58 protein-coding genes and 5 tRNA genes (1 of these 63 running past the window's edge) are annotated in these 57671 nt (G+C 56.9%); 44 read left to right on the top strand and 19 right to left on the bottom strand.

The annotated features are described in order from the left end of the window. Positions 1-1671 carry the 3' portion of an elongation factor G gene (fusA, locus tag RISK_RS01065; protein WP_047812399.1) on the top strand. 504 nt of this gene lie to the left of the window's left edge, so the window shows 1671 of its 2175 coding nt (coding positions 505-2175); its start codon lies beyond the left edge, outside the window; its stop codon occupies positions 1669-1671. Positions 1672-2241: 570 nt separating this feature from the next. Here the strand turns inward: fusA and RISK_RS01060 are convergent. The 3 genes from RISK_RS01060 to RISK_RS28860 form a co-directional block, all read right to left on the bottom strand. Then, positions 2242-2751, bottom strand: a complete 510-nt coding sequence (locus tag RISK_RS01060; protein ID WP_236695925.1) for a DUF2760 domain-containing protein — start codon at positions 2749-2751, stop codon at positions 2242-2244. 131 nt (positions 2752-2882) lie between these two features. Further along, positions 2883-4187, bottom strand: coding sequence for an aminotransferase class I/II-fold pyridoxal phosphate-dependent enzyme (locus RISK_RS01055; protein WP_047812397.1), 1305 nt, complete (start codon positions 4185-4187; stop codon positions 2883-2885). Positions 4188-4316: 129 nt separating this feature from the next. Beyond that, complete coding sequence (locus RISK_RS28860; protein ID WP_083434714.1) at positions 4317-4700, bottom strand: DUF2752 domain-containing protein; 384 nt, start codon at positions 4698-4700, stop codon at positions 4317-4319. A gap of 528 nt (positions 4701-5228) precedes the next feature. Between RISK_RS28860 and rpsJ the strand changes: the two genes are divergently transcribed. The 22 genes from rpsJ (at position 5229) to RISK_RS00935 (ending at position 18013) form a co-directional block, all read left to right on the top strand. Then, the gene (gene rpsJ, locus RISK_RS01045) at positions 5229-5555 is read left to right on the top strand and encodes a 30S ribosomal protein S10 (protein WP_083434712.1); all 327 of its coding nucleotides are present in this window, start codon (positions 5229-5231) and stop codon (positions 5553-5555) included. A gap of 333 nt (positions 5556-5888) precedes the next feature. After that, on the top strand, positions 5889-6575 hold the full coding sequence (gene rplC, locus RISK_RS01040; protein WP_063838424.1) for a 50S ribosomal protein L3: 687 nt from the start codon (positions 5889-5891) through the stop codon (positions 6573-6575). 11 nt (positions 6576-6586) lie between these two features. Then, positions 6587-7255 (top strand): 50S ribosomal protein L4, encoded by a 669-nt coding sequence (gene rplD / locus RISK_RS01035; protein WP_047812395.1) that lies wholly within the window; start codon positions 6587-6589, stop codon positions 7253-7255. 1 nt (position 7256) lies between these two features. Beyond that, a complete protein-coding gene (gene rplW / locus RISK_RS01030; protein ID WP_047812394.1) occupies positions 7257-7580 on the top strand; it encodes a 50S ribosomal protein L23 in 324 nt (107 codons plus the stop codon). A 97-nt stretch (positions 7581-7677) separates the two neighbouring features. Beyond that, positions 7678-8538: a 50S ribosomal protein L2 gene (gene rplB, locus RISK_RS01025; protein WP_047812393.1), complete on the top strand. Its 861-nt coding sequence runs from the start codon at positions 7678-7680 to the stop codon at positions 8536-8538. Between the two features lie 34 nt (positions 8539-8572). Next, positions 8573-8842 carry a 30S ribosomal protein S19 gene (rpsS, locus tag RISK_RS01020; RefSeq protein ID WP_007326800.1) on the top strand — a complete coding sequence of 90 codons (270 nt, stop codon included), beginning with the start codon at positions 8573-8575 and terminating at the stop codon, positions 8840-8842. 60 nt (positions 8843-8902) lie between these two features. Further along, positions 8903-9265, top strand: a complete 363-nt coding sequence (gene rplV, locus RISK_RS01015) for a 50S ribosomal protein L22 (protein WP_063838423.1) — start codon at positions 8903-8905, stop codon at positions 9263-9265. A 96-nt stretch (positions 9266-9361) separates the two neighbouring features. After that, complete coding sequence (gene rpsC / locus RISK_RS01010; RefSeq protein ID WP_047812392.1) at positions 9362-10072, top strand: 30S ribosomal protein S3; 711 nt, start codon at positions 9362-9364, stop codon at positions 10070-10072. Then, on the top strand, positions 10011-10427 hold the full coding sequence (gene rplP, locus RISK_RS01005) for a 50S ribosomal protein L16 (protein WP_011121605.1): 417 nt from the start codon (positions 10011-10013) through the stop codon (positions 10425-10427). Before rpsC ends, rplP begins: the two co-directional genes overlap by 62 nt. A gap of 189 nt (positions 10428-10616) precedes the next feature. Further along, positions 10617-10823, top strand: coding sequence for a 50S ribosomal protein L29 (gene rpmC / locus RISK_RS00995; protein WP_047812391.1), 207 nt, complete (start codon positions 10617-10619; stop codon positions 10821-10823). Between the two features lie 49 nt (positions 10824-10872). Next, on the top strand, positions 10873-11226 hold the full coding sequence (gene rpsQ, locus RISK_RS00990; RefSeq protein WP_047812390.1) for a 30S ribosomal protein S17: 354 nt from the start codon (positions 10873-10875) through the stop codon (positions 11224-11226). 54 nt (positions 11227-11280) lie between these two features. Then, positions 11281-11649, top strand: coding sequence for a 50S ribosomal protein L14 (gene rplN, locus RISK_RS00985; protein ID WP_047812389.1), 369 nt, complete (start codon positions 11281-11283; stop codon positions 11647-11649). Between the two features lie 80 nt (positions 11650-11729). Continuing rightward, a complete protein-coding gene (gene rplX / locus RISK_RS00980) occupies positions 11730-12077 on the top strand; it encodes a 50S ribosomal protein L24 (RefSeq protein WP_047812388.1) in 348 nt (115 codons plus the stop codon). A 67-nt stretch (positions 12078-12144) separates the two neighbouring features. Further along, entirely contained in the window at positions 12145-12726 is a 582-nt protein-coding gene (rplE, locus tag RISK_RS00975) for a 50S ribosomal protein L5 (RefSeq protein ID WP_047812387.1), read from the top strand. A 96-nt stretch (positions 12727-12822) separates the two neighbouring features. Then, entirely contained in the window at positions 12823-13008 is a 186-nt protein-coding gene (locus tag RISK_RS28855; RefSeq protein WP_053061012.1) for a type Z 30S ribosomal protein S14, read from the top strand. 29 nt (positions 13009-13037) lie between these two features. After that, complete coding sequence (rpsH, locus tag RISK_RS00965; RefSeq protein WP_047812386.1) at positions 13038-13439, top strand: 30S ribosomal protein S8; 402 nt, start codon at positions 13038-13040, stop codon at positions 13437-13439. A 65-nt stretch (positions 13440-13504) separates the two neighbouring features. Then, on the top strand, positions 13505-14050 hold the full coding sequence (gene rplF / locus RISK_RS00960) for a 50S ribosomal protein L6 (RefSeq protein ID WP_047812385.1): 546 nt from the start codon (positions 13505-13507) through the stop codon (positions 14048-14050). A gap of 83 nt (positions 14051-14133) precedes the next feature. Then, positions 14134-14502, top strand: coding sequence for a 50S ribosomal protein L18 (rplR, locus tag RISK_RS00955; protein WP_047812384.1), 369 nt, complete (start codon positions 14134-14136; stop codon positions 14500-14502). A 47-nt stretch (positions 14503-14549) separates the two neighbouring features. Then, complete coding sequence (rpsE, locus tag RISK_RS00950; RefSeq protein WP_047812383.1) at positions 14550-15083, top strand: 30S ribosomal protein S5; 534 nt, start codon at positions 14550-14552, stop codon at positions 15081-15083. A 163-nt stretch (positions 15084-15246) separates the two neighbouring features. Then, a complete protein-coding gene (gene rplO / locus RISK_RS00945; protein WP_047812382.1) occupies positions 15247-15741 on the top strand; it encodes a 50S ribosomal protein L15 in 495 nt (164 codons plus the stop codon). A 276-nt stretch (positions 15742-16017) separates the two neighbouring features. Further along, complete coding sequence (gene secY / locus RISK_RS00940) at positions 16018-17412, top strand: preprotein translocase subunit SecY (RefSeq protein ID WP_047812381.1); 1395 nt, start codon at positions 16018-16020, stop codon at positions 17410-17412. Between the two features lie 13 nt (positions 17413-17425). Next, complete coding sequence (locus RISK_RS00935; protein WP_047812380.1) at positions 17426-18013, top strand: adenylate kinase family protein; 588 nt, start codon at positions 17426-17428, stop codon at positions 18011-18013. A gap of 43 nt (positions 18014-18056) precedes the next feature. Here RISK_RS00935 and RISK_RS00930 read toward each other — a convergent pair whose 3' ends face one another. Beyond that, positions 18057-18695, bottom strand: a complete 639-nt coding sequence (locus RISK_RS00930) for a thioredoxin family protein (protein WP_236695924.1) — start codon at positions 18693-18695, stop codon at positions 18057-18059. Between the two features lie 59 nt (positions 18696-18754). Then, positions 18755-18973, bottom strand: a complete 219-nt coding sequence (locus RISK_RS32860) for a hypothetical protein (protein WP_236695923.1) — start codon at positions 18971-18973, stop codon at positions 18755-18757. 433 nt (positions 18974-19406) lie between these two features. Between RISK_RS32860 and RISK_RS00925 the strand changes: the two genes are divergently transcribed. The 15 genes from RISK_RS00925 to rplK all read left to right on the top strand — a co-directional run bounded on the left by RISK_RS00925 (position 19407) and on the right by rplK (position 32346). Further along, the gene (locus tag RISK_RS00925; protein ID WP_236695922.1) at positions 19407-20873 is read left to right on the top strand and encodes a hypothetical protein; all 1467 of its coding nucleotides are present in this window, start codon (positions 19407-19409) and stop codon (positions 20871-20873) included. Between the two features lie 23 nt (positions 20874-20896). Further along, positions 20897-22351: a sulfatase family protein gene (locus RISK_RS00920; protein WP_236695921.1), complete on the top strand. Its 1455-nt coding sequence runs from the start codon at positions 20897-20899 to the stop codon at positions 22349-22351. Positions 22352-22615: 264 nt separating this feature from the next. After that, a complete protein-coding gene (locus RISK_RS00915) occupies positions 22616-23131 on the top strand; it encodes a sulfatase-like hydrolase/transferase (protein ID WP_236695920.1) in 516 nt (171 codons plus the stop codon). Between the two features lie 170 nt (positions 23132-23301). Continuing rightward, entirely contained in the window at positions 23302-25416 is a 2115-nt protein-coding gene (gene mutL / locus RISK_RS00910) for a DNA mismatch repair endonuclease MutL (RefSeq protein WP_047812377.1), read from the top strand. Continuing rightward, positions 25413-26468, top strand: coding sequence for a 4-hydroxythreonine-4-phosphate dehydrogenase PdxA (pdxA, locus tag RISK_RS00905; RefSeq protein WP_047812376.1), 1056 nt, complete (start codon positions 25413-25415; stop codon positions 26466-26468). The genes mutL and pdxA overlap by 4 nt, the downstream gene beginning before the upstream one ends. Beyond that, positions 26453-28228: a DUF6798 domain-containing protein gene (locus RISK_RS00900; RefSeq protein WP_047812419.1), complete on the top strand. Its 1776-nt coding sequence runs from the start codon at positions 26453-26455 to the stop codon at positions 28226-28228. Before pdxA ends, RISK_RS00900 begins: the two co-directional genes overlap by 16 nt. Positions 28229-28392: 164 nt before the next feature. After that, positions 28393-28465, top strand: a tRNA-Thr gene (locus tag RISK_RS00895). Positions 28466-28628: 163 nt separating this feature from the next. Then, a tRNA-Tyr gene (locus RISK_RS00890) sits at positions 28629-28710 on the top strand. Positions 28711-28816: 106 nt separating this feature from the next. Further along, positions 28817-28887, top strand: a tRNA-Gly gene (locus tag RISK_RS00885). 2 nt (positions 28888-28889) lie between these two features. Further along, positions 28890-28961 (top strand) — tRNA-Thr (locus RISK_RS00880). Between the two features lie 217 nt (positions 28962-29178). Continuing rightward, the gene (tuf, locus tag RISK_RS00875) at positions 29179-30375 is read left to right on the top strand and encodes an elongation factor Tu (RefSeq protein ID WP_047812375.1); all 1197 of its coding nucleotides are present in this window, start codon (positions 29179-29181) and stop codon (positions 30373-30375) included. Positions 30376-30445: 70 nt separating this feature from the next. Then, positions 30446-30518, top strand: a tRNA-Trp gene (locus RISK_RS00870). Positions 30519-30639: 121 nt separating this feature from the next. Beyond that, the gene (gene secE, locus RISK_RS00865) at positions 30640-31098 is read left to right on the top strand and encodes a preprotein translocase subunit SecE (RefSeq protein ID WP_047812374.1); all 459 of its coding nucleotides are present in this window, start codon (positions 30640-30642) and stop codon (positions 31096-31098) included. Further along, a complete protein-coding gene (gene nusG / locus RISK_RS00860) occupies positions 31095-31772 on the top strand; it encodes a transcription termination/antitermination protein NusG (RefSeq protein WP_047812373.1) in 678 nt (225 codons plus the stop codon). The genes secE and nusG overlap by 4 nt, the downstream gene beginning before the upstream one ends. 148 nt (positions 31773-31920) lie before the next feature. Further along, positions 31921-32346, top strand: coding sequence for a 50S ribosomal protein L11 (gene rplK, locus RISK_RS00855; RefSeq protein ID WP_007324993.1), 426 nt, complete (start codon positions 31921-31923; stop codon positions 32344-32346). A gap of 122 nt (positions 32347-32468) precedes the next feature. On the opposite strand, the gene msrB is transcribed toward rplK, so the two are convergent. Beyond that, the gene (gene msrB / locus RISK_RS00850) at positions 32469-33050 is read right to left on the bottom strand and encodes a peptide-methionine (R)-S-oxide reductase MsrB (protein WP_047812418.1); all 582 of its coding nucleotides are present in this window, start codon (positions 33048-33050) and stop codon (positions 32469-32471) included. Between the two features lie 1197 nt (positions 33051-34247). Between msrB and RISK_RS00840 the strand changes: the two genes are divergently transcribed. Beyond that, a complete protein-coding gene (locus tag RISK_RS00840) occupies positions 34248-35384 on the top strand; it encodes an ABC transporter ATP-binding protein (protein ID WP_047812371.1) in 1137 nt (378 codons plus the stop codon). A 192-nt stretch (positions 35385-35576) separates the two neighbouring features. Then, positions 35577-36275, top strand: coding sequence for an RsmD family RNA methyltransferase (locus RISK_RS00835; protein ID WP_047812370.1), 699 nt, complete (start codon positions 35577-35579; stop codon positions 36273-36275). On the opposite strand, the gene RISK_RS00830 is transcribed toward RISK_RS00835, so the two are convergent. The 4 genes from RISK_RS00830 to RISK_RS00815 all read right to left on the bottom strand — a co-directional run bounded on the left by RISK_RS00830 (position 36250) and on the right by RISK_RS00815 (position 40517). Further along, complete coding sequence (locus tag RISK_RS00830; protein ID WP_047812369.1) at positions 36250-37092, bottom strand: alpha/beta hydrolase; 843 nt, start codon at positions 37090-37092, stop codon at positions 36250-36252. The genes RISK_RS00835 and RISK_RS00830 overlap by 26 nt on opposite strands. A gap of 56 nt (positions 37093-37148) precedes the next feature. Continuing rightward, positions 37149-38150, bottom strand: coding sequence for a hypothetical protein (locus tag RISK_RS00825; RefSeq protein WP_047812368.1), 1002 nt, complete (start codon positions 38148-38150; stop codon positions 37149-37151). 128 nt (positions 38151-38278) lie between these two features. Continuing rightward, the gene (locus RISK_RS00820; RefSeq protein ID WP_047812367.1) at positions 38279-39505 is read right to left on the bottom strand and encodes a S1 family peptidase; all 1227 of its coding nucleotides are present in this window, start codon (positions 39503-39505) and stop codon (positions 38279-38281) included. Positions 39506-39587: 82 nt separating this feature from the next. After that, positions 39588-40517, bottom strand: coding sequence for a hypothetical protein (locus tag RISK_RS00815; RefSeq protein ID WP_236695918.1), 930 nt, complete (start codon positions 40515-40517; stop codon positions 39588-39590). 249 nt (positions 40518-40766) lie between these two features. On the opposite strand from RISK_RS00815, the gene RISK_RS00810 reads away from it, so the two are divergent. Both RISK_RS00810 and RISK_RS00805 read left to right on the top strand, forming a co-directional pair. Beyond that, positions 40767-41201 carry a hypothetical protein gene (locus tag RISK_RS00810; RefSeq protein WP_047812366.1) on the top strand — a complete coding sequence of 145 codons (435 nt, stop codon included), beginning with the start codon at positions 40767-40769 and terminating at the stop codon, positions 41199-41201. A 128-nt stretch (positions 41202-41329) separates the two neighbouring features. Next, positions 41330-42043: a hypothetical protein gene (locus RISK_RS00805; protein ID WP_047812365.1), complete on the top strand. Its 714-nt coding sequence runs from the start codon at positions 41330-41332 to the stop codon at positions 42041-42043. 40 nt (positions 42044-42083) lie between these two features. Here RISK_RS00805 and RISK_RS00800 read toward each other — a convergent pair whose 3' ends face one another. After that, positions 42084-44363 (bottom strand): serine/threonine protein kinase, encoded by a 2280-nt coding sequence (locus RISK_RS00800; RefSeq protein ID WP_047812364.1) that lies wholly within the window; start codon positions 44361-44363, stop codon positions 42084-42086. A 148-nt stretch (positions 44364-44511) separates the two neighbouring features. On the opposite strand from RISK_RS00800, the gene RISK_RS00795 reads away from it, so the two are divergent. Next, positions 44512-45165: an RNA polymerase sigma factor gene (locus tag RISK_RS00795; protein WP_047812363.1), complete on the top strand. Its 654-nt coding sequence runs from the start codon at positions 44512-44514 to the stop codon at positions 45163-45165. Positions 45166-45983: 818 nt separating this feature from the next. Here RISK_RS00795 and RISK_RS00790 read toward each other — a convergent pair. From RISK_RS00790 to RISK_RS00760, 8 genes are all read right to left on the bottom strand, one after another. Next, positions 45984-46286 carry a hypothetical protein gene (locus RISK_RS00790; RefSeq protein WP_047812362.1) on the bottom strand — a complete coding sequence of 101 codons (303 nt, stop codon included), beginning with the start codon at positions 46284-46286 and terminating at the stop codon, positions 45984-45986. Then, positions 46283-46474: an addiction module protein gene (locus RISK_RS33475; RefSeq protein ID WP_390173910.1), complete on the bottom strand. Its 192-nt coding sequence runs from the start codon at positions 46472-46474 to the stop codon at positions 46283-46285. Before RISK_RS33475 ends, RISK_RS00790 begins: the two co-directional genes overlap by 4 nt. 413 nt (positions 46475-46887) lie before the next feature. Then, positions 46888-48048, bottom strand: a complete 1161-nt coding sequence (locus RISK_RS00785) for a hypothetical protein (protein ID WP_047812361.1) — start codon at positions 48046-48048, stop codon at positions 46888-46890. A 489-nt stretch (positions 48049-48537) separates the two neighbouring features. Next, entirely contained in the window at positions 48538-49023 is a 486-nt protein-coding gene (locus tag RISK_RS00780; RefSeq protein WP_047812360.1) for a hypothetical protein, read from the bottom strand. Positions 49024-49378: 355 nt separating this feature from the next. After that, entirely contained in the window at positions 49379-50692 is a 1314-nt protein-coding gene (locus RISK_RS00775) for a hypothetical protein (protein WP_047812359.1), read from the bottom strand. 583 nt (positions 50693-51275) lie between these two features. Continuing rightward, positions 51276-51977, bottom strand: a complete 702-nt coding sequence (locus RISK_RS00770; protein WP_047812416.1) for a 3-keto-disaccharide hydrolase — start codon at positions 51975-51977, stop codon at positions 51276-51278. An 86-nt stretch (positions 51978-52063) separates the two neighbouring features. After that, a complete protein-coding gene (locus RISK_RS00765) occupies positions 52064-53593 on the bottom strand; it encodes a PA14 domain-containing protein (RefSeq protein WP_047812358.1) in 1530 nt (509 codons plus the stop codon). A gap of 343 nt (positions 53594-53936) precedes the next feature. Continuing rightward, on the bottom strand, positions 53937-55640 hold the full coding sequence (locus tag RISK_RS00760) for a B12-binding domain-containing radical SAM protein (protein ID WP_047812357.1): 1704 nt from the start codon (positions 55638-55640) through the stop codon (positions 53937-53939). Between the two features lie 316 nt (positions 55641-55956). On the opposite strand from RISK_RS00760, the gene RISK_RS00755 reads away from it, so the two are divergent. Continuing rightward, positions 55957-56346 (top strand): hypothetical protein, encoded by a 390-nt coding sequence (locus RISK_RS00755; RefSeq protein ID WP_047812356.1) that lies wholly within the window; start codon positions 55957-55959, stop codon positions 56344-56346. Positions 56347-57671: the final 1325 nt, after the last annotated feature.

Here is a 57671-nt window from a genome sequence, read left to right as displayed (position 1 = left end):
TTCGAGACCGTCTTCAACGACATCGGACCACGACTCGGCGGGCGACCAGTCGCGGTGGAACTGCCGGTCGGAGAAGGCCCCGCCCACGTCGACAACCCGTTCCGCGGCGTGATCGACCTGGTCGACATGAAACTCCTGCAGTTCGACCCAGAAACGGAAGGCAAGCAGATCACAGAGACCGAACTGCCCGCCGAACTCGCCGACGACGCTGCAATCTGGCGAGAACAGATGATGGAGGCGGTCTACGAAATCAGCGAAGAGGCCATGGCCCTCGCGATGGAGGAAAAGGAAATCCCTCGCGAAGTCATCCTGGCAGCACTCCGACACGGCTGCCTGGAACGAATCATCCAACCCGTCTTCTGCGGCTCGGCACTGCATGGCATCGGAGTCCAACCCCTGATGACCGGCGTCGGAAACTTCCTGCCCAGCCCCCTGGACCGCCCGCCCGTTGAAGGCCACGACCCCAAAAAACCAGACCAAACGCTCTCGCGAAACCCAGACCCCAAAGAGCCTTTCTGCGGACTCGTCTTCAAGATCCTGCCCGCCAAAACGGGCGACAACTACTGGATCCGGATCTACAGCGGGGAGCTCAAACAAAACTCACGGGTGCAGTGCCCCAACCGAGACAAAAAGGAAAACATCGCCCAAATCTGGCAAATCCACGCCTCCAAAAAGGAACGCGACGGACAAGTGGACTCCGTCGGTGCAGGCGACATCTGCTGCGTGATCGGCCCCCGATTTGCCATCACAGGCGACACCGTTTGCGACACCAAAGAGACGATCGAACTGCCCAGCATCAAGTTCGCCGAAACAGTGTTGTCCATGGCAATCGAACCGGAGAGCACTGCCGACCGAAAGAAACTCGAAGAAACACTCGACATGCTCCGCCGACAGGACCCAACCTTCCGAGCGATCGACAACGAAGAGATCGGGCAAACGATCATCAGCGGGATGGGCGAACTCCATCTCGAGGTCATCCAGCACCGCCTGACTCGCGACTTCGGATTGAACGTCAAGTTCTACAAACCTCGCGTGAACTACCGTGAAACCATCGGCGGCAAAGCCGAAATCGTCGGCCAATGCAACCGAGTGGTCGGATCCACACAAATGTTCGCTCGCCTGAAAGTGAAGATCAGCCCCACCGAAACCCCATCCGACCCTGTCGTCGTGTTCGACCGACTCCCGCCCGACGTCGGCCTCCCCAACGCCGTCCGTAGCGCCGCCATCGAAGAACTCCGCGACCGAGCAGAAGGCGGCGGGATGATCGCTGGCTTCCCGCTCTCGGGCGTCCGAATCGATGTGCTGGACGCGGAAATGGCAGAAGAAGGCAGCGACGAAGTTGCCTTCCGAATCGCTGCCGGCGACGCCTTTGAAAGCGGACTGCAAGCGGCAGGCCCCGTGCTACTCGAACCCGTCATGCGAGTCGAAGTCACCACGCCAGAAGACTACATGGGGGAGATCGTGGGCGACCTGCAGCAACGCCGCGCCATCATCGCCTCCACCGAAAGCCGTGGAGCCATGACCGTGATCACTGCCCACGCTCCACTCAAAGAGATGTTCGGCTACTCCGGAGCCGTACGAAGCCTCAGCCAAGGCCGAGCAGGAAGCAGCATGGAACCCTACGGCTACCAAGCAGCTCCCCAAGAAGACGCGGACAGCTTCCAGTACTAAGCACGTCGGCAGAAATGATCGGACAAAACGATGTGAGCCGCTTGGGCGTTCGCCTGGGCTGCTGAACGTTTGGGCTGGAGAGCATTGTCGCTTGCACAAGTTTTCATCCCGGCAGGGATGCAAGATGGTAGCCGCCGGTAAGCGATAGCGCCACCGATGGACATGCAAACCCCACGGCGGGACGGAGAGTCTCTCGGGAGGCACGGTTTCCGGGGGTGTGCTGCTACGCAGCGCCCCCACCTAACCGAGGCCGCGCAGCGCTTCAGTGCCGACCCAGCAACGACTTGCAGCACAATGGTGGCGGGCGTCTGGGTATCGCCCCGGATGGGGCCGTCATGGTTAGCTCGGGGCGGAAGCCCCGAGAGACCGATGCCGGAAAACAAACGGTCGCCCCGGATGGGGCCGTCGTGGGAGTTGGGGCGTCCCTCGCTCGCGCTTCGGGTTGTGATTGGTGGTTGCTGCAGAAACCCGCCAAAACCCAGCACCAAAAAACTGCACGACCTCGAAGTTGGGAGGGGTCGGAAAACGAGCGTTCAGCGAGCTTTCCGGGGGAGGGCATCGCGCGACGAATCAGGGAGCCTGAACCTGCGCCGGAGCAATCACCAACGCGTCGTCGGCACTGCCTGACCAAGCGGGCAACTGAACCTGAGTGGCAACCCAACCATGATGAACCACCTTGCCCTGCGAGGCACCACTGGACTCACCCACCCAGCGCAAACGAGCGGAGGAAGTGGACGCATCCACCGGAAGCACCTGCCCGTCACCCACTTCCACGAGCGGAACGATCCCCAACAACCGATCCAGCGTTTGACGGCACTGTTTCAAACACGGGCGAGCCGCCGCACCAACCTGATCGTCCGCGTACTGATCCAGATTCTCATGGATCAGATCGACCAAACGAGCGTCCCGCTGAAGCGCCGCCAACAACGTGACAGCATCGCTTTGAGCAGACTCCCGCGGGGCGCCCCCCACCGGTTCTTTCCCCACGACTGCCGGCGTGGATTCCGCCACTGACTGCGACGCCAAATCGACGCCATCCAGAGCCAGCGCGACGCGCTCGGCGACTTGACGGTCAAACATCGCTTTCCAAAAAGCTCTCAGAGCCAAACCCAAACGCATCTCGATGTCACCTCAAGAACCAACCACGACCCAAACCGGCCGACCAACACAAACCATCGCGCCCGGCAAACCCCAGCACGAATAAAAAACGACTACGAAGCCGACGAGGCGACCGAATCAGCACCCTTCCTACCGGGCGACAAACACTTCCCGATCTGCCGGACCGCCTGCCGCAACCGATGCTCATTCTCAACCAATGACATCCGCAAATAGCCTTCTCCAGCCGCACCAAAGCCACTGCCTGGGCTGACAGCAACGTTGCCTTCCTCCAGCAACTTCATCGCGAAATCCATCGTGCTCATCTGACTCTTCCAAGGCTCCGGCACCTCTGCCCACACGAACATGCCTGCCTTGGGCGGATTGACATTCCACCCCAGTCGACGCAAACCGCTGACCAGCACATCACGCCGGCCTTGGTAAACCTGCGACTGCTGCAAAACAGTTGCCTCGGTCTCACGGAGAGCAACGATCGCCGCGATCTGAATGGCCTGGAACATGCCGTAATCGTAGTAACCTTTGATGGTACCCAACCCACGGACCATGTCCGCATTCCCAGCACAGAAACCAACACGCCAACCGGCCATGTTGTACCCCTTGCTCATCGTCGTGAACTCAACGCCCACGTCCTTGGCCCCAGGCGCCGACAGAAAACTCGGCGGCACATAGCCATCGAAAGCCACGTCGGCGTAAGCGAAGTCATGAATGACCATCAAGCCGTACTTCTTCGCCAGCCGAACGACCTCGACAAAGAAGTCCGCTTCGATCACAGCCGACGAAGGGTTGTGGGGATAATTGACGATCAAAACCTTCGGGCGAGGCGTCAAATTCTCGCAGGTGTAGGCCACATTACTCAGGAACTTATCCGGATCCGCGACGTCCAGCGCCACAACATTTCCGGAAGCCAGAATCACGCCGTACATGTGAACCGGGAAATAGGGCGAGGGAATAATCGCCGTGTCACCAGGCCCCATCAGAGCCAAACACATGTGCGAGAAGCCCTCCTTGCTCCCCAAACAAGCGATGATCTCGCCTTCTGGATCCAAGCTCACACCGTATTTTCGGTGATATTTGCTGGCCACCTCACGACGCAAATTCGTGATCCCGTTGGATTTGCTGTAACCGTGATTGCCAACATCCGACGCCGCGTCAGTCAGCTTCTGAATCACGACCGGGTCCGGCGGATCCGAGGGATTCCCCATCCCAAGATCGATCACATCGTCTCCCGCACAACGCTTCTGGTACAGCAAACTGTTGATGCGACCAAACATGTACGGCGGCAAGCGATCGACTCGCGAGGCCATCTTCACTTCAAATTCCGCTGGCTCTGGATCCGTCGTGGGCGAATCGATTGCAGGAGCGTCGATGTTGGGCGTGTCGGGATTGAAGGTGTCACTCATTTTGACGCCAAGAGGGAAATTGCCAGGAAAAAACCAAACTCGCCAGCCACTGAGTGACCGACACGGGCGGCATTCTCTCACGCACCCGCCACTTTCGTGTAGGGGGAATCAAACTTTTGACTGGAAAATTCAATCCAACTGCAATCGAACAAGCCATTCAACCGCACTGAGAACACCAATCAACACGACACCAAACCCCATCCACCAGTTCGCCTCAACGGACGGACGACGCCCGCTCCAGGCCACACGAACCGCCACCAGCAACAACAAAAACACAAACAAACCAAGCAGCATCCCCGAAACATTCGCCTGCGCAGACGCAACCAACTCACCCCTTGTCAACCAACTCCACGACGTCGTCATTCCACACGCAGGACACCGCACCCCAAACAGCAAACGCATGGAACAGGGCGGCAACCCCAATTGCTGATGAGTCCCCAAACCTGCCGAGGAAGGCGACAAACAACGCGAGACACCCAACAAGCCGCCGCCGACCAAAAAGCCAGCAACCATCAAGCCCCGAAAGCCCCACCCACAACGATTCGCTGACAACCCAAACACAGACACCCCCAATGAAACACAACCTACCCACGCACACCGACTGACCCAGAACGACAAGACCCGGAACAACAAGACACAGCACAGCAAGACCGAACTAGGAAACGCAAGACAAAACCCCGCAAGCACCCACCCCAAGCACGCCCGAAACGCCACCTCACCCCACCCCGCTTCGTCGATTCACGACAACTCCCGCAACACCGACTCAAGGAACCGCAGGAAACGCGACGATGACCATTGCCTCGGTTGACCCAAACGTCAACAACGGCGGGTTCCGCGAAGCACCAAACACGCCTCCCAGCGTCGATTAAGGCCAAACACCCCCGCTGCCAAGTTCAATCCTGGCAAATTCGACGGCTTTTTTTAATCAATTGTTCAAAAGCCGTTGACGCTCAATGACGTCAGCCGTACATTCTCGCCTCCTCACAGCAAAGTTGCGGTGAGGAATTGACTCATTTCTCGTTCACGACTTGGAAGTAAGCAGTGTCAACCGGCCCCAGCGAAGTCATCCGCATTCGAATGGAAGCGTACGACCATGCCGTGCTGGACCAGAGTGCCCGCGACATTGTCGATACCGTCAAAGCGACCGCCAGCATCGTGCATGGCCCCATCCCTTTGCCAACTCGAATCGAAAAATACACAGTCCTGTCGAGCCCCTTTGTCAACAAGAAGGCTCGCCAACAATATGAAATCCGAACGCACAAGCGTTTGGTGGACATCGTTCAGGCATCCGCCAAGACGATCGAAGCACTCAACAAGCTCAGCCTGCCGGCTGGTGTCGATATCAAAATCAAGGCGTCCGCCCGCTGATTGGTCGACAATCGCATTTCGCAACCCCGGCATTCAACTGACAAAGAGCCGACACTGATCCAGCACTCACAGGAAACCCTGCGAGCAAGACCAGCTCTCCACCGGCCTCCCCGTCAGGACAAGATCGGACCCCACGGCAACAAGCCACTTCACCGGGGACCGACTCAAGTTACCCATCACACACACGAATTGGTCACGGTTTTCCGCATGGACGGATGTCGCGACGAAATCACTCAGCCCCGGCACTTGCCGACCAACTGAGTCGATCGTCACGAAAGTCTCGGAACTCCTAACGAATCGCACATCGCTCGCTAACCGCGGGCAGGAACTGTTATGTCACCATCTATCCTTGGCCGTAAAATCGGGATGACTCAGATCTTCCTGGAAGACGGAACCGCTGTTCCCGTCACGGTCGTGCAAGCTGGCCCTTGCCACGTGCTGCAAGTCCGCAGCAAAGATCGCGACGGCTACGAAGCTGTTCAACTGGGTTTCGAAGACAAACCTCGCCGCTTGGCCAAACGCAGTGAGCGTGGCCAAGTCGCTACCATCGAAAGCAAACGCTCCAAGAAGCGCTCCGCCGCTGGCATCGAAGCTCCCACCAAGCCAGACTGCGAACCACAGCGATTCATCCGCGAGTTCCGTGGATCAGCCGACGCCACTGTCGGCGACACCCTGACCGTTGAGCAATTCAACGAAGTCAAAAAGGTGGATGTCACCGGCACCAGCAAAGGACGTGGCTTCGCCGGCGTCATGAAACGCCACAACTTCGCTGGCCAACGTGCCACGCACGGTGTGAAGAAGTGCCACCGCCACGCTGGTGGTACAGGCATGAGTGCGTCACCGAGCCGAACATTCAAAGGCAAACGAATGGCTGGCCAGTACGGCAACGCCAACGTCACCACACGCAACCTCGAAGTCGTCCGCGTCGACGCAGAAAACAATCTGCTCATGATTCGCGGTGCGGTTCCTGGCCCCAACGGCGGCTTTGTCTCGATTCGTCAAACCAACAAAGTCGGCTGAGGAATACACACATGGCAAACCTACCTATCCTCGACGCATCCGGCAAAGAAGTCGGGCAGTACGAGATCGACACCGAACAAATCGCCAACCGAGTCAGCAAGCAGTTGCTGCACGACGTGGTGGTCATGTACCAAGCCAACAAACGCCAAGGCTCGCACAACACGCGAACCCGTGGCCAAGTCAGCGGCACCAACAAAAAGATGTACCGCCAAAAAGGAACGGGCAACGCTCGGGCCGGCTCCAAGCGAACCAATGTTCGCCGTGGTGGTGGCGTCGCACGCACCGTCAAACCTCGCGATTACAGCTACCGCCTGCCCAAGAAGGCGATCAAGATCGCCACTCGCATGGCCATCCGCTCTCGCATTGACGATGGCGAAATCGTGATCATCAACGAAATCAAGCTGGACGCACCCAAAACCAGCCAAATCGCTCAGATCCTCAAGAACCTGGGCCTGGACAAGACCACCACGTTGATCGCCACTGCCAACGATGACCAAGTCATCTTCAAGAGTGGCCGCAACATCAGTGGCGTGACGGTTGAACCCGTTCGCCAACTGAACGCACTGACTCTGCTGACTCCGAAACGAGTGCTCTTCACACAAGAAGCTCTTGATCGAGTCAAAGACGGCACATTCGCCGGTTCCACCCAGAACACCAACGAAGCGGAGGCAGCGGCCTAACATGTCTGCGATCCAACCACCCAAACCCGTTGAACGCAAGATCGAACTGGAACCCCACCAGGTCTTGCTCAAACCGCTCGTGACCGAAAAAGGTGTGCACCGCGCGACCCGGAACAACCAATACGCGTTCCAGATCCACCGCGACGCAACCAAGCTCGACGTCAAAAAGGCTGTTGAACATCTGTTCGACGTCAAAGTCGTCAAGGTCCGCACCCAAACCCGCAAAGGGAAAGCCCGCCGGTTCCGCCACAAAATCGGCCGCACCAGCGACTGGAAAAAGGCGATCGTGTCACTCCACGAAGATCACCGAATCGACTTCTTCTAGGACACAGTGAAGAGCATTGGGTTCACCCAAGTTCTGACACCGATCACCACAAAACACTTCCCCGCACAGAAACAGCTCGCACGAAAAAGCGATACTCATGGGCATCCGAATCTACAAGCCGACCAGCGCCGGCCGACGCAACGCGTCGGTCAGCGACTTCAAGGAACTGACGCCTGGCTACAAGCCAGAACGTTCCTTGCTGCGTCCAAAAAGCAAAACCGGCGGACGGAACAACCAAGGCAAGATCACCTCACGTCACCGTGGTGGTGGACACAAGCAAAAGTACCGTGTCATCGACTTCCGTCGCGTCAAAGACGGCATGGTTGCAACGGTTGACTCGGTTCAATATGACCCCAACCGCACAGCTCGGATCGCATTGCTGAAGTACCCTGACGGTGCCAAGCTTTACGTGATCGCACCAACGGGCGTTGCCGCTGGCGACAAACTGCAAAACGGCCCCGACGCTCCTCCCGTGGTCGGCAACTGTCTGCCACTGAAGAACATCCCGTTGGGCACCTCGGTCTGCTGCATTGAAATGCGAGCCGGACGCGGAGCAGTGATGTGCCGCTCAGCGGGAACACAAGCCACCCTTCAAGCCCGCGAAGCCGATTGGGCTCAGCTGCTGTTGCCCTCTGGCGAAGTCCGCCGAGTGCCCAGTGCATGCCGTGCAACGATTGGCCAAGTTGGCAACAGCGACCACATGAACGTCGTCCTCGGTAAAGCGGGCCGCTCACGCTGGCTCGGTCGCCGACCTCACGTTCGTGGTACTGCCATGAACCCAGTCGATCACCCGCACGGTGGTGGTGAAGGCCGAACCAAGGGTGGACGTCACCCGGTCAGCCCATCAGGCAAGAGTGCCAAGGGCGGACGCACGCGTCAGAAACGCAAACCAAGCAATTCGTCGATCGTTCGCCGACGCAAGAGTCGTCGCTACGGTCAATTGAAACTCCACAAGTAGGCCACCCTTTCAGCGGCAACTCCGGTAAAAAATCATGAGTCGAAGCAGTAAGAAGGGTCCTTTTGTTGACCCGAAAGTCTTTTTCAAAGTTCAGAAAGCAGCCGAAACTGGCTCCAAAGAACCGATCAAGACATGGGCGCGATCTTGCACGATCGTTCCAGAATTCGTGAACGTCACGTTCATGGTTCACAACGGACGCCAGCACATCAAAGTGTTGGTGACCGAAGACATGGTGGGTCACAAACTCGGCGAGTTTGCTCCCACACGGACCTTCAAAGGTCACGGCGGCAAGGGTAAACGCTAATCCAAAGCGGCCCTCCATCCGGTTGGTGAAATTCACGAGTCAAACGATCTAGCGACAGACATGTCTCAATTCAACGCATATCATAAGAACGCCCGCATCAGCGCACAAAAGGTGCGCCTGGTTGCCGACTTGGTTCGAGGCATGTTTGCCGACGAAGCCTTGGACACCCTGAAGTATCAGCCCCAACGTGGAGCTCGAATGCTTGAGAAGGTGATCAAGAGTGCTGTCGGGAACGCTCAAGACCCAGATCAAAACAGCGGCCGAAGTCATCGCATCGAGGAGTTGGTCATCACCGACGTCCGCGTTGATGGCGGACCGATGTTCAAACGTATTCAACCGCGTGCTCGCGGGATGGCGTTCATGATCAAGAAACGCTCCAGCCACATTCGTGTGGGCCTGACACACATCGAAAGCGTCGAGTGAAATGACTCGCACGAGCAACTTGCTCTGTGATTCACTCTGACACCTGATACAACACCGTTTATTCAACTCCCTGCCTTAAGCACTCAGCACTCTCCCATGGGTCAAAAAGTCAATCCGATTGCGTTTCGTACCGGCGTCACCCGTGGTTGGGGAAGTCGTTGGTATGCCTCGAAGCAGGATTTTGCGGACCTGCTGGTGGAAGATCGCAAGATTCGCGAGTTCATCACCAAGCACCCGAAGAAATCACAATACAAAAGTGCGGGCATCGATCGCATCGAGATCGAACGCACCCGCGATGAAGTACGGGTGATGCTGTTTGTCGCTCGCCCAGGTTTGATCATCGGCAAGAAGGGCCAGGAAATTGAGATCCTGCAAGCCGAACTGCAGAACCTGGTCGGACGTCGCATCAACCTGAAAGTGGAAGAAGTGGGCCGACCTGAACTGCAAGGTCAGTTGGTCGCCGAGGACATCGCTCAGCAACTGGCAAAGCGATCCAGCTTCCGACGCACAATGAAACGAATGCTCGAACAGACGATGGACGCCGGTGCCAAAGGCATCAAAATCCAAATGGCAGGTCGACTGGGCGGTGCCGAAATGGCCCGTCGCGAAAAGCAAAGTGCTGGCTCAATTCCATTGAGCACGCTACAAGCCAAGATTGATTACGGATTCACCGAAGCGATGACGCCACAGGGGCACATCGGGATTCAAGTGTGGATTAACCAAGGTACTTACGGAGACGACAACGATGGCGCTGATGCCCAAACGGGTCAAGCATCGAAAAAGCCAAAGAGGTCGTATAAAAGGTAACGCGACTCGCGGCAATACGGTCGTCTTTGGTGACTATGGTATCCAATCATTGGATGCCGGCTGGATCAAAGCTACGACAATCGAGGCCGGACGAATCGCTGCCCAGCAATACGTTCGCGGCCAAGGCAAGCTCTATATCCGAATCTTTCCCGACAAGTCTGTGACCAGCACTCCGCTGGAAACACGGATGGGGAAAGGTAAAGGGGAGCCTGACTTTTGGGCCGCGGTCGTCAAGCCGGGAACCATTTTATACGAACTCAGTGGCGTGACCGAACAACAAGCCAAGGTGTGCTTTGCGCGTCTGGCGAGTAAGATGCCGGTCAAAGTCCGATTTGTCGAACGTCGCTCTGCTTGATCGCAAGGCGATCCGGTAGATCGGCGGGTTGATGACAGGGTTCGCCCGAGAGACTTCAACCTACATGAACAACGTGAATGATCGAAACATCGATTGTTCCGTTGATCGGGGTTACGGAGTCAAACGGCTTGCAACCCAGACGATTCTGGCCTTTGAACGATTCATCCCCTTTGACCTTTGTCTAATTCGATGACCAAACTGACCGAACTTCGCGAAATGAGCGACGAACAGCTCGACGCGACTGCGACTGAAGCCGCCGAAACATTGTTTCGCCTGCGGTTCCAATCACAGTCCGAGCGTTTGAACACGCCCAGCGAAATCAAGAAGAACCGAAAAACGATCGCTCGTGTCAAGACGATCCAAACAGAACGTCAACTTGCTCAACCGCAAGCTTAATTGACTTCTCAAACTCACCCATCCATTCACTGCACGTCCACCTAGCACCATGCCCAAACGCGTCGTAGCCGGAATTGTGACCAGCGACAAAATGAGCAAGACGCGTCGCGTCGAGATCGCTCGTTTGGTCAAGCATCCAAAATACAAGAAGTACATTCGCCGCCGCACGGTGTGTCACGTTCACGACGAGAACAATGATTCGGGTGTTGGCGACAAGGTCGAGATCATTGAATCGGAACCATTGAGCAAACTCAAACGCTGGCGTTTGGTTCGCGTGCTCGAAAAGAGCACCGCCGTGGACGTTGTCGCTTTGCGTGCTGCTCGTAAGAATGCCGAAGCCGAAGGCTTGGCCGCAGCTCACGCTGGTGAACCCGAAGCAGAATCGACCGCCACGGACGCTTAATCGCAACCTCCTCCACACAATCGTCCAACGTTTTTGTCGTTGAAGTAAACAGATATGATCCAACAAGAATCCCGCCTCGATGTCGCCGACAACACTGGTGCTCGAGAAGTCATGTGCATCAAGGTGCTCGGCGGCAGTCGGCGTCGTTTCGCCACTGTTGGCGATGTGATCGTTTGCAGCGTCAAGAGTGTGATTCCGGGCAGCGAAGTGAAGAAGAAGGCCGTTGTGCGTGCCGTGATCGTTCGCGTGAAGCAGCCCACCCGTCGTCCTGACGGAAGCTACATTCGTTTCGACTCCAACGCAGTTGTGTTGGTCGACAAAGACCGCAACCCTCGAGGCACTCGCATCTTTGGTGCCGTCGCTCGTGAGTTGCGAGAAAGCAACTTCATGAAAATCGTCAGCCTCGCCAACGAGGTGGTCTGACCCGACTGCTCAACCTTCCGTTGAGTCATCGGTCGAAACCACCACCATTCGCAAACAAATTATCGCTCAAAGTTACTACCATGAAATTTCGCGTTGACGATGAAGTCATTGTGATTGCCGGAGCTGACAAAGGTCATCGCGGCAAAATCTTGAAAGTCGATCGCGACAAAGAAAAGGTCGTTGTCGAAGGTGCTGCCCGCGTGTGGAAACACGTTCGGCAAAGCCAAAAGAACCCACAGGGCGGCCGCTTGAACAAAGAGATGCCCATGAGTGCGAGCAACGTCATGTTGGTCGACCCATCGACCGGCAAACCAACCCGCATCGGAGTCCGTTTCCTGGACGACGGCAGCAAAGAGCGTTTCGCGAAAGCCAGCGGCGATAGCCTCGGGCAAATCGCGCCAGCCAAAGCTTCCAAAGCATCCAGCTGATTGACGACCTCCACCACACACACCTTACCCTATTGGCCGTTTCTTCCTCGGCGGCGCAGTGCCTAACATGTCCAGCTACATTCCACGAATGCAACAGCGATACGACGAATCCGTTCGTGCCGCTATGACAGAAACGTACGGCTACAAGAACGTGCACCAAGTGCCACGTCTGCTGAAGATCAGTATGAACATGGGTGTTGGTGCCGCAGTCGGCGACAAGAAAGTCCTTGACTTGGCCATCGATTCGATGACTCAGATCTCCGGCCAAAAGCCTGTCACGACCATCGCTCGAAAATCCATCGCAGGTTTCCGCCTGCGTGAGGGAATGCCAATCGGCTGCATGGTGACGATCCGTCGCCAACGCATGTACGAATTCCTGGACCGCATGGTTTCCATTGTCCTTCCTCGTGTCCGTGACTTTCGCGGGATCAGCCGCAAGGCGTTCGATGGAAACGGCAACTACACCCTGGGACTCAACGAACAACTCGTTTTCCCAGAGCTGAACCCAGACAAATTCATTCGTCCACAAGGGATGAATGTCAGCTTTGTTACCTCGGCAAACACCGATGACGAAGCTCGAGAACTGTTGCGTTTGTTCGGCATGCCGTTCAAACAACCCAAAGAAAAAGAACAGGCCGGCGCGGCCTGATCCGGTTCCCCCCGGAACCACCCCATCGTTTTATTTCAATTCGTCGCACGTCTCTCGCTTGAGACGCTCCCCGATTCGTACACCGCAGGTCCTTTCGTGGCAAGCAAATCCAAGGTCGCCAAGGCGCTTCGCACGCCTAAATTTTCATCTCGAAAAGAGAACCGATGCAAGTTTTGCGGTCGTCCACGTTCGGTGTACCGCAAATTCGGTTTGTGCCGAATTTGTTTCCGTGAGAATGCCAATGCGGGATTGATCCCTGGCGTTCGCAAGAGCAGCTGGTGAGCTTGGATATTTAAAGGGAAACCACAGCCATGATGACCGACCCCATTGCCGACATGCTCACCCGAATCCGCAACGCAGTACGCGTTGAGCGACCGTTCGTGGACATCCCCGCCAGCCGCGTGAAGCGTGGTGTGGCCGATGTTCTCAAACGGGAGGGATTCATCTGGGACTGGAAAGAAGAAAAACTGGAAGAAGAGCCAGTTGGCTTTCTTCGCTTGGAACTGAAATACGGTCCCAACGGAGAACGCGTGATCCAGTCCATCCGCCGAATCAGTAAGCCCGGCCGTCGCCTGTACAGCCGCAGCAAAGAACTCAAACCCGTGCTGGGTGGTTTGGGAATCCGAATCATCAGCACCAGCAAAGGTGTGATCAGCGATCGCGAAGCACGCCGCGAAAAGATCGGCGGCGAAGTGCTCTGCGAAGTGTCTTGATTGACACTCGTTGACTCCCAACTTGCCAAACCATTCATATTCTCCCCGTACATTTGTAATCAGCCATGAGCCGCATTGGTAACAAGCCAGTCGCGATCCCCGCCGGTGTGACGATCAGCATTGCTGACCGCAACATTGATGTGGAAGGTCCCAAGGGCAAACTGTCGTTCAAACATCGTCCAGAAGTGACGGTTGCGGTCGATAGCGAAACGAACCAAGTCATTGTGTCGCGTGATGTTGACGATCGTCCATCGCGAGAATTTCATGGCCTGACCCGTGCGATCGTCGCGAACATGATGGTCGGCGTGAAAGAGGGTTACGAAAAGAAGCTCGAAATCGTCGGTGTCGGTTACCTGGCATCGATCAGCGGTGACACGTTGCAACTCCGCGTTGGTTATGCCAACGAATTGCATCGCAAGATCCCTTCCGACCTGACGGTCAGCTGCCCCGACCAGACTCACGTTGTGATTCAAGGTTGTGACAAACAAAGCGTCGGCCAATTTGCCGCCGAAATTCGATCACTTCGGAAGCCTGAGCCTTACAAGGGCAAAGGGATTCGCTATCAGGGCGAACAAGTCAAGATCAAACCAGGTAAGTCGGCCACCAAGTAGGTTTGCCGTCGCATTTGGCGGGGCGTCGCTCCGCTGTTCCCATTCATTTCATCCGTTCACAACGATCATCGTGGGTCGTCACTATGGACAAGAATAAAAAACTCCAAAGCAAACGCCTGCGTCGCCGGCGCCATGTTCGCAACAAGTTGCGAGGCAACGCCGACCAGCCACGTTTGTGCATTCAGCGCACGCTGAAGCACTTTGCTTGCCAGGTCGTGGATGACCAAGCGGGCAAGACCATTTTCAGTGCGAGCACACGTGACAAATCGGTCCGTGAACAGGTCAAAGCGGGTGGCAACTGTGACGCCGCAGCCTTGATTGGTAAGCTGGTCGCAGAGAAAGCTGCTGAGGCGGGTGTCAAAGCCGTCAAGTTGGATCGTGGTCACAACAAATACCACGGCCGAGTCAAAGCATTCGCAGATGCCGCTCGCGAAGCTGGCTTGCAGTTTTAATTTTCCCATCCCGCGACATTCATCGCAACGAATCAACATAGTCCGCCATGAGCAACGCACGAAACAAACGCAACAACAAGAACGAAGAGCAAGGTCTGGACGCAGGTCTGCTGGACCGAGTGGTCAAGATCAAACGTTGTGCGGCTGTCGTCAAAGGCGGTCGTCGTTTCAGCTTTGCTGCGATGGTGGTTGTCGGCAACGGCAGCGGTCAAGTTGGCTGGGGCTACGGCAAGGCCAACGAAGTTCCGCCAAGCGTTCAAAAGGCGCAAAAGCAAGCTTCCCGCAGCATGATTCACGTTCCCTTGGTGGAAGGCAGCATTCCTCACCAAATCTGGGGTCGTTATGGTGCCGCTCGTGTGCTCTTGATTCCTGCTGGTGCTGGTACGGGTATCATCGCTGGTCAAGCGGTTCGTGCGGTTTGCGAAGCATGCGGGATCCACGACATTTTGACAAAGTCCTATGGAACCAACAATCCAGTGACCTTGGTCAAAGCCACCCTCGACGCGATGAGCAAGTTGCGAACTCGCGAACAAATTGCCGCCTTGCGTGGTCTGAACCCAGACGACCTGATCGAAGCCTAACATCGGGGGCAGTTTGCTCCCGTCAACACCGGCTGAATCAGTTCACTTCGCATTGCAGCGACAGACCTTGGACGCCATTGGCACAGACACTCATTCAAACACTCGGGCAGCATGACTGACGCCTTCCGTTCAGTATCCCGCCCCCAGCCTTTCCATCACTACTATGCAACTCAACGACGTTCATCGCGGTATTACCAAACACCGCTCTCGAAAACGCATCGGTCGTGGTCCTGGTAGCGGCACCGGCAAAACGTCGGGTCGTGGGCACAAGGGACACAAGAGCCGCAGCGGTTACAGTCGCAAGCCCAACTTCCAGGGTGGAGCGATGCCAATGTTCCGCCGCGTTCCCAAGCGTGGTTTCAACAACCGCTGGGCATTGACGATCTTCGCGGTCAACGTTGGCAAGCTGAACGAAGCTTTCAATGATGGCGAAACCGTCACACTGGAAGCCCTCGCGGCAAAGAACCTCGCCAAAGGCAACTTTGACGAACTGAAGGTTCTCGGCGATGGCGAGATCACCAAGAAGCTCACGATCCAAGCTCACCGATTCAGCAAGTCGGCCGAAGAAAAGATCTCGGCTGCCGGCGGAACAGTGGACAAACTGGCTCCGAAACGCACGCCAGACGAACGTGTTGCTGCTTTGAAGAGCGAAAAGTAATTGGCTCACTCAGCGATCGTTTTGCATCGCGATGCTCCATACAACTGAATCAACAACAGGCCTTGGCGATCTCGTCAGGCCTGTTTTCATAGAATTGGCAATCGACCCTCGGCTTCCTAGCAATCGTTCTTCCGCGATTGGTCTTAGGTTGCTAGTTTGATTGCCTTGGCGATGAGAGTTTCTCTTCGCTCTGCCTGAAACACATTGTGCGTGCTTACCATTTCTCTTGGTAGGGCGCGACGAATTCACCCTGCACGATCGACGACGGACGGATCGATGTTTGAAAAGCTGCGAATCATTTTCTCGATCCCTGAGCTTCGCAAGAAGGTCATGTTGACGATCGGGTTGCTTGCCATTTACCGGATCGGGTTCCACATCCCGTTGCCGATGATCGCGACGAACTTGGACAGTGGCGCCGGTGGTGGTGCTGCTGACTTCTTCGAAAAGGTCAGTGTTTTCGCGGCCAGCGATCTGCGTCAAGCGACGATCTTCGGCCTCGGAATCATGCCGTATATCTCCGCGTCGATCATCTTTCAGTTGCTTGGAAGCGTTTACAAACCGCTGGAAGAACTGAAGAAGGAAGGCGAAGCAGGTCGCAAAAAGCTCAACGAATACACTCGTTACCTGACCGTGGTGATCTGCCTGGTTCAGAGTTACATGTACCTGAAGTTCATGCTGATGGCGGGAGCCAACGGGCAAAGCAGCATCAACCCGAACTTCATGAACGCCAACGAACAGCTGTTCTTTGGCTGGCAGATCGTTGCCGTTTTGGTCATGACCACGGGAACCGTGTTCCTGATGTGGCTCGGTGAACAAATCGATGAATACGGGATTGGCAACGGGATCAGCTTGCTGATCATGGCCGGTATCTTGGCTCAGATGCCAAAGGCACTCTACGAATTGGTGCTGGGCATGAAGACCGAACTGACCGGTTTGGCCAAAGGACAGGTCGGAATTGAAACACTGATCATCTTGGTCGTGCTGTTTGTTGTCGTCGTCTTCGGTGTGGTGTTCATCACGCTGGGTCAACGCAAGATTCCAACTCAATCGGCCAAGTTCACTCGCGGTCGACGCGTCTACGGTGGCACCCGTCAGCACTTGCCCCTTCGAATCAACCAAGCCGGCGTGATGCCCATCATTTTCGCCAGCTCGCTGCTGATGATCCCGGGTGTCCTGTTCGGCTTCCTGGCTGGCCAGTTCGCATCCGACGGTGCTTTGTTCCGCGGATTCAACCTGATCAGCTTGACGATGAGCGATCAGACCTCGTACTTCTTCAACCTGTTGTACGTCGGCTTGATCTTCTTCTTCTGCTACTTCTGGACAGCCATCACGTTCAATCCAAAAGAAATGAGCGACAACCTGCGTGATTCGGGAACGTTCATTCCTGGTTATCGTCCCGGTCGCCGCACAACGGATTACCTTGAAAAGGTGATGGTCCGGATCACTTATGTTGGTGCTGCCTTCTTGGGTCTGATCGCGATTGTTCCAACGATCGTTTACGGTTCGCTGGGTGTTCCTTACTCGATCGCCGGTTTCTACGGCGGCACGGGTCTGTTGATTGCCGTCAGCGTGGCGTTTGACTTGGTCCAAAAGATCGACAGTCACCTTGTGATGCGAAACTATCGCGGACTGCTGGAAGGTGCCGGCGGCGGCACATCCCCGGTCGTTTGATCCAGGCAGTGTTGTGCGAATTGTCTTCATCGGTCCGCCAGGTGCGGGCAAGGGCACTCAATGTGAACTGCTGAGCAAAGCCCTCCGCGTGCCGCACATTGGCACGGGTGGAATGCTGAGAGCCTTGGAACCGGACCGAGGCGAGCAGATTCATCTCCGAATCGATCGGGGGCACTTTGCTCCCGATGAATTCGTGTTGCAAATGGTCGCCAAACGATTGGCACAACCAGACAGCCAAACCGGTTATCTGTTGGATGGTTTCCCGCGAACCCAGGTCCAGGCCAGTGCCTTTGACCAGCAACTGATTGCTGACTCAGTCAAGCTCGATCACGTGCTGCACCTTCAGGTGTCCGCCGATGTGCTGATCAAACGTCTCCGGAAACGGGGCAAAACAGAGAAGCGGGCCGACGATGCCGAGGAATGCATCCGAGAGCGGTTTCGGATCTACGAGGCCCGAACTGAACCGTTGCTCGATCACTATCGGCAGCAGGGCCTGGTGCGTGATATCGATGCATCGGTCTCGGAGCCACTGGTCCACGCTTCGATCTGGGAACGCTTGCACCCCGACGCACTGGCAATCGATCCTGCTGCCAAGGATTGACCTGGCCCACACCTCGGCCTAGCGAACATTGACAGCCGCTTCCTCAGCGTTCGCGACGTGAACGGCGTTGTCGTTCCATTCGAATTCGGCATCCCACCGGAACCGTTTCGGAAACGGTCACTGGCTTGCCAGCCAGGACTTCATCGATCGCATTGCGGAGGTGGGGCTGAGTCACGTTGCGACCATCGGGACTGTCGTCCATCGCGCCCATGTAAGCGATCTTCCGATCGGCATCCAGCACAAAGAACTGGGGCGTGTACTTGGCGCCGTAATCGCGGGCGATCTGCTGCGATTCGTCGTAGAGGTAAGCGAACGGGAACTGCTTTTCTTTCGCTTTCTCCTTCATCGCCGGCATCGCGTCCTCTTCGATCGTGTTGACATTGACCGCGATCACCGAGACCGATCTCTCAGCGTAATCCTTGGTCAGTGCGATCAAGCGTTCTTCCGCGTCGATCGCGTAAGGGCAACTGTTGCAAGTGAATGCCAGAACCACGACCTTCGAATCGGACCATTGCGTCAGCGATGACTTCTTTCCATCTGTGCTGGGCAACTCGTTCCATTCGGGCGCCGGATCGCCAATGTCCAGCACAGTATTGAACTCTCCCGCAATAGCTTGGTCAGCCAAATGGATCAAGCAACAAGTCGTCAGGAGACCGACCAGAACGCAGCAATTAAATTTCATCGAGACTCTCTCGGACGAGGCGAAGACACCAACCATCAATGAGTTTAGCTGACCCACCTTCACTGGTAGCCAGGTTGGAAGATGGAATCACCGTACATCTGGCGAATCGCATTCGCGACCTGTTTTGCGATCGCCATGCTACCGCGAGCGTTGCTGTGGATACCGTCATCGCTGAGTCGAGAGCCCGGCATCCATCGACCAGGCGGAGCGTAGGGACTCATCAAGACGAGCGATGTACCGACGGCCAAACGCCGCTGTAACTTTCTGCTCGCACGCATTCGAAAAACAATCACAGCCAGCATCAAGCTCCCAAGTGCTATCGAAGCCGGGGTACGAGGCAGAAACTTCACGAGCAAGACGACAGATGCCGCGACAAGAGGCAAGTAGGCTGGACGCTCACGTTGAACAAGAACGAGATGCCAAATAATCCATCCGCAGATGACGTATGGGAGCAAACTTGGGAATGCCAACAACGACCAGGCAAAGATGCTGGCGATACAAAAGACCTTCAGCATGCCGGCGAGCGACGTCTTTGATCGCTTGCCTATTCTTGGATTCGTGTCGCCGCTCTGAGTCGGGCTATTCAGGTCAGTCAAGATCACACCACACGCAGTTTGTTTCTTTCGCCTCTCGACTCGATTATAACGACAACTACTGGTACCTCGCTGATCCTTGCATTTCCACCATCCCCTGAACCGAAAGGATCGAAGCATGCTCTGGCCTGCCGCTCAAAAAGTCCTTCTCTCACTATTCATCGCCTGTCTTCTATTTCGTGGCGGACCTATTCTGACTGCCAAGGAATCCAAACCGGTTTTTCGGGCTGGAGCTGCCACCAGCAACATCACGCCGCCACTGGGTGAGCTGATTGTCGGGGGATGGAAACCAATCCCAGCCACCAATGTGCATGACGAACTTCACGCTCGCTGCCTGGTGTTGGATGACGGCACGACCAAGCTTGCCATCGTCCTTTGCGACAATGTCGGCATCCCCGTGGAAGTCTTCGATCTCGCCAAGCAGCAAGTGTCTGGTGCGACCGGGTTGCCAGTCTCCAACATGCTGTTGGCATCCACGCACACCCATTCGGCAACCACCGCTCGCGGGGACCTGAAAACCGCCAACGAAACCAAACTGACGGATTACCAAACCTTCGTTGCCCATCGGATCGCGGACGGAATCCGACGAGCGATGGCGAATCTGGAACCGGCCAAGATTGGTTGGGGAAGCGCGGATGAACCGTCCGAAGTCTTCAACCGTCGCTGGTTTGTCACCGACGCCAGCTTGTTGGGCAACCCATTCGGCGGCACCGATCAAGTCCGGATGAATCCACCTCGCGGCAGCTCCAAACTGGATCGCCCCGCGGGTCCGACCGATCCCGAAATCAGCTTCGTCTCAGTGCAGAGCCCTGACGGTCGGCCGATCGCCCTGCTGGCAAATTATTCGCTGCACTACGTCGGCGGCGTTCGATCCGGAGAAGTCTCAGCCGATTACTTCGGCTACTTCGCCAAGTTCATTGCCGAAAAGCTCGATGCAACCGAACAGTCACCACCGTTTGTCGGCATCCTTTCCAATGGCACCAGCGGCGATGTGAACAACATCAACTTCGCTGATAAATCGCCGCGAAAGTACGGTCCTTACGAGAAAATGCAGGAGGTGGCCGCGAAGGTTGCCAACCGCGTCGTCGAAGCCCATCAGCAGATCGATTTCCATGACTGGGTCCCACTCTCCGCCGAGCACACGACGTTGACACTGAAGACCAGACAGCCGACACAGGAGATGATCGCGCACTTTGAACAAATCAAACGTGTCGACGACGACAATCCGAGAAGCGGCCATCGCCGCGAAGAGATCTATGCCGATCGAATCGCGAAAATTTTGGCGGGGCCCAAGGAAGTGGAGATTCAACTGCAGGCTCTTCGCATTGGCGATTTGGGAATCGCCGCGATCCCGTTTGAAACGTTCACCGAAACGGGGTTGGAACTGAAAGACCGCAGCCCCTTCCAAGACACCTTCACGATCGAGCTCGCCAACGGCTCCTTCGGGTACCTGCCGACTCCGCAGCAACATCGTTTGGGCGGCTACGAAACATGGCTGGGGACCAACTACGTCGAGAAGGAAGCAACCACCAAAATCGTCGCAGCGTTGCTGGAGATATTGCAAAATCAACAAGAGGCCAACTGATGCGTTGGCTTGTCGGATGGATCATGACGCTGCTTCCGATGTCACCGTTGCTCGGCATCGGAACGGCAGCCGAAACAACCAAACCGAATTTCATCATCGTCTACTGTGACAACCTCGGTTACGGCGACATCGAGCCCTTCGGATCGACGTTGCATCGAACGCCCAACCTGAACCGCATGGCAAGGGAAGGGCGAACGTTCACTCACTTCTGCGTCACGGCTGGCGTCTGCACCCCATCGCGTGCCAGCATCATGACCGGATGCTATGCGCAACGAGTCGGAATGCATTTGAACGATCGCGATGGTCCGGTTCTGCGACCTGTCTCTGCCTATGGCTTGCATCCCGATGAGATCACGATCGCGGAGATCCTCCAGCAACAGAACTACGCCACCGCATTGGTTGGAAAATGGCATCTGGGTGATCAACCGGAATTCCTGCCAACCCGTCAGGGGTTTGATTGGTTCTTTGGAGTGCCTTACTCCGACGACATGACCGAACGAATTTGGCAGCGAGATGGATCACACTGGCCACCTCTGCCTCTCATGGAAAACGAGACCGTCATCGAAGCCCCGTGCAACCGAGACGGATTGACCAAGCGTTACACCGAACGGGCGATGCAGTGGATTGCCGAACACAAGGAGGAACCGTTCTTCCTGTACTTTCCACAAGCGATGCCTGGCAGCACCAAGACACCGTTTTCCAGCGACGCTTTTCGCGGCAAAAGCCAGAACGGTCCCTGGGGCGATTCGGTCGAAGAATTGGATTGGTCGATCGGTCAGATGCTGGACCAGCTCGCTGAACTGGGCATCGCAGAAAACACCTTCGTGATTTGGACCTCCGACAACGGCGCCCCGATCAACCGCGATCCTGATGACTTGAGCCGAGGTTCCAACTTGCCGCTTCACGGTCGCGGGTACACGACCAGCGAAGGTGCCTTTCGTGTTCCCACGATCGTCTGGCAACCCGGCAAAGTGCCCGCCGGAACTCAATGTGACGAACTGGCAACCACGATGGATTTATTGCCTACGATTGCAAATCTAGCCGACTGCGAACTGCCGTCGGATCGCAAACTCGATGGCCACGACATCGCTCCGCTGCTGTTTGGTGAACCCAACGCCAAGACGCCGTACGAAGCGTTCTACTACTACCATCAAGATCAACTGCAAGCCATCCGTTCTGGTCCCTGGAAAATGTTCCTGCCGATCGACGCATCGCCCGGACACCCGCACTTCAACGTTTCGCAAAAACCAACAACGCTGTTGTTCAACGTGGTGGATGACATTGCTTGCCAGCACAACGTTGCCAAGACGCGTCCTGAGATCGTTGCTCAACTGACTGCATTGGCCGAACAAGCTCGTCAGGATCTGGGTGACAAAGATCGCCCCGGCCAGGGCCAACGCCCGATCGGCAAGTCCGCGGACGTTTCGCCTCGACGCTTGGAAACGCTGCCGAGCAAATCCGTCCAACCGGGTTCGTGATCTCGAACGATTCGGGTTCCATCTCGTGAGCCGTTTGGGCGTTGGCCCCGGTTGTGCGTGGAAACCGTGGCGAACGCCAAACGGCTCCGGTACTCGATGACACCTGCGTACCGATTTGACTCCCTAGTGGTGCGTCAAAGCCTAATTTTAGGGTAGTGGACGAGGCCACGAGTCCTGAACTGGCGTCAAATCCAAGGACTCGTGGCCTCGTCCACTACGAACAACCCTAACTTTTAACTTTGACAGACCACTAGAGGCTCCAACATGTCTCTCATCCACCTCCATCCACGGGTCGTCCCACTCACCGTTTGGGTGATGGCTGCTCTGTGCTTTCATGCCTGCGTTCCCACTTCGCTGAGAGCCGATTCCAACGACCGTCCGAACATTGCGATGATCCTTGCCGACGACCTCGGCGATGGAGACCTGGGTTGCGATGGCAATGACGGGCGTTATGACGATGCGATTCGCTTGCACTTGGTCAACGAACTGGGATTTCCCGCCGACCGGCCGACGTTGGCGAAGCGACTGTCCTCCGTCGGCTATGAGACCGCATTATTCGGCAAGTGGCATCTTGGGTACGAAGCCAAGTTCTCACCAATGATGCACGGGTACGATGAGGCGTTGTGTTGCATCGGCGGGGCAATGGATTACTACCACGACCTCGACTCCGTCGCCACTTACAACCTGTTCCACAACGGCCGACCTACCGCGTCATGCCCGAGGAGATCGTGCGTTGGAGTGGAACGGGGATTCTGGTGGCCCTCACTAGGACTCTGCTGAAAACAAACGGGTAATCCAACTGGTTGGCAAATTCAGCGGCACTGCCGACTGGAGGGGTTTTGCCGGCTTTCCTGGCGAATTGTTTCCTCCGAGGCGAGAACCGGTCAATCTGCCGCTTCGCCGAACGATGATCCTGGTGCGATGCACGCGTCGCGCGGTAAGTTGGGGCCATGAACACGCCCACCGCCACGACCGCCCAGCCACCTCGCATCATCCGCCAATTGCCGGCCCACTTGGTCAATCAAATCGCCGCTGGCGAGGTGATTGAACGGCCCGCCTCGGTGGTCAAAGAATTGCTCGAAAACAGCATCGATGCTGGCTCGACTCGGATCGAATTGAGCCTCGAGGGGGGCGGCGTCGAGCTGATCCGGATCAGCGACGATGGCTGCGGGATGACGGCGGAGCAATTGCCGCTGGCCGTGACCAGTCACGCGACCAGCAAACTGCCCGACGACGAATCCCTGTTCCACGTCGGCACCCTCGGTTTTCGCGGTGAAGCTCTGGCGTCGATCGCCAGCGTTTCTCAGATGACCATCCGCAGCCGCGCCGAAGGCCAAGACGGCGGCTGCCAAATCGACATTCGCGGCGGAGTGATCGAAACACCGGGACCGTGCGGCTGCCCGGTCGGGACCGTGATCGAAGTTCGAAACCTGTTTTTCAACACACCGGTTCGCCGAAAATTCCTGAAGACCCCGCAAACCGAACGCGGCCACATCGTCGAAGCCTTCACACGCCTGGCGCTCGCCAATCCAAAGGTTCACTTTGTCCTTCGCAACGGCGACAAAGAGATGTTCGACCTGTTGCCGACGACGCGCTGGGCGGATCGGATCGAATCGTTCTTCGGAACTGAAATTTCCGAATCGTTGATCTCGATCGAGAACCAGGACGAAACCGTTCAGATCACCGGTTACGCCTGTGACCCGTCGGTCAGTCGCGGCAACAACCGCATGCAGTACCTGTTTCTCAACGGCCGACACATTCGCGACCGCGCCCTGCAACATGCTCTGGGAGAAGCCTACCGGGGGATGTTGATGGTCGGTCGCCATCCGGTTTGCTTTCTGCGAATGCGAATGCCGGCGGACATGATCGATGTCAACGTGCACCCCGCGAAACTGGAGGTTCGCTTCACCGACAGCGGACGTGTGTACAGCCGGTTGCTGCAAACGCTTCGCCAGCGATTTCTGGCAACCGACATGACCCATCGCGTGGGATCCAATCCTGTCCCCGCCCCGATGAGCGAAGAGGAACAACGCCAGACCGCTCCCGAATCGGTCATGGGCATGCGTCCAAACGAAGTCGACCAGCAGCGTCAGTCCGTGATCGAATGGGCCCGAACCGGCGGGCCTCCTGCGGGACCTTCCGCCAACTCAAACACTCAACTGCTGGGCGGCGCGAGCGGCACCCCCAACTTCCGCCCCTTTGGCGAATCCAATTCACCGGGCCACGCCCCTCCATCCTCGCTGGGCGCGACCGGACATTCCCCGCCGCTCGCTCCCTCGAACACTTGGTCACCGGGCGGTGTCGTCGATTCCCAGCGACCATCGACCGCGGCCGAAGGCATCGAGATGACACCTTGGGATGGGGACGCCTCCACGAATGATTCCGGCCAAGTCGGTGCCCACGAACACGGCTCCCATGAACACGCAGCCCAGGCATCCGGCGTGCCGACTCCCAGCGTGAGCCACCTCGGGTTCCAAGTGCACCAACGTTATCTCGTCACGCAAGACGAGAAAGGCATGGTCGTGATCGACCAACACGCGTTGCACGAACGAGTGCTGTATGAACGTGTCTGCCAAAAAGTGCTGCAGGAGAACGCTTCGTTGGAAGCCCAGCAGTTACTGGTTCCGGAACCCGTGTCACTGACACCCGCCGAGCGAGCCGCCGCTCTCGAGGCCAAAGACACGCTCCGCCGCATCGGTTTGGAAATCGAAGACTTCGGCGGCGAAACGATTTTGATCCAGTCGTACCCGGCAATGCTGCCGAACAAGCCGCCTGCCGACATGCTGCGAACGGTCTTGGAATCGGTGATGGGTGCTGGCCGAGACCCCAACCCGAAGGACTTGCTGAATCATTTGCTCAGCACCGTCGCTTGCAAAGCCGCCGTGAAAGCGGGCGATCCTCTTTCCCCCGAAGAGATCACCAGCCTGCTGGAGCAAAAGGACTTGTACCAAGAAACGCATCACTGCCCACACGGTCGGCCAACGGCGTTGTTCTTCAGCCGCGATGAACTGGACCGCATGTTCGGTCGACTGGGCCCGCGTGGCAAAGCTTCGGTGTCGCCATGACGGACGCGAATCACTCGCGCCCCAAGCTGGCGATCACGATGGGCGACGCCGCCGGAATCGGTCCCGAAATCGCACTTCGAGTCTGGAACTCACCGGAGGTTCAGTCACTGGGTTACCCGCTGCTGTTTGGCGACGCGGCCATCTACCAACAAGCCGCGAAAAAACTCGGTTGTGACTGCCCCGGCACAATTTCGCTGGCCGACTTTCTGGACCTGCCAAAGCAGGCGATGCCGAGCGACGCACCGCACGGGGTGATTGTCGATTGTGGGAAACTCACCGCAGAAGAACTCGATGACTTCACCCCAGGAAAATTCAGCGCCGCGACCGGGCGAGCCTCCTATCGATCCGTCACCGACGCCATTGATGCGGCGGTCTCGGACCACGTTGATGCCATCGTGACGGGCCCCATTCAAAAGGAAGCCTGGCATCAAGCGGGGATCGATTTCCCCGGCCACACGGAGCTGCTGGCCGATCGAGCGGGCAGGGCAGTGCACGGCAAACCCGCCGATGTTCGCATGATGTTGGCCAGCGACACGATCGCCTGCGTCTTAGAAACCATTCACATTCCGCTGGCCGATGTGGCCTCGCAACTGAACAGCGAATCGCTGGTTCGCACGATCCACCTCGCCGGCGAAACGGTTCAGCGTCGCAACCAACGTCGCGGCAGTTTGTTACCACCTCGCATCGCCGTTTGTGGACTGAACCCGCATGCCGGCGAAAACGGACTGTTCAGCCACCAAGAAGAAGAACGGATCATCCTGCCTGCGATTGAAACTGCCAGGCAATCCGGATGGACCATCGAAGGGCCACTGTCGCCCGACACCGCCTTCACGCCCGCGATGCGAGAGCGAATCGACATTTACGTTTGCATGTATCACGACCAAGGATTGATTCCGCTGAAAGCATTGTCGTTTGACGATGCGGTCAACGTGACCCTGGGACTGCCCATCATTCGAACCAGCGTCGACCACGGGACGGCCATGGACCTGGCTTGGCAAGGCAAAGCCAGCGTCAACAGCATGTTGGCTGCGATCCGCTGGGCGGTTCCGTGACGAAGCCAACGCCTACTTTGGAGAGGCCCGAACAACCCTCGCGATCAGCAGGGGGATGGAGTTGGCTGGCGTTGATGGGCGTGTGTTTTTTGTACGCTGGCGACGCTGCTCCCGGCGTCAACGAAGCTCACTATTTGGTGAAGGCCAAAAACTTCTGGCAACCCGATTGGTGCGTCAACGATCTGTTCGCATCGTCGGGCAAAGCCCACACGACCTACTACTGGCTGTTCGGGTGGCCGACTCAATTCGTCTCGCTCAACGCGACCGCCTGGATCGGGCGAATTGCTGGTTGGTCGATCTTGGCCGCGGGTCTGCTTCGACTGACGCGAGCGATGCAGATGCCACCGATGAGCAGCGTGTGGGTCCTGATCCTTTGGATCCTGGGAATCCAACATGGCAACTTGGCCGGTGAATGGGTCGTGGGTGGGATCGAAGCAAAGGTCCCCGCCTATGGGCTGGTTCTCTTCGGCTTGTCCGAAATCGTCCAGCGTCGATGGTCACGGGGCTGGGTTTGGCTGGGTGCTGCCGCTGGATTTCATGTGCTGACCGGAGGCTGGTCCGTGGTCGCTGCCGCGTTCGCGTTCTGGATCACCGAGCGTGGCCCCAAACGTTGGCGGGTTTCGGAATTGGCGGACGGACCAGCGAGCGAGGATGCCCGATCGGTTCCCGCCTTCTTCAGCCGAGGCTTGTTTGTCGGAGGAGCCTTGGCACTGTTCGGGCTGGTGCCCGCTGCGGCGATGTCTTGGGGAGCCACCGAGGCCGAGCAGATTTCCGCGGCCCGGATATACGCCTATTTCCGGATCTCACACCACTTGATGCCCGCGGCGTTCCATTTGGATTGGTATTTCCGCCACGCCGTGCTGACGCTTGCTTGCTTGGCTGGCCTGCTCACCGTTTGGCGGCAAACTCCCCCGCCTGCAACCAACGGTGCTTCCAAGCGAAACTTGGCCCCAACCAACTCCCTCTGCGGCGACATTCAGCGAGCCATTGGTTTCCGCATTTTGGGCTGCTTTGCTGCCGGTGCGATGGGCATCAGCCTGCTTGGCTTGCTGATTGGAACACTTCCGGCGGTGTACCCCGATCAAGCCGCAAAGTGGCTCCGGTTCTACTGGTTTCGGTTGGCTGACGCCTGCACGCCGCTCACCTTGGCATTCCTGGTGGTCCATTTTTGCTTGTCGAAACGAATTTTTTCTGGAAGAGACTCCGCCGACTCCCAAGAGACCGGCCGGCCCACCGTTTGGCTTGCCAGGTTCGGAACCGTGGTTGTGATCGGGATGTTCGCTCAGGCTTGCTGGGAACGCATTCAGACCGGCGTTCCGGTTTCGGTCAGCAATCGGTTGCTGGGGCTGAACGCGGACGCGGGGTACGCCGAGCAGCGTCAAACGATGGAAGACTGGATCGCCGTTTGCCAATTCGTGCGTGCCAGCACACCGGAAGACGCCATTTTGTTGACACCGCGGCACCAACAAACGTTCAAGTGGTACGCGCATCGGGCCGAAGTGGTGAACTGGAAAGACACTCCCCAGGATGCGGTCGCGCTGCGGGAATGGGCCAAACGATTTCTCGAGGTCTACCCAAATCGACTTTCGACCATGCGAGTCACCATTCGGTACGACGAATTGCGGTCCATGCGGGCCCAATACGGATGCGATTGGATTGTGGTGGACCGCCGCGTCGTGGGAGCTGAACTGCCTTTGGTACAGATTTATCCGGCGGCGAATCAGCGGAATTCGACTTACGCCGTGTACGAACTCCCTTGACCAGCCGGCCTTTTGGCTTTTTGCGACGAAATTCGGCCAAGAATTTTGTGGGGAGGCCAATTTTGGCCCAATTCCATCTTGTCGCCCGTTCGCGGATCGGTACACTCTGCCTTCCCCATCGCAAGGCCGGTCGATCGGTTGTCGCATGGGGTGAACTTGAGCTGGCCAACGTAGCTCAGTTGGCAGAGCAGCTGATTTGTAATCAGCCGGTCGTGGGTTCGAATCCCTCCGTTGGCTCTTGCAAAATCGATTCAGCGCCGACGGCGTTTGAACCGAACAACAGACAACCGAAACAGTTTGCCAATCAAGTTCAGGGAACAACACAGAACACGGTGCGAATGCATCGCAACAAGAAATCTTTTGAATCAGAAGCCACAATTTTGATTCAAAAACAAGATTTGGGGGTTTGCCCGAGTGGTTAAAGGGGGCGGACTGTAAATCCGCTGGCTATGCCTACACAGGTTCGAATCCTGTAGCCCCCATGGAAGAAGCTGTTAGCTGCGAGCTATTGGCTGCTAGTTTTCCTGCCCGCCTGCGGGAACATCCGGAAAACTAGCAGCCAGTGGCTCATTGCGAGTGGCTAGAGACGCGGGTGTAGCTCAATGGTAGAGCAGCAGCCTTCCAAGCTGAATACGAGGGTTCGATTCCCTTCACCCGCTTCGCTGCTGTAGCTCAGGGGTAGAGCGCCTCCTTGGTAAGGATGAGGTCATGGGTTCAAATCCCATCAGCAGCTTCAAGTCGCTCAAAGTTGGGCTCCCCTTTGGGAGCTGATTTTGAGTGCAACATCGTTTTTGTTTCGTTTCGATTTTCAAGTAGATCGAATGCGATCAACACGGCCGAATTGCCGGCGAGTAACCGTGGGTGTGAACGCGGTCGACGGCAGCAAGGGTTTTCGAGGAGCGTATCTCCCCGAGAACAGTGGTGCGGATCGCGAATGCAGGTGAACCAGAATGGCTAAGGACAAATTTGAACGTACCAAGCCCCACGTCAACGTAGGTACGATCGGTCACATTGACCATGGTAAAACGACGACCACGGGTGCGATCCTCGCTGTTCAAGCAGCGAAGGGCTTGGCACAAGCGAAGGGTTACTCTGACATCGCCAAGGGCGGTACGGTTCGTGACGCCACGAAGACCGTGACGATCGCAGTTGCCCACGTTGAGTACGAGACTGAAAATCGTCACTACGCTCACATCGACTGCCCCGGCCACGCTGACTTTGTGAAGAACATGATCACCGGTGCCGCCCAGATGGACGGTGCGATCTTGGTTGTGTCGGCCGCTGACGGCCCGATGCCACAAACCAAAGAACACGTGTTGCTCGGTCGCCAGGTTGGCGTTCCTTACATCGTCGTGTACTTGAACAAGTGTGACTTGGTCGATGACGAAGAATTGCTCGAACTCGTTGAACTCGAAGTTCGCGAATTGCTGAGCAAGTACGACTACCCAGGCGACGACGTTCCTGTCGTTCGCGGTAGCTCGCTGCCCGCTTACAACAATCCTGCTGACCCAGAAGCCAGCAAGTGCATCAGCGAATTGATGGATGCACTGGATGCAAACATTCCAGAACCCACCCGTGAAGACGACAAGCCATTCCTGATGGCAATCGAAGACGTCTTCTCGATCGAAGGTCGTGGAACAGTTGCAACCGGACGGATCGAACGCGGTGTTGTGAAAGTCGGCGAAGAAGTCGAAATCATTGGTTTGGGTCCCGACTCGACCAAGACCACCTGCACCGGCGTCGAAATGTTCCGCAAGGAAATGACCGAAGGCCGTTCGGGCGACAACGTCGGTTGCTTGCTTCGTGGTGTCAAACGCGAAGACATCCAACGTGGCCAAGTGCTCGCCAAACCAGGCAGCATCACGCCTCACACCAAGTTCGAAGCAGAAGTTTACTGCTTGAGCAAAGATGAAGGTGGCCGTCACACGCCATTCTTCAGCGGTTATCGTCCCCAGTTCTACTTCCGCACGACTGACGTCACCGGAACGGCCAACTTGGTCGGTGCCGACATGTGCATGCCTGGCGATAACGTCAAGGTTGAAGTCGAACTGCACAAACCCATCGCAATGGATGACGGAGTTCGCTTCGCTATTCGCGAAGGCGGACGCACCGTTGGTTCAGGCGTTGTGACGAAGATCCTCGAATAATCTGCGTTTGCAGAAAGTTGTCTGTAAGCGATAAGCTGGTAGCTGATAGCTAGTAGCTTATCGCTGTTTCAGGGGCGTAGCTCAATTGGCAGAGCACTGGTTTCCAAAACCAGCGGTTGTGAGTTCGACTCTCGCCGCCCCTGCTGTCCAGAATTCTGGTTTGCCCTGACGATCAACAGGATGTGATCGTGGACAAGGTTTGAGCAAACTGGCCCATGACCAATTTGGCTCAACACCAGAATCAATTCACGAAGGAGTCCACGGGTGTCCAAAGATCTAACCCAATCCGGCACGGCCGGCGCCGGAGGCAGTTCGCTGAGCAGCGAATTGTTTCATGCTGGTGTGTACAAAGCCAACCAAGGCCGGATCGTTCGCCAACTGACGGCTCTCGCCGTTTGGGTGATCGTGACGTTGGGTTGCTGGCGTTTGTATTCGTTCCTCCCCGCTGCCATGGGAGATTCGTCTCTCGCTGCTCGGGCAATCCCGGCTGTGTTGCTGGCCGCTGGCCTGTGGTTCGGGTTCCGGGTCGTCAACTGGCCACGGTTCGCCGACTTCCTGATCGCTGTCGAAGCGGAAATGAACAAGGTCACGTGGCCCAGCAAGGATGAGCTGATCCGTGCTTCCGTGGTCGTGATTTTCACCATTTTCTTCCTTGCCATCACATTGTTTTTGTTCGATGTTCTCTGGCAAGCCATCTTTAACTTCATCGGGGTAACATCGTGAGTGATGATGACGTGAAAGACGTCGACTCGCCAGAAACCGAGGTCGCTCCTGCCGCTTCGGAAGCTCCCGCGCCCCCACCTCCGGCCCCCGTTGACCCCAACGCGCCTCCCAAACCAGAAGTGGACGAAGAGTCCCCGATGGATTGGTACATCCTCAAAGTCGCCTTCAACCGCGAAGATTCCATCGCTGAAGCTCTTCGCAAGAAGGTTCGCATGGAAGACATGGGTGAGTACTTTGGCGACATCGTGGTCCCATCCGAAGACGTTGCCACGTTCACCCGTGACGGCAAACGCCGCGTCAGCAAACGCAAACTGCTGCCCGGTTACATCATGGTGTACATGTCGATCAACGACGACACCTGGTTCCTGGTTCGTGAAGTCGGCGGGATCAGCGATTTTACCGGTTCGGCGGGCAAGCCCCAGCCAATGGAACCCGAAGACGTCGAACGTTTCGTCAATCGACCCGAAGTCAGCGACGAAGACGAAACACCGATCAAGACCGCCATTCCGTTCAAGGTTGGCGACCGTGTTCGCGTCAAAGAAGGCAACTTCGAGAACCAAGAAGGCGAAGTCGACGTGGTCGACGAAGCCAACGGCCGCGTGACAGTGATCATCAACATCTTTGGACGCAGCGTCCCGATGGAATTGGATCACTGGCAAGTCGAGCCTTTGTAAAAAGCCTCTAGCTGCTAGCTATTAGCCGCTCGGCTTATTATCTTCATCCATCCCACTTCAAACACCTCCGATTGCGTTGGCCTTTCAGCGAAACGCTGCAACCTCAAGAGCTCACCGCTAATCACTAATCGCTAAAAGCTGTTTACCCATGGCAAAACAAGTCACCGGCCAAGCCAAGTTTCAAGTCCCCGGCGGTCAAGCCACTCCTGCACCTCCTGTCGGTACTTCGCTGGGTAAGTACGGCGTGAACTTGGGACAGTTTGTTCAACAGTTCAACGATCGCACCAAGGAATACAACGGCACGCCGATTCCTGTGATCGTGACGGTCTACAACGATCGCAGCTTTGATTTCATCACCAAGAGCCCACCAGCGGCATCGATGTTGATGCAATCCGCTGGGATCGCCAAAGGCAGCGGCGTCCCCAACAAGGACAAAGTCGCGACGGTCACCCGTGCCCAGTGCGAAGAAATCGCTCAAAAGAAGATGGAAGATCTGAACGCGCGCGACATCGATCAAGCGACTCGCATGATCGAAGGCACCGCTCGCAGCATGGGCATTATCGTCGACGGTTGATCGACGTTGCAGCCACCTGTTGCGGAACTCGTCAAGAGTTTCGATGGAGTTAGCGTCTTCATCGACAGCCCGTTCAAGCTTCGGCCTGCCGCGCGATTCGCCGAAAGTCTTGACGACTTTCGCTACTGCTTTGCTTCGACGAATTTCATCGAGGCACTGTTCAAGCAAAAGCGTTTGCCGGTCGGTGCGGGACCATCGTCAAACAAGTGCCCCAAGTGTGCTTCGCAACGCTTGCAGTGAACTTCCGTTCGCGGGTACAGCATCTTGTAGTCCGTCTGGTAGCCGACCGCATCTTTCGCAATCGGCAAGTAGAAGCTCGGCCACCCCGTTCCTGATTTGAACTTGGTCTTGCTATCGAACAGCGGCTTGTCACAGACGATGCACTGATACTCGCCTTTCTTCTTGTTGTTCCAATAGGCATTTCGGAACGCGGGTTCAGTGGCAGCATTCTGGGTCACGTCGTACTGAATCCGATTCAGACGTTGCCGGAGTTCGTCCTTGGTTGCCGGAACGTACTCTTCCTCAGATGCCTCATCCGGTTCAACCGAGCCTTCCTGGGTGACCTTCAGCGGTGACGACGATCGCCCCAGAGAATCCGATTCGTCGGCCTGCAGAGCCAATCCCCCAAGCAGCAAGCCGCTTGCGCCGATCAGACCGAACACCAGGCGCCGCAGAGGTTTGAATTGCGATGAAAGACGATGCATTGTCTGGTCTCCAAGATCGAAATGCGTGCCAAAAGATTTCCGAAACACCTCCATTGTAATGAGCCGGCACCTGTTCCGACCGCCAAATCCCTCGGCCAGCCCCCCGGCCCCAAGCGAGCCGACCCTGCCTGAAAATGCTTCGTGCAGTTTCCAAATGGCGGGCTAATGACGCCTTGCGAGCCCCTCTTCGCATCCGCCGCGCAGCCTCTAACCCCCTATCCAGCAATGACTTGAACCTCCCTCCCGGTTCAGAGGTCATGCCGTTTTCTGGTACCGCGTTTCGGCAGATCTTCACATGTCGTTCCTCCCCGGAAGCGCAGTTTGGGGCGGAGGTCGAGCGACGCCGTTCAGGCGTACGCGAGGGAGGGGGCCGAGCATGGGAAGCGGCGCGGATGGCCCTCCCCCGGAAATCTCGCTGAACGCTCGCTTTCCGCCCCCTCCCGCTACGCGGGCGGGGTTCATCGCATCGCCCCGAATGGGGCTGGCGTCAGTAGCTCGGGGCGGAAGCCCCGAGCTACTGACGGCGAGCAGAAGTTCGCCCCGGATGGGGCCGTCGTGGGGATGAGGGGAGCCTTGCTCACGCTTCGGGTTTCCATTTCGGCGGGCTTGGAAGCCCATCGTACGGGGGCGCTCGCATCGGATGGCGTCATTGAGAATTGTCAATTTGAAATGGGTTAGGACACGTTCGCCCCGATTGCATCTTTCACACCGCTTGGATTTGAGGTGCGATTGGTAGCGAAAGTCGTCAAGACTATCGACGAACCGTTGTGCAAGTCGAAACTCTTGACGAGTTTCGCTACTGAATGCTTGAGCTGTCGCGGAATAGGAGTTCGATGTTGGCTAGGTGCGGGTGCGCGTGCCCTCCCCCGGAAATCTCACTGAACGCTCGCTTTCCGACCCCTCCCGCTACGCGGGCGGGGTTCTCAAGACGCTATTGGCACAGCATTTGAAACTGCACGGCCTCTTTCAACGCGAGGGGCTCTCAAGAGGCTACGAACGCAGCACCTATAACGGCATGACCGCGGTAACGGGAGCGGTCGGAGATCGAGCGTTCCGCGAGACACCGACCCGGCATTGCCTGTTCGCATCTCCGTTCACACCACCGCCTTCCGTTCACTCCGCCGCGATGCAACCTGGAGACGCGGGTCACTACAATGCTTGGCTCACGCTCTCCACGCCAAGCCATGACGTTTCCCGATGCCCATCCAGTCACTCGATATCACCTCGCTCGCGATGGACCGCGGGGGGAACAGGGTCGTCGACCAATTCAACTTGTCGCTTTTCCCCGGCGAATACTGCGTCGTCTTGGGGCCCAGTGGCTGTGGAAAGAGCACGCTGCTCCACGGCATCGCTGGTCTCATCGAAACTGCCGAAGGTTCGATCGTGATCGATGGCCAAGACGTGACGCACACGGCGGCTCGCAAACGAGACGTCGGCCTGTTGTTCCAGCATGACACGATGTACCCGCATCTGACCGTTGAACAAACGCTTCAGATCGCGGTCCGGGCCAATCCCAAACGCCGTCTGACGGCGGCCGAAATGGACCAACGAATCCAATCCATCACGGAAACGATGAACCTGGCCCCCGCCTGGCTGCCTCGACGCCCGGAGACACTCAGCGGTGGACAACGACGCCGGGTGGCGATTGCCAAAACATTGATTCGCCAGCCTTCCGTCTGCTTGCTGGACGAACCGATGGCAGCGATCGATCGGCTGGCATCCGAGAGGTTGCTGGAACGCTTGGCCGACGTTTCCAAGCAATCCGATTCGACGACGTTTGTGCACGTCACCCACGACGGCGAAGAAGCGATGCGTTTGGCCGACCAGATCGTCGTGATGTCAGGCGGACGCATCCTGCAGATTGGATCTCCGAGTGAGATCTATCAATCACCCAACTCGGCGGAGGTTGCTCTCGCACTCGGGTCGCCGTCCTGCAATTTGCTGGCGATCGATGAAGTGCTCGCAAGTTGCCCAGCACTTGGCGAGGCACTCGCACTGCCGGAGGGTCAGCCGAACGCTGACCACGCGATCATGCTTCGTCCGGAGGCAATTCAACTGGTTGCCCCTGACCTCAACCAAGAGCACGCCTCCACCGTGACCGAATCGGGCCTGTGGCAATTCCCCGTGACCCTCTTGGAACGACGTGATCTGGGCGGCCGCTTTCTCCTTCGACTGCAACCCACCGACTCCGAAAACTCACCACCGCTCGCCGCAACCGTCTTTCAAAACTCGATTTCGGCAGAGGTGGGGACTCGGTGGATTTGCCAAGTCTCCATCTCGGATCTGCGAATCGTCGCTGGGTCGGCCCGGAACTCCCGCTCACACAGCATTTGACTCTGCACTTGCACACTCAGTCCCCGGCACTCCTCAACAGGTCGGCAGGAGTCTTTCGGCATTTGAGCTGTTTTGCTGTTCCCATGTACAATTGGTGCGAATGCCCGAACGGCTCACACCGTTGTGCCCGATCATTCCTGCCGACCTGCTTGAGACCTGTGGCAGGACGGAATCGTAGGTTACGATGTCTCGATGAAATCGAAACGCACCAACAATCGACGCGGCAAGCCCAAGCAACGAAATCTCAAAGGCGGGACGGACGACGGCAAGCCCACCAAGCTGAGAATCATCGGCGGTGACATGCGTGGCCGTCCGGTGACGTATCACGGCGAGGAGTTCACTCGGCCGATGCGTGACAGCGTCCGTGAAAATCTGTTCAACATCTTGGGCCGAGCCTGTCGCGGCACGATCGCGTTTGACTTGTTCGCCGGCACTGGTGTGCTGGGCCTGGAATCGATCAGCCGTGGTTCCACTCGAGCGGTCTTGGTCGAACCGATGCGGAAAGCAATCGCCCAAATTCGCGACACGACCGAGCGACTGGGGATTGAAGACAAAGTCCGCTTGGTGATGGGCGACGCCTTCGCTCTGGCGGATCAATTGTTGCAGCCATCCGGGCCGGAAGACGACACGGCTTGGATCGTCTTCCTCAGCCCTCCGTATCGCATGTGGACCGACCCCGAGTTCTACCCCAAGCTGAAGTCGATCATCGTCCGAGTCCAGCAATACGCCCCTCCCGGCAGCGTCCTGGTCGTTGAGACCGACAACACGTTTGACCTAGAACAACTGCCGCTGGGCGACTGGGACGTCCGGACCTATGGCATCACGCATCTGGCGTTCTTGGAACCCGGCAACGTGTGCGGCTTGGTCACTCCTTTTCCAGTTCCTGAATGAACCGCAGCAACAACGGGTGTGAGGGCTCAGCCATCTGACCGTGGTTGTATCCGTCGAGTTCCATCAACTTGGTGTGAGGGTGACCGACGACTTGCATCATCCGCCAAAGGTACGCGTTCTCCTCATAGCGTCCGAGCATTTCCAGTTCGCGGTCGCCGGTGATCAATAGCAACGGCGGAGCGTCCTTGCGAACATGGAACAGCGGTGCCATGTCGTCGACGACCGGCTGACGACCACCGATGCCTTGCTCTTTGCGAACCGTGAAGTGTGTGATGGTGTGGCCGCTGTAAGGGATCAAACCCGCGATCTGATTCGCGTCGATGTCATGCTCTGCGAGCCAACGCTGATCCAATCCAACCATGCTGGTCAAATACCCGCCGGCCGAATGACCGCTGACGTAAATGCGTTTGGGATCACCACCGTATTGCTCGATGTTTTGGAAGACCCAAGCCACGGCGGCCGCGGCGTCTTCCACATACGCCGGTGATTTGACCTTGGGGTGCAAGCGATAGTTCACCGCTGCAACGGCAATTCCCTGATTGAGCAAACCATCGGGAAAGGATTTGTTTCCTCCGGTCAGTCCGCCACCATGAAACCAGACCACCGTTGCGAAACCTTTCTCATCGGTTGGATGAATCAGATCGAGGCGGCAGCGTTCCTGCTGGTAATCCGTCAATCCATCCCCGGTCCGATACAGCACGTCCTGGTGCGTTTGAGTGCCGGGCTTGGTCGTGATTGAATCTTGGGCTGCCACCACGCCGCCCCAAACGAAAAGAATCGCAACCAGTGCGATTCGCGAATCAACAATTCTGTGCACTTCAAAACCTCATGCAGCGGGACAAAGGAACCGCTGCATGATAGTCGATCGAAGGCTCACGAGCGGGTGAAGCTCAGGCCACCGTTCGTGCCGCCACCCACTCGGAAGACAAAACCACCGTTTTGGCTGGGCGTCCAAGTGCCTTCCATTTTCTGCTGGTCTTCCGAGCGAACCAAAGTCAGGCTGCCGCCATCCAATCGATACTGGCCAGAGAATTGGCTGGTGCTTCCCGACTTCGATGCCACCCAGACAAACGATCCGTCGGAATCCAACTTCAGCGACACCGACTGCTCACCGGGCAAGGAAACGTTCCACGATCCAACATGAGGCTGAGCAGGCGAACTGACACTGGAAGCCGAAGTCGCCGTTCCAAACGTCGGAATCTGCGAGGGGGTCGGTGCTGGGGCCGCGGCTTGAGTCGGTGCGGAGGCCTGAGTTGGCGTGACAGCACGTTGGTTGACCGAAGCCAACATAGCGAGTGCGGATGCTTCCGCCGAGGCAGCGGGCTGAGTCGCAGGTGCAGGTTGGACAGCGGGCTGAGCTTGCTGTTGCACAGGTGCCTGCTGCTGCACAGTTGACTGCTGCTGAATGGATGCTGGCTGTTGTGAGGGAGCACTTGGTTGCCTGGCAGGCTGCTGAACGGATGCGGCTTGCTGCTGCACCTGCTGGGCTGGCACCTGCTGACCAGCGAAGTTGCCCTGGGCAGGTTGCTGATTGAATGGTTGTTGGACAGGCTGTTGCGGTGCAAAGGATTGACCGGAGACGGTCTGACCAGCAATCGGTTGGTTCGAGAACGACTGCGAAGCAACGGGCGAAGGCTGAACGTTGACAGCAGCGTTGTGATAAACCGGAGCTTGCCGGTAAGTCGGTTGAATCGAACGGTAGGAAGGTGTCGGGGCGGAGTAGCGATTCGATGTGCGAGCCGAGTGGATCTGCGCCACAACCCGCGAAACTCCGCTGCGACGGGCCCCACCACAGGCTTGGGCTTCGAGGGCTGGCCCTGCCACGGTGCTGATCACGGAAGCGGCCAAGATCCATTTTTGAGCTTGAATTTTCATCGTTCTGTCTCCGGTCTTTGGAAAGTTTGGATTTGCGTCGCGGCGATGTCTTCGCCTTACAAACTGCCAAGCGGCAGACCTCAGGATGCGTTACAGAGAAACTTCGAGTTTTTCGAATGACGTCGGATTCACTTGGCCAACCACGATGCGAGTGTCTGGGTCGACGTCTCGGTCTTGGTTTCTTCCGGCGTCTTGGATTCCAGTTGTTTGCTCATCGCTCCGGCAATCCGGGCGACATAGTCGATCGAGGCCGCCACGGCTTCGTCCGGAGCGGTCGCATCCAATTTCGCGACATAGAGGATCAGAAACTCGTCGGCCCCGTTCTTTTCCACGACCCAACCGCCAATTTTCGTGGCAGAGTTTTGACGCATCAGTCGCATCATCAGCTCCGCGGAGGGCTGTTCACCGCTGACCGAAACCAACGACCAGATCTTTCGCACGTCGGCACGCTGGAAGTATTCGGTGTCCTTGGCGACGAAGACGGACTGCGTGGAACCCGATGAGAGCTTCTGCTTGACCTCGTAGTGGCCGGTGGAGTGCAACTCAAACGCCACCTCGGCGTTCTTCAGGACGACGCGGCTGCCCAAAGGAGCTGATTTCCAAGGGCTTTTGACGAAAGCCTTGATTTCCTGAACGTCCACGCAGTAGCTGACCAAATTCTGGGAGGGTGAAAACGACTGAGCAATCGCGATCAACTCGCCGGCTTGGTTGACGACCGGCCCGCCGCTGTCGCCGGGTTTGATTGGCGTCTGGGTTTCGACGACGCGAAAATCGTGCTCACCATGGTCCGATTTGAATTTCTTTTGGTAGACCGACCGGACGGTTCCGCTCGTGTAGACCCACAGGACATCGGAACCACCTGGGTTGCCAATCAAATCCACCGATTCGCCGGTTGTGACGCTCGCTTCAGCCAACGTGATCGCTTCGGCACGCTCGGGCACCTCAGCCAACTCGATCAGGGCCAAGTCACGCTTGCGATCGACGGCGACGATCCGGCCGGGCTGAGCCAATTTCAGGACCGAATCCAGGTATTGCTTGCGTTTGACCATGGTTTCACCGTTCTTCTTCTCAGGGAAGAAAACCACCGCGGTGCGACTGTCACCGACCACGTGAGCGTTGGTCAGAACCAATTTTTTGTCGGCGTCGATGAAGACGCCCGTTCCGGTCGAGGTTTGGTCTTCCCCGTTGGCGGTGATGATCCAAACGGTCGATGGCAGGGCTTTTTGGTAGGTTTCGCCGCCCGCCATGGCGCTCGTGGATTGCAGTGAGATGACCAGCACGAGGGCAGGGCAGAGCAGTGACATCCAACGGTGAAAGGCAATTCGAAGCATTCGAGTCAGGCGGCAGCGGAACATTGGAATCACCCCATCAAATCAGGTGTGTGCGGAACAGGGAACAAGAGACCCAGCGGATTCTGTCGCCGGGTGTTACCGAAAATCATTTTTGACGCTTGAAATTCACTTGGACGGCTCCAATTTCCAGTTCGAACTGGTCGGCATCGCTCCAGGTCAGTGGAAAGACCAACGGTGCCCCCGTATCGGCTTGCAGCGAGAACTGGCCTTCTTTCAGGGAGTATTTCCCGGACGACACCGTCGACTTGGAATCTTTGACGTGCACCAACTGAAACGGCCCCGAACCATTCGAAGTCGCTTTCAACCCCATGGCGTAGGCCTCGCCGGAAACTGGAGTCGCCAGCCATTGCCCGACCAGAGAGAACTCAGCGGCTGCCGTCTTCACCGGGCTTTCCGATGCTTCCGCTTGAAATTGCGACCAGGCAGGTGATTTTTCCACCGCGAATTGGCTGAGCGATTGCAGCTTGGCCCGCAGCGACTCGGTGGTCAGCCCCACAGCGGACAGCGTTGAACGCAGCACCAACTGCCCCGGTTTGCCAGCCTCCGCCGATTCGCGGTTGACACCAAAGAAGGTTGCCGGGGTCGCTTGCCCGACTTCCATCAGCGACAGCCAGATCGCTCGCTCATTCTCAAGGGAAGCTTCGCCGAGCGTCACAAGCGCCATTTCAAAGACCACCTTTGGTGAATCGCCTTGGATGGTCATGCGAGTCGAAAGACTCCACTTGTCCGATTGGCTGACCAACCGAATCGCTCCCAATTCGCGAACGGCATCGTCATCGATCGCTTTCGCGAGCGGGAAGAGTTCGTCCAGGTCCTCGATCGCGTCGACTTTCGCAGCTTCGGCCTGGATCGTGAGAGTGGGCTTTTCGGACGCGGTGGTCAATTTCGAAGACGCGGTGGTGAAAACCGAGTCGATCGCAACCTTTGAGAACAGTTCGTCATCCGCCAAACCGCGGGCGGCGGGCAGAACAACGCACAACAGGGCCAGGCAAAGACTTCGGTGAGTGAGACGCATGGGTTCGCTCGTTTGTCAGAGGAAAGAAGGATCACGCACGCGTGTGGGCGATGCTTTCCAAGCGAAACCTCGGGTTCGTTGTTACAGATTCGATGTTTCAAAAACAAATTCGTTTTTTCCAGTAACAACTTCGGCCCTCGACCGCTTAGCCGTTCAGTCACAAGACGAACGACAGCGAACCGACGCGGCAAACTCGCTGGCGACTTTCTTCACCGCCGCAAAACAAACTTCCTGACTGGAAACAGAACGATGTCCACACGAACCCTGATCACCGCTGCTCTGGCCCTGACCTTCTGCTTGGCTGGCACCGCCGTCCAAGCCGACGACAACCTGCTCGCTCGCTTGGCCGCCGCCGAGAGCAACAACACAACCGACATGGAAACCGCCGACGCAGCCTCGGCGGACGACATGCAACTCGGATTGGCAGACGTCGAATCGCTGCTCAACGATGGCGAAGAGGGAGTGGATTCGGAAGAAGCGGTCGCTGCCTGCTATCGCCGCTTCCGTGGCAGCTACGGCCACCGCAGCTATGGTCACCGTGGCTACGGCTACCACAACCACTACAGCTCGTACTACAGCCCTTACAGCTACGCCTCTTACAGCTATGCCCCTGTCGTGCACTACAAACCTGTTGTGCACCACTACTACACCCCCGTCTACACCAGCTACTGGGGATGCTGGTGAACCACTTCACCTGGTGATCGTCTCGCCACACCGGATCACCACCAACGCACGGCATGCCCGGCACATCCCACCAGTGGATTGCCGGGCTTTTTCATGAATCATTTAAAACGTCTCCAAGGCACAATCCCATGTATCGCACAACCTTTTCCGTGAAGGCACTCAACACGGCCATCCTGTTCATCGCATTCGTGACCATCGGCATCGTCGCGTGCCAAGGCCAAGGCTTCCTCGTTCCAGATGACGAAATTGGCGACTTGGAAATCGTCGAGGTCAAACAACTCCCGGTCATCGATCCTTCCTGCGGCCCCCGTTTCGGAATCGTGATCGCCAACCAGAGCAACCGCTGCGTCGAGAACTTTCACGTCACCGCCATCGGATCGCTTGGCCACGCGATGCCACATTCACCACGCGTCACCGTGATCGCCAAACACATTCCCGCCAACGGAGCTCTGCAGGTGGAAGTCGCACTGCCCATCGAGACACTTGCCATGGGCAACCGCGGTGGGCTGATCATTGGGCTGCAACACCTGACCGTGCACATCGACAGCTGGGACGAATTCTTCGAATGCGACGAATTCAACAATCGCAAATGCTTCCCATTGGATTCCTTGCCAATCGAAACCATCGAGGCTGTGGCGGTCGAAACAACGATGGAAATCGCTCCCGCAGCAGCAACCCTCGAAACGACCGTGCAACCCAACGCTGGAATTCCGGCGAATGTTGCACCGCAGGCTGGCAAAATTGGTCCCCCCGCACCCGCCAACGCCGCCGTGAATCCCCAAGACCCACTGCGTTCGGCCATCGAACAAATCACACCCAACGCGAACATCCTTTCGCAGTGAATTGTTTCAACCGAACCTCCCTCGAGCCAACGGTCAGGCCTCAACGCGGCGTGGCCGTTGTTTCGTTGGACAACACCTCCGCCAGCACGGCCCAAGTCCGAACGATGATCCGGTAACTGGCAAACGCACCAAGCAGCCCAATCATGCCTGCGATGATTGCGATCAACAGATACTCCTTCGCTTGACCTTCCCCAAACACGATCAAGGCCGCTCCCATCAACGGGATGACCGCCGCGATCAACAAAAAGGATTCGCTGTCACCAATCATCTGCTGAGCATGACGTTCGAAGTTGGGATCCCGCATCGTCGGTCGAATCATCCTCGGGTAGTGCACACAGGTGGCGACCACGTTCAACGCAAACAGCGGGTACACCATCGCCACGCCACCACAAATCATCAGAGACGCAAAGAAGTGAATGGCCTGCCCATCCGTGAACTCGTCGAACCTGGCTTTCAACAACAGGGGGTAAACAATGCCAGCGATCAACCAACAGGTGCCTCCAATCGATGCGGCTCGATACCCCAACCGCAACATGGAATTGAGTTCGTCTTCGCCGACAGAATCACCTTGCTGCGATGCCTTCAACGCTCTCGCGGACGCTCGCGTGTAAACGACGATCAATCCCACCCCCAACGGAAACGCAACTGAATTGACCCAAATGGCAAACTCATCCAGGCTCGGCCGCATTCCCTCCGGCATGATCTCGCTGTGATTGTAAAAGTAATTGATGAATCCGGCCGCAATGTTGGGCAGCAAGATCGAAACCACGGAAAGCCACCACGGAGAAATCCTTCCCAACACGTGCGTCCACGAGCCCGCCTTGGGATCAAACAAACGAGCGGCTTCCGGATGCATTGCCAATCGCAGGCTACCGCCCATCGCCGTGCCGTTTTCAGGACGCCCCGCGGGATCCACCGACAACGCGGATCGCAACACGCTTTCCAAGACGCGTTCCGACGGTGTGTCCAATCGCTCGGGAATCAAAAACTCTCGCTGGCGGGCGGCGTGCTGTTCTTCCAACAACTCCGTCCAGGACGGCGTCCCGCCAGAACAATCAAACGGTCGTTTGCCTTGCCACAATTCCCACAACAGCACCGCCAACGAATACAAATCCGCCGCCTCACCCACGTCTTCAGGAATCCCCTTTCGCGTGATGCTCATCGCATCAAGATGCTCGGGAGCCATGTAACCGACCGAACCACCCAGCGAGGAGGCGGCTCCGGCACGACCGGAGGTCCCAGCCATCGACACATTGAAATCAGCGAGCTGTGGCAAACCTTCCGCGGTCAACAAAACGTTCGCCGGTTTGACATCGCGATGCAGGACACCGGCTTCATGCGCCGTGTGCAACGAGTCAGCCAACTGCAAACCAACCCAGGCGACCACCTTGGACCATTCGCAACCCGACAACCACGTCCGCGTGGTCGATCGATCCGGCACCACCTGTGCCGATTCGAGCAACGCCTGATCCACCGACTGCAGATAAACGTCGCCATCGCGGTTGACCAGCGGAACCGAGCGAGCCAAACGGACAACTTCCGACAACGTGCCGCCGGGATGGAACTGCATGTAGAGCAAGTACAACTCGGACAAGTTGCCATGCGCTTCGTCATCACGGACCGCCACCTGCCGCTGATCAAAGACTCGCACGATGTTGGGATGATCGAACTGCGCGAGTGCTTGAGGCTCGTCCCCCGTGTCGTTGGCAACTTTCAAAGCGACCAATCGCGACATCGAATTCTGGCGAGCAAGGTACACATGAGCGAACGCACCCTCTCCCAGTTTCTGAATGATCTCAAAATCATCCACCACCGCTCCCACCTTCAATTCCGTCGGCGGCCCACGGCGAGGCGTTTTCGCAATCGACGCGTGCTGCTCCGGCGACGAATCAAACAGCGGTTTCAACACCCGCTCCAAATGCGGGAACCGATCTTGGTAGTCCTCGTGCTCTGGGGTTTGCCCACATTCGCGGCGGAGCTGAATCTCTTCCATCACCAAGTCAAATGGCGCTGACTCCGCTGTGAACCATTCGGGAAACGCCTCAAAGTAGTCGTCCAGCCATCGCGGGCATTCGTTCTGAACGGCGATCGCCATGCTCATCTTCACCATTTCCACCAAGACGAAACGGCCCGATCGATCGCCCGCCTCGGCATCGCTCTGAACGCGTTCCGGGAGCAACTCCCAAACTCGCTGGGGAGTCCCACCGTCATCGTGTTCCGCCAAGCGTTCCAAGCACTCCAGCAGGATTTCATCCAAATCCAGCGTGGAATCCTCCGCGGTCGTTGAGGCACGGCGTTTGGAAGACAGTCGAGACGTCATGACGCGGAAGGGGTGTTTCGAGATTCATCGAACTGGAAAACATGACGGCACGCCCATGATAGCGATCCCCCCGGTAAGATGGCATGCACCGATCAGGTTGCCCTTTCTCGCCCGCCCGCCACTCGCTGGTTCTCCTTCGGTTCCCACGATGAACGACGAAAGCTCTCCCGACCCATCCAGCTCCCAGACGGACGATCCGCTGGTCCAGCGAATCCGCCAGCGAGACGTGGACGCGTTGGGCGAATACATCGCTCAGCACCGCGAGTCGTTGTTCCGGTTTGTGAAATCCATCACCGGCGAACACCTGCTGGCGATGGTCGAAGTCGACGATTTGATCCAAGAAATCGCCACGGCCGCCATTTCAGGTTTGCCGACCGCACCGCTGGACCAATACTCCGTGATGCAGTGGTTGCAACAACTCGCTCGCAGACGCGTGGTCGACGCCCACCGATTCCACTTCGATGCCAAACGCCGCGACGCGGGTCGGCAACAATCCATTCATGGCGGCGGTGCGTCGGGTGGTGATGACGGAGCCATGGGCATGGAACAAATGCTCGCCGCCAGCATGACCTCCCCCAGTGCCGTGGTCAGCCAAAACATTCGCCTCAACGCAATGTCCCAAGCCATCGGGCAACTGAGCGAAGAGCAGCAAACCGTGATCCGGCTACGTTACGTCGACGGCATGCCGACCAAACAGATCGCGGAACAACTCGGCAAAACCGACGTTTCCATCCGAGTCCTGCTGTCACGTAGCATGCGACAACTCGAAAAACAACTCGAAGCCAACCGCCCCACACGCTAAGCAACGCTCGATCCATCCGTGTCGGGCTGTCGTAATGGATGAGGCCACGAGTCCCTTTGAACTCATAAAGTGCCAGTCACTTTGTGGAGAGGGCTAGGGGCTTCGACGGGCTTGGAAGCCCATCGTACGGGGACGCGAGCCGGGGGGATCGTTCGGCGATTGGGCGGCAAGCACTTGTCGTCGCGCCGCGACTTGTTTTTTTGGGTGCCGGGGTGATCGAACAACCGCGGAGCGGTGACAGTTGTCAGCCTCGGGTTTCAACCCGAGGTCTCGATTCCTCCCCCCTTGCTCGACAAGCCGCGGAGCGGCGACAGGTGGCGAGCGATGAACTGGGGAGGATTGCAAATCTCAAGGTGAGCGAACTCATAAGGTGCCAGCCACTTTGTGGAGTGCTACGACAGTGGGTAACGCATGAACCTGCAAAGTCAAATGACCGAGCGAATCCGAACGTCTTCAGGAGGGGGAAGGGGGATGATATGTCGCGACGACAATTTCACGCCTCGAAACCACTGGGCAGTGAATCTCAATCGGTGCAATTCACGGCCGATTCAGTCCAACCAAAATCCGAGCACGTGGCCAACCACCGAAGAGTTGCACTTGGAACGAACCAGAGCCTTCTACCGGAGGGCAGGAATCAGAAGCAAAGTTCAAGTGAGAACAGGCGGGCCGTTCGGCGTTCATCCCCGGGCTTCTTGAACAGAGGACTTGAGCTTCGGCTAGACGACGCGTTTTGAACAACGACGAACGAAGAAAGCTGAAAAAGAAAGTGACTCAACCGTCGCATCCACGCGAAGTCAAATCCTTATTCGTTATCCGCGTCATGAAATACGGTTGCGCAATGACGCCTCGATTGCCTCAGGGAGTTGGCGATCACCGAACACGCCAAACACAACCACCTCGTCCTTGATCACATCGTAGTAAATCGAATACGGAAAGCGTTTGGAAACAGCGCGGAAGAAGCCAAATTTCGTCGAGTGAGTGCCGGCAAATACTTTCAGGGATTCGATGTCAGAAGCGAGGCAATCAACAAAATACGCACCGATTCCGCTCTCTCTCGATTCATAGAAATCTGCTCCACGCTCCAGGTCAAATTCCGCCTGTTCGTGCAGTCGGATTCTCAACCGTGCCGCTCCCGCAATCGCTTCTTAGCATCAGCCCAGTCAACGAGCTTTGCCGTCCCATCCTCCAGTGACGCTCGCCGCTCGGCGAGCACATCACCATGCCAACCGGGCGGTTCCGTACCCCCCGGAACCGAAGACAAGCGGTCCCAGATCAGCTGCAATGCTGCAATTTGCTCAGTTCGCGACATGCTGTCGACGAGAGTTTCAATTCCCATTTCAGTTCTCCCTGTCGCGCCATTTTAGCCAGGACCTCGCGAGATCGCAATCAAGCCCAATTTCAACCGGATAAGGACCAGGCGAACATCGCTCCAAACGCTTCACCAGCACGTCGCGAAAACGCTTCGCGTCTGATTCTCGCTCGCACGAACTCGTAAGGTGCCAGCCACTTTGTGAAGTGGGCCGGGGCGGACACTTCGTTGGGCGGACGATGGATTGGAAGCGGTTGCCCCGGTTTTCGATCTTTCCCACAGGCCTGGCTGACGACGTCGAGGACATTGGCCTGGTGGTGTTGCCGTACAAACGCAGCAGAGAAGAACAGTTGGTCTCAACTGTCCTGTCGGATCATGCACGAACGCGAGTTCGGCGGTTGCTTCGAGACTGCTTAGCTGAAGCAGGCGGCCGCTTGGACTTGACCGCGATGGTGGTGACGGCCGGTGCGTTCAGCGTCGGCTTTCAGCGATTCTGGGCGACCGACGCAACTCGACTTGCCGAAGTACTTCTGCCAATCCCACACCAAGTCTCGCCACATGGATGCGTCGATCCCAACTTCGGAAAGCGTCTTCGCGAGACGCTTGGGTAACTCCGCAACCTGACCGGCAACCGATTGGGCCGCTGTCCAGTCCAGCAGACGCTTGTAGTCGCACCAACGAATGTTCAGGAACCCACGGTCACTGCTGCGAAATCCTTTCGTGTGGACTTGCGGTTCAGTGGACAGTTGAGTTTCGCCCAGTGTCAGGGGGCTCAACCATCCATCACGCCGGATTCGTTTCCCTGTCGGATTGCGACGCTTCGCCTTGCGTTTTTGCTGGAGGACTTCGAGCGGCGTTTCTCGAATGTTGCGTCCGGCTTCTTCCGTTGGAATCGGCTTGAGATCAAACGCGGCGGAAGGGATTTGTTCGCCCTTGCGTGCTTCGATTCGGTCGTAGGCACTGGTGTGCAGACTGGACTCAGGGGACGCTGTCATTGCCGCACGGACTGGATTCAAATCGACGTACATACTGCACGCCAGCAAGCCTGCTTCATCGACAATTTTTTGAGCCTTGAAACGCCCCTCCCAAAACCTGCCGGTGCACTCGTCTTGTTTGTTCGCCATCCTGGCAATCGGTTCCGCCAAGGCTCTCATGAACCAAGAGATGTCCGACAGTCGAAGGCGAACTTCGGCCAATCGTTCTTTGTCCCGGACCAGCATCTGAACGTCGTTTTCAGTGGGCTCGGCCAAGTGTTCTTCAAGTCGTCGGCCAGGGAAGACACGCAGCCAGCGAATCGCCACTTCCTCATCGCTCCACTGGGCGCAGACGTCCGGGCGATTGCGGAGAATCTGATGAAGGTGATTGCTCATCACCGCGTAGGAAAGGACATCGACGGCGAACACCGAGGCGAGGGCTTCCATCCGCCGGCGAATCCATTCCTTGCGGAACGAGTAGTCCTTGCCTGTCGCGTGATCGACGCCTGCGAGGAAGGCTCGCCGCACACACCGCTGAACGACATGCACGATCCCAACTTCGCTTGCATCAAACTGTTCACATCGCTGAGGCCGCGGCATGGCAAAGCTCTCCCTCTCGGAACCGACTGACAAGACAACTGGATCCTACGCAGCGGCGGTTGGGAGTCAAGGTTTGGTGGGTGGCACCATCCGGCTCTTGAAAACAAATTGGCCATGAACGCCATAATGCGAACGGTTGCTGGAGCAGCGTCAGTCAACACTGCAAATTTGTTAAGTGCGAACGTAGTGCCGTATCCGGCGATCAGAAACAATCCAGCAGCGACGAACGGAACACTTGCGGCTTTGCCGGGATGAACGTTCAACGCCTTTGCTTGACGATAGAAGGCTGTCGTAGCAATCAAAGCTAGAATCACGATCAGCAACAAGGCATTATCGAAGGCATTGGGATCGAAGCGGAGTGATGATCTGTCGGGGAACGGTCGGGATCACCGGGTACGGGTGACACGGAGCGGAGGCGGTATAATGCCGAAGGCACACCGCCGTATCGCAGTGGCACACGTGCTCCGGTGCATCCCCCGGTTATCCGCTTTATGGTTTAGGTTCTCGCGAATGGCGGGACACGTAGAGCAACTGACTGTTACTGTTATAGAACATTATAGCAGTGGCGTCCCGATACCCAATTTGGCCCATGTATTCGTCGTCCTCCGAACTGCCAATCTCCGGAAAGCGATCATTTGGAAAGAGCTGTGCGAACCGATCACTGGTAATGGAAGGGCGATAGCTACATGAATCAACGATCTCGTCTAAATCCGATTTAGGCATCGAAAGTTTGGCATGAACGAAATAGCCATCGTTGAATGTGTCATGTTGACGGACAGCAAGCAATGCCGCGCGTCTTGGAATCGGCTGCCCCAAAGCCCACGTGACCCTTGCGGTCGGCGTTGAATTAGACGCAGCAAAAAGAAACAGCAGTCCGTAGCACGCCGCTGCAGTGACTATAGCGAAAGCTGGTGCTCCTCTCATTGCCAACCAATTGAAAGGCATCGTTGAAACAAACCCGATTGCAATCAACATTGGAAATCCAAGACATGACCAACCAGACGCGGAAATCCCCCACAAGAATGCACCCGGACGATAGTCCATGTTGGACATCCCAAGACCGGCCGAGGTCGCAAAAGCGACGGAGCCGATTGCCGTCAAAAGCCAAGCGTTGCGAGTGCTTCTAAGCATTGCATTCATTGGTTTGGATGGAGCGTCTTTTCACTAAGGCGTCATCTTAATCATCGCTGTATTGCGACGCTACGATTTGTGCGTTTTTAATCGGATAACGCACCCGATCACCGGGTAGGGGTGGCCGGAGCGAAGGCGGTAAAATGGCGAAGCCAACCGCCGTAGCGCAGGACACACCTACTCCGGTGCATCGGACTGGTTATGCCAGCAGGTGTTGCGGACCACCATCTTCACCATCCTCGTCGGTCTCAGTGCGACTATCAGGATCGACGCTGGCTTCTTCTGCTGTCTTATCTTCAGTTACAGTAAATTCGTCGCCGTAGATTTCCTTGTAGGTATCTCGAAACTCTTCGGTCTCACGAAAAGATCTAAACAGCGGCCAACTACCGTATGCTATTGGGTGCACAAGTTCGTGATCGGGCCCAATCCTCCGCATAACCGCAGTTGCGGTCTCGAGGTCATCGCTAAGAACGGCAACCGCTAGTGCAAAGGGGTCACCGCAGTCAGACCAGTCCTCGGTATCGAGCGGCCAAGGCGCGCTCTCGATACCCCCGAACTTCACTGCAATGGCTCGATTTATAACCAGCATACGGCGACGAAAGGCTGAACTGTGGCGTGGCTGGCCGGTCGTAGCAAAAACCAGCAACTCATGAGCCAGGTTGTAACGCTCAGTTTCGAGCAACTGATAGCAAGTGCTGTTAAGCGAGTCATCAGCAGACTGCAGGTCGCCCGGCGAAAGCTTACGCCAAATCGTGTGAGCCAACTTGACGGCAATTTCATAGAGGCAGTCAAAAGCCTTCTCAAAATAAGCAGGGCCAACGTGCAGTCGTTTGCCCAGCAAGTTTTCCTTTAACTCCACCCCAGCGTCCGCACATACCTTCAAGTACTGGCGCGAGACTATCCCGTCAGCATGAACGAAGAGATTGCGACGCTGCGTCAATTCCACGAAAGTTGACCACGAATCAAGGCCTTTACGAAGGGGAATTGCGAGACGCTTCTCAAGATACTCAAACTGCTCCGTGTGGCTCTTTCGGAGGACCGACTCAATCTCCGCTGAGACCATGTGTTCGCGAGCAGCCTCGATTGACCCGAAGCTAACTAACTCCGAGAACGAAAAAGTGCGTTCGGACGCGTTAAGCTGATCCGGTGTCAGGAGGTACACGGAACGCAGCAACCGCCCGAGAAATGCATCGTACGTACTAACCATTGCAACAAGCAATGCGCGAGGGGTCTGAAAAAGGGCGCTTCGCAGGGCTGCGTCTCGTCGCCGAAGTTCACGAAACTCCTTGTCTGAAGCAAAGGGCACGTGAAAGACCGGGGAAGAATCCTCCTCGCTCGCCTCCTTTTTAAACGGCTCCGAGAAATCCTCGAACTTGGTACGCGTCTTAGCCGAAGCAGCCTGAACTATCGGGCACGCAATCTGCACTGCATGATTCACACCCTCGAGATCGTGCAGGAACTCGGCAACCGCGTTGTGGATCATTGATTTTGGCTGACTACTTTCGCTGCTCATGCAGGAGGACTTTCAGGCATAACAATAGATTCAACCCTACTCAGTAGGTCGTATTCGGGAAATTGCATGATACGGGGTAAGTGAGTTGGGGTGTTTGACCAATATCACTCAACTCACTCCCGTGCTCAAAATCTTACCTGCTGCGTGTTGCTGCGGCAATGTTGCCACTCCTGGAAGTCGTTCTGACGACACCAGCGGGCTTTGAGGTGGACGTGGCATCGGCGGACGATGTCAGCAAAAGTGACCGAATACGGTTTCTGAAATGGCTTCGGCGGTACGCACACACGCATCCCAAGGGGCTGACGAAGGAACTGCCCGTGAATCGCGAGACGGTCCTGCGATTTTCGCGTCCTTCATGGAGGTTGGGGCGACTTTCGCGTCCTGCATTGCTCCCTGGCCACGGAGAACGCGTTTGTACGGTGGGGGAAGCGGTAGGAGGAGGGAAGAGGAAGGGGGGGAGAGAGACGCAAGAAACAGCCGTCGGTAACTCGTGCGGTTACCGACGGCTGCTGTGGTTGTGAGTCCTTTCAGGATGATCGTCGCAGGGCACCGCAATGATACCGGTGGCGAGGAGTGAATTGGCCTACAGTCGGCGAATGCGGATGTTCCGATACGAAACTTCGTCGTTGTGATCCTGCAAACAAATGTGACCTTCGGTGGGCTCACCAAAGCCTTCCCACTTGCCGAACTTGGATTTGGCGACACGTTCGTTCCAGTCATCACTGCCTTTGACGAACTCACAGTAGAGCACTCCATTGACCGCAATCTCGCATTTCTCAGGGGTGATCAACACTCGCAAATGATTCCACTCGCCAACGGGTTTCGTGGCGTCCGTGTCGGAGGAATACAGCTGGTACAGCCAACCACATTTCTGTGGATCGTGGCCGCCCTTGTGGTCTTGGATCTGAATTTCGGGGCCGGTGTAGTAGGGTGGTTTTTTGGTTTCGACGACATGAAACATGACGCCGCTGTTCGCAGCAGGGGTGACCTTGAAGTCGAGCTCCAACTCAAAGGCAGCGAACTTTTCTTTCGTGATGATGTTTTCACCACGGGCGGCGTCGCCTTGGTCCTTGCGTGAAATGCAGGTCAACGCGTCGCCGTCGACCTTCCAGCCGGTCGTCACCGAATCGCGATTGTATTCGCGCCAGGCGTCCAAGTTGCTGCCATCAAAAAGCGTTTCCCACTCCCCGGCTTTCGCCGTGGCATCCTCTGCACGAGCGGTCTGGGGTGCGTGAACAAGGGTGGAGAGAGACAGGATCGCGGAAGCGAAGAGCAAGGTTTTCATCGGCAATTCGGGGGTGGGAAAGTGTGATGGGAACAAGGGGCAGGAAAAACCGCTTGGCTGCTCAAACAGAGCAGCTCGCAAAGATTTTACTCGCTCGCAGCGTCGGATGTTGGTTCCGCGGTTGGCTCAGGGACAGGCACGCGAAAGAACTGCAAATCAAGAGGCATTGCTTCCGCCTGAGAGTCCAATTCCTCGGACGAATCACCTTCGGAGGCATCCACTCGGGTCAATCCTGCCGTCAAGGTTTGGTCTCCTCCGCCCTCGAAATATTCGATTCGAATGGGGTGCAGACCAGCATTGGCTCGAACCAAGCGACTGACGGTCATGGGCGGATGATTGCCATCGTGGTCCAGGAGGAGCTGGTCATGCAGAAAGACTCGGCTGCCATCATCCGAGGTGATTTCAAAGCGATACAGCCCGTCCTCGGGAACATGGATCATCGCATCCATGATCAACGCGAAATCGTCTCGCTGGTCCCCTTGAATCGCTTCCAAGTCCAATGCATCCACCTGCCCGACTCGAGCCACTTCCATCGCTTCAAAATCAGGCAATTTTTTGAACTTGCCCAAGTACATCCGATAGTCCAGACCAGGCTCCTGATCGTCCAGTTGGACACCTTCCAGCGCTGGCACCGGAACCGTTTGAATCGAAATCGGCAACGCGGAACCATTTCGGCTTGCGAGCACCTCCACTTCCTCGGATTCTCTCAGCACCTGATCCAGTGCCAACGTCCACTGGGCCGCGTTGCGGACTCGAGCACCACCGACGGACTCGATCACGTCCCCCGCGAGGATTCCGGCGACTTCGGCGGGGGACTCCTTTTCGACGGATGCGACGAGGGCAGCTTCGGCAAGTGGATTGAGCGTCATGCCCACCCAGCGATCGTGACGCAGTTCCGGCTCGACAATCCGTCCGATCAACTTGCGAACTCGATCGATCGGAATCGCAAAGCTTGCGTTCTGCTCGTCGGGATTCACACGCGAAACGATCCCGATGATCTTGCCTTCCATGTTGACCAACGGACCGCCTGAGTTGCCACGATTGCTGGCTGCGTCGAATCGCAAGTAATCGTCTCGTGCGAGCAAGTTGTACTTCGTCGCGACCAAGGCGTTGGGCATGTCCAAGTAGGTTTTCTTGGAGCTGATGATGCCGGACGTGATTGTGATCCCGCGACCACCGGGGTTGCCCGCGACGACGACCGCCTCGCCGTTGTGCACGTCATTGCTGTGTCCGAGAGGTACGACGGGCAAGCGTCCTTTGACGTGAAGGATTCGGACGATGGCAATGTCCTTTTCAGGCAGTCTCGCCACGACCTCAAAGCGTCCCGCCATCTTGCCGAGCACGACATAGCCTTCGTCGCTCGACAGGACATGGTCGTTGGTCAGGACGTAGCCCGAGGAGTGGATGATGGTTCCACTGCCCGTGTTGAAGTGCCCTGGTTCTTCGCCTTCCAAAAACAGACCGACGACCGCAGGTTCCACCTTGGCGATGACATCCACCAACGGAGACCAACGTGGGGATCGAGGGTCGAGTCGCACCGGCTCATCGGCCGAAACCAGTTGTCCGGGCAGTGGCAAAGTCACCAACGCAGATAGAACGATCCAGGAAAGTCGCATGAGCATGGTCGAGGAGAAGGTCAGAAGCGTGAAAACCCACAACCTACTGCCACCGGAACAAGTTGACCATGCTCGGTGGACACCTGGCTCGCTACGTCTTGCGAACCCCGCCCGCGGCAGAAGACTGCGCGACCACCGTAGGCCGGATGAAGGAGGCTTTGCGATGCACATCCGGCAATGACTCATCTGAAAAGGTCGGCTCATCTGCCGGAGCGGCGCCGAAGCGGCTTGATCCGGCCTACTTGAGCAGGGAGACGACCGAAACGAGTCGGCACCAATTCCCAAACGGCTCGCGGGAATCACCCCAAACATTCCTGCCTCACCGCTCAAGGCGAGCAGTTGCTCAGCTGGATGAACCGACCTCGACCACCGGCAGACCGGGCGACGCAACGACGCCAACGTTTCCCGCCGGTTGCAGTTCTGGAACGGGATGGCAGCTCGCCTTCTCTGCGGCAGGTTGGTCGGAACGCATCGCCTTGCCATAGCTGGAGACAAACTTGGAGGGATCGTCAATCATCTCCGTCGTCATTCGGTGGTGGTGGTAGTGCATCGCGCATTTCAGCACATAGAAGAAATAGATATCCGGGGACGTGAACCTCTTCCGGACCGCCCCCCAGATCTGACGTCGGTAGGTTCGACGCAGGTCAGCATCGGGGATCTTCCACATCAACCGGATGAACATGGCCACAAATCCCGCCGTGAAGATGGCGAACTGCTTGCGACGCTGCCATGGATGCTGCTGGAAGTAGTCCGTGTTCAGAGCACGAAACTCAAATCGGTCTCGCACAAACAGCTGATCCAAGCGATCGAAGTAGACGTCTGGCTCATACGCGTTTCGCATCGTCTCCAAGTACCCCTGCAGCAATTCGTCACGTGTCATGCCTTTGGGGATGACGTTGGTGCCAAAGTGATGTTCGTCGGCCAAGTCCAACCTTCCCTCTTCCAACAACCGGGCGTGCAAGGGGGTTTTGGGGATGGCATGCAGGAGACCGACCATGGCATGCGCGATCCGGGAATCCTTCAGAAACTTTTGCTGAGTGGCAAAGATCGCGGACGTGTCATTGTCAAAACCAACGATCAATCCACACCACACCTCCAACCCAAAGTCCTGGATCCGGTGGACCTTGTCCAGCATCGTGCCTCCGCGACTGCGGACGTTTTGGTACTTCTTGGTTTCTTTGAGTGACTCCTCATCAGGGCTTTCCAGTCCGATGAACACGGACTGAATGTTGGCCTCGGCCATCAGCTCCATCAGTTCATCGTCTTCGCACAAATCCAAGGACGCTTCGGTGCTGAACACGATGGGGTAGCCGTGTTTTTGCTGCCACGCTGCGACTTCGCGAAGGACGGGTTTGATCGCAGCCTTGTTGCCAATGAGGTTGTCATCGACGATGAAAACGATGTGCATCCCCTGTCCAAGCAAGCTGTCCAGCTCGGCGGTCACTTGCGACGCCTGTTTGATGCGGGGGCGACGACCAAAGGTGACAATGATGTCGCAGAACTCGCACTGAAACGGACAGCCCCGCGAAATCTGCAGGCTGCCGACCAGGTAGTGTTTGTTTTTCAGAAGATCGTGACGCGGCGTGGGGACGGTCGCCATCTCCGTCTTCTCAGTTTGCTCGTACCGGTGCTGATGCTCGTCATCTTGCCATTCCTTCAGGAACCGAGGCCAAGTGTCTTCGGCTTCGCCTATGAAAATGACATCGGCGCGATCGCCGAAGTAATCTTCTTCGACCGTCACCCAGGGTCCACCGATGACAACGAAACACCCCCGGTCCTTCAATTCAGAGACGATCGAATCCATCCGAAATCGCTGCACGCTCATGCCCGTGAGCGCGACGATGTCGAAGGTTTCCAATTCTTCAAAATCCAGCGTTTCGACATTCTCATCGAACAAGACGACTTCATGTTCAGGCGGTGTCAGAGCGGCCAACAATGGCAGACTGGCAACTGGCATGTTGGCCTTTTTGCCAAACAGTGGCTGCGAATACTCCAGCCCCCAATAGGAGACTTCAAAGGCAGGGTTGATGATCGCGATCCGTGACATGTTCGCACCTTTGAGTTTCCAAATGAGTGGTCGTCCGGCGCTCATCATACCGCGCACACCCCGCCAGGGGGTCCCGTAGCATCCTTCCGGGATTCCAGGTGCACAGAGTTCCTTCGCAGGCGTCCCCCGTCGCTGGATGACGCCGACCACAACCTGGCAATCCCGTCACCCAAAATGCGCTCGCACGACAAGCGAGAACGGAGCCTCGTCATGGAATCGAGCTCCGCACGCCGATTGTTGCGCCCCGATCGCCCCGAGATGGAACCTGGGAAAGGAAGGACGTTCACCGAGCCTTCCTCACGACCACGCCACGACCATGTATCAACACGATTGGATCCTCGATTTGGCTGACCGCTTGTCAGACGGCCCCGACGGTGGGCCGATCACACGGCGGGTCGTGGGAGTGGGCATCGCAGCAGTGGTTTGTCTCCACGGACTGCGATGCTGCCTCGTTCAGCGAGCAACCACGATCAACCTTGCCCACCGAGGGCAAATGTCCCCCATGTTCTGGAAGGAATACAACGGCACGCCCGCAATCACGTTTGGAGTGCTGCTGATCTGCGTGAGCCTGTTCATTCATTTCCGCTGGTACTGGGGCAATCACAAACGTTTGCAGTACCACTACGAGATTCCGACTGCGATCTCGATTGTCGCGTCGATCGTCGCGATGACGGTGCACTTCTGGACGGTTTGGAAGTGGACTTGAGCGTCTTCACGTTTCCATACGATGAGCTTCGAAGACGGGTAGCCAAGCCCATCGACCACACCCAGTGAAAAGATAGGAACGACGCAGCATCTCCACGACGGCCCCATCCGGGGCGGTGTAGCGTGATGGCGATGTGCGACAGATGCGTTTGATGACAGGCACGAAAAAAGCGACCCTCATTGAATGAAGGTCGCTTTGACGGAGTCTTGTTTGGAACTTGCTAAGCAGGTCGGCAGGACTTGTTTTTAGGGCAGTGGACGAGGCCACGAGTCCTGAACCGGCGTCAAATCCAAGGACTCGTGGCCTCGTCCACTACGATCAACCCTCACTTTTAACTTTGACGGACCACTACTCTGTCTCCGTCCAACGACCTGCAGCCAACTGAACCCCTTCAGTCGCCCCGCTCCAACTCCATCCAATCCTGTAGCCGACTGAGGCCCTCAGTCGGCCCAAACGCAACTCCTCAGCTTCCCCGTCCTGCATCAACCGATCCAACGGACTGACCACCTTCGCCTCGTGCGGATTTCGCACGTGCGTGTAGATCTCCGTCGTCTTCACATCGTTGTGCCCCAGCAACTGCTTCGATCTTCGCCCAACGTTGCTTCTGCTCAGCGCTCGCAGGCTTCGAATACATCCCCATCCAAACTCAGCTCCCGCACGTCAACCGTGCCATCCAATTCGCGGCCTCCAACCTGCCACCTCAGCAAGTCGCTCAACCCGTCGTTTGCAACCCAAATGGCTTAGGCTTCCAGCCTGAGAATCCTCCCTCCCAACCCGCTGCACAAGCGACGCGTGAACAACAAGTCACAATGTTAGCGGTGTGGCGCAAGCCGCCCGGTGAGGAACCGGAGGGCTTGCGCCCTTCCGCTACGTCACTTGTTGTTCACGTGGTTCTAAGCAAGGCCTCACAGCATCTCCTCCTCCTGCCTCCTCCTGCCGATCAAACATAAAACTCTTCCAAAACGCTCAAACGCAACGCCTGGGCTGATAAAAATGAGATCAACCAGGCGGTTTGGGCGGTTTCCGACGAATGGTATTGATACGGCGTTTGTCGCGATTGAAAAAGTGAAAGTGCAAATTGACAATTGTAAAACGCCGGAATGCGTGGATGAAATCGCATCAATTTGCATTTTCCAATTGTCAATTTAACTTTTTCAATGAGTTGCATTCGGTTCGCGCACTGACCACCCTGCCAAGAATTCGGACCACCACCGCCCCTCCGTCCCAACCCGCCGCATCAACTCCCCCGCACTGCCCCCATCAACGCTGAAAGCGTTTCATCTCACCCGCCAGCCCTGAAACAGTTGCACCAGCCAGCTTGATCC

Origin of the sequence: Rhodopirellula islandica (assembly GCF_001027925.1) — a bacterium.
Classification (GTDB): Bacteria; Planctomycetota; Planctomycetia; order Pirellulales; family Pirellulaceae; genus Rhodopirellula; species Rhodopirellula islandica.
Note: the sequence above shows the minus strand (reverse complement) of the source record. Positions and strands in the feature narration are given on the sequence as shown.

Coding starts and splice junctions, on each gene's coding strand:
- RISK_RS28860 (WP_083434714.1), bottom strand. CDS start 4,700: ATGGTTGCTGGCTTTTTGGTCGGCGGCGGCTTGTTGGGTGTCTCGCGT.
- rplV (WP_063838423.1), top strand. CDS start 8,903: ATGTCTCAATTCAACGCATATCATAAGAACGCCCGCATCAGCGCACAA.
- RISK_RS00915 (WP_236695920.1), top strand. CDS start 22,616: ATGTCTCTCATCCACCTCCATCCACGGGTCGTCCCACTCACCGTTTGG.
- RISK_RS00835 (WP_047812370.1), top strand. CDS start 35,577: ATGAAATCGAAACGCACCAACAATCGACGCGGCAAGCCCAAGCAACGA.
- rplW (WP_047812394.1), top strand. CDS start 7,257: ATGTCTGCGATCCAACCACCCAAACCCGTTGAACGCAAGATCGAACTG.
- RISK_RS32860 (WP_236695923.1), bottom strand. CDS start 18,973: ATGCGTGCGAGCAGAAAGTTACAGCGGCGTTTGGCCGTCGGTACATCG.
- rpsH (WP_047812386.1), top strand. CDS start 13,038: ATGATGACCGACCCCATTGCCGACATGCTCACCCGAATCCGCAACGCA.
- rpmC (WP_047812391.1), top strand. CDS start 10,617: ATGACCAAACTGACCGAACTTCGCGAAATGAGCGACGAACAGCTCGAC.
- RISK_RS00770 (WP_047812416.1), bottom strand. CDS start 51,977: ATGAAAACCTTGCTCTTCGCTTCCGCGATCCTGTCTCTCTCCACCCTT.
- rplE (WP_047812387.1), top strand. CDS start 12,145: ATGTCCAGCTACATTCCACGAATGCAACAGCGATACGACGAATCCGTT.
- rplR (WP_047812384.1), top strand. CDS start 14,134: ATGGACAAGAATAAAAAACTCCAAAGCAAACGCCTGCGTCGCCGGCGC.
- RISK_RS00755 (WP_047812356.1), top strand. CDS start 55,957: ATGTATCAACACGATTGGATCCTCGATTTGGCTGACCGCTTGTCAGAC.
- RISK_RS00800 (WP_047812364.1), bottom strand. CDS start 44,363: ATGACGTCTCGACTGTCTTCCAAACGCCGTGCCTCAACGACCGCGGAG.
- rplB (WP_047812393.1), top strand. CDS start 7,678: ATGGGCATCCGAATCTACAAGCCGACCAGCGCCGGCCGACGCAACGCG.
- mutL (WP_047812377.1), top strand. CDS start 23,302: ATGAACACGCCCACCGCCACGACCGCCCAGCCACCTCGCATCATCCGC.
- RISK_RS00795 (WP_047812363.1), top strand. CDS start 44,512: ATGAACGACGAAAGCTCTCCCGACCCATCCAGCTCCCAGACGGACGAT.
- RISK_RS00780 (WP_047812360.1), bottom strand. CDS start 49,023: ATGTTGATTGCAATCGGGTTTGTTTCAACGATGCCTTTCAATTGGTTG.
- rplD (WP_047812395.1), top strand. CDS start 6,587: ATGGCAAACCTACCTATCCTCGACGCATCCGGCAAAGAAGTCGGGCAG.
- RISK_RS00840 (WP_047812371.1), top strand. CDS start 34,248: ATGCCCATCCAGTCACTCGATATCACCTCGCTCGCGATGGACCGCGGG.
- rplF (WP_047812385.1), top strand. CDS start 13,505: ATGAGCCGCATTGGTAACAAGCCAGTCGCGATCCCCGCCGGTGTGACG.
- RISK_RS00785 (WP_047812361.1), bottom strand. CDS start 48,048: ATGCCGCGGCCTCAGCGATGTGAACAGTTTGATGCAAGCGAAGTTGGG.
- pdxA (WP_047812376.1), top strand. CDS start 25,413: ATGACGGACGCGAATCACTCGCGCCCCAAGCTGGCGATCACGATGGGC.
- msrB (WP_047812418.1), bottom strand. CDS start 33,050: ATGCATCGTCTTTCATCGCAATTCAAACCTCTGCGGCGCCTGGTGTTC.
- rplK (WP_007324993.1), top strand. CDS start 31,921: ATGGCAAAACAAGTCACCGGCCAAGCCAAGTTTCAAGTCCCCGGCGGT.
- RISK_RS00820 (WP_047812367.1), bottom strand. CDS start 39,505: ATGTTCCGCTGCCGCCTGACTCGAATGCTTCGAATTGCCTTTCACCGT.
- RISK_RS00805 (WP_047812365.1), top strand. CDS start 41,330: ATGTATCGCACAACCTTTTCCGTGAAGGCACTCAACACGGCCATCCTG.
- RISK_RS01055 (WP_047812397.1), bottom strand. CDS start 4,187: ATGAGTGACACCTTCAATCCCGACACGCCCAACATCGACGCTCCTGCA.
- RISK_RS00825 (WP_047812368.1), bottom strand. CDS start 38,150: ATGAAAATTCAAGCTCAAAAATGGATCTTGGCCGCTTCCGTGATCAGC.
- rplX (WP_047812388.1), top strand. CDS start 11,730: ATGAAATTTCGCGTTGACGATGAAGTCATTGTGATTGCCGGAGCTGAC.
- RISK_RS00815 (WP_236695918.1), bottom strand. CDS start 40,517: ATGCGTCTCACTCACCGAAGTCTTTGCCTGGCCCTGTTGTGCGTTGTT.
- RISK_RS00765 (WP_047812358.1), bottom strand. CDS start 53,593: ATGCGACTTTCCTGGATCGTTCTATCTGCGTTGGTGACTTTGCCACTG.
- rplO (WP_047812382.1), top strand. CDS start 15,247: ATGCAACTCAACGACGTTCATCGCGGTATTACCAAACACCGCTCTCGA.
- RISK_RS00925 (WP_236695922.1), top strand. CDS start 19,407: ATGCTCTGGCCTGCCGCTCAAAAAGTCCTTCTCTCACTATTCATCGCC.
- RISK_RS00775 (WP_047812359.1), bottom strand. CDS start 50,692: ATGAGCAGCGAAAGTAGTCAGCCAAAATCAATGATCCACAACGCGGTT.
- rpsS (WP_007326800.1), top strand. CDS start 8,573: ATGAGTCGAAGCAGTAAGAAGGGTCCTTTTGTTGACCCGAAAGTCTTT.
- RISK_RS00930 (WP_236695924.1), bottom strand. CDS start 18,695: ATGAAATTTAATTGCTGCGTTCTGGTCGGTCTCCTGACGACTTGTTGC.
- rplC (WP_063838424.1), top strand. CDS start 5,889: ATGTCACCATCTATCCTTGGCCGTAAAATCGGGATGACTCAGATCTTC.
- RISK_RS00810 (WP_047812366.1), top strand. CDS start 40,767: ATGTCCACACGAACCCTGATCACCGCTGCTCTGGCCCTGACCTTCTGC.
- RISK_RS00920 (WP_236695921.1), top strand. CDS start 20,897: ATGACGCTGCTTCCGATGTCACCGTTGCTCGGCATCGGAACGGCAGCC.
- rpsC (WP_047812392.1), top strand. CDS start 9,362: ATGGGTCAAAAAGTCAATCCGATTGCGTTTCGTACCGGCGTCACCCGT.
- rplN (WP_047812389.1), top strand. CDS start 11,281: ATGATCCAACAAGAATCCCGCCTCGATGTCGCCGACAACACTGGTGCT.
- rpsQ (WP_047812390.1), top strand. CDS start 10,873: ATGCCCAAACGCGTCGTAGCCGGAATTGTGACCAGCGACAAAATGAGC.
- RISK_RS00760 (WP_047812357.1), bottom strand. CDS start 55,640: ATGTCACGGATCGCGATCATCAACCCTGCCTTTGAAGTCTCCTATTGG.
- tuf (WP_047812375.1), top strand. CDS start 29,179: ATGGCTAAGGACAAATTTGAACGTACCAAGCCCCACGTCAACGTAGGT.
- RISK_RS33475 (WP_390173910.1), bottom strand. CDS start 46,474: ATGTCGCGAACTGAGCAAATTGCAGCATTGCAGCTGATCTGGGACCGC.
- rplP (WP_011121605.1), top strand. CDS start 10,011: ATGGCGCTGATGCCCAAACGGGTCAAGCATCGAAAAAGCCAAAGAGGT.
- RISK_RS01060 (WP_236695925.1), bottom strand. CDS start 2,751: ATGTTTGACCGTCAAGTCGCCGAGCGCGTCGCGCTGGCTCTGGATGGC.
- rpsE (WP_047812383.1), top strand. CDS start 14,550: ATGAGCAACGCACGAAACAAACGCAACAACAAGAACGAAGAGCAAGGT.
- secY (WP_047812381.1), top strand. CDS start 16,018: ATGTTTGAAAAGCTGCGAATCATTTTCTCGATCCCTGAGCTTCGCAAG.